The sequence below is a fragment of the Curtobacterium caseinilyticum genome, assembly GCF_030363035.1.
Taxonomy (GTDB): Bacteria; Actinomycetota; Actinomycetes; order Actinomycetales; family Microbacteriaceae; genus Curtobacterium; species Curtobacterium caseinilyticum.
Genome location: NZ_JAUCMN010000006.1, coordinates 173015 through 228680, shown reverse-complemented (window position 1 = coordinate 228680; position 55666 = coordinate 173015). Strand labels below are relative to the sequence as shown.

Annotated in this window: 56 protein-coding genes, 1 tRNA gene and 1 pseudogene (2 of these 58 cut by a window edge); 32 read left to right on the top strand and 26 right to left on the bottom strand. The window is 72.4% G+C overall.

Annotated elements, in window-relative coordinates; all coding sequences use genetic code 11:
- Together QUG93_RS10580 and QUG93_RS10575 are read left to right on the top strand one after the other, a co-directional pair.
- Positions 1–570, top strand: the 3' portion of a protein-coding gene (locus QUG93_RS10580) for a DUF4166 domain-containing protein (protein ID WP_289473859.1). Its footprint begins 174 nt before the window's first position; the window shows 570 of its 744 coding nt (coding positions 175–744); the start codon falls outside the window, past its left edge; the stop codon is at positions 568–570.
- Complete coding sequence (locus tag QUG93_RS10575; protein ID WP_289473858.1) at positions 567–1544, top strand: epimerase; 978 nt, start codon at positions 567–569, stop codon at positions 1542–1544. Before QUG93_RS10580 ends, QUG93_RS10575 begins: the two co-directional genes overlap by 4 nt.
- Here the strand turns inward: QUG93_RS10575 and QUG93_RS10570 are convergent.
- A complete protein-coding gene (locus tag QUG93_RS10570; RefSeq protein WP_289473857.1) occupies positions 1513–2460 on the bottom strand; it encodes an EamA family transporter in 948 nt (315 codons plus the stop codon). The two genes, QUG93_RS10575 and QUG93_RS10570, sit on opposite strands and share 32 nt — an antisense overlap.
- 71 nt (positions 2461–2531) lie before the next feature.
- Between QUG93_RS10570 and QUG93_RS10565 the strand changes: the two genes are divergently transcribed.
- Positions 2532–3446, top strand: coding sequence for a LysR family transcriptional regulator (locus tag QUG93_RS10565; protein WP_289473856.1), 915 nt, complete (start codon positions 2532–2534; stop codon positions 3444–3446).
- A 141-nt stretch (positions 3447–3587) separates the two neighbouring features.
- On the opposite strand, the gene purB is transcribed toward QUG93_RS10565, so the two are convergent.
- The 3 genes from purB to QUG93_RS10550 form a co-directional block, all read right to left on the bottom strand.
- The gene (gene purB / locus QUG93_RS10560; protein WP_289473855.1) at positions 3588–4973 is read right to left on the bottom strand and encodes an adenylosuccinate lyase; all 1386 of its coding nucleotides are present in this window, start codon (positions 4971–4973) and stop codon (positions 3588–3590) included.
- Positions 4970–5482, bottom strand: coding sequence for a low molecular weight protein-tyrosine-phosphatase (locus QUG93_RS10555; protein ID WP_289473854.1), 513 nt, complete (start codon positions 5480–5482; stop codon positions 4970–4972). The genes purB and QUG93_RS10555 overlap by 4 nt, the downstream gene beginning before the upstream one ends.
- A 116-nt stretch (positions 5483–5598) precedes the next feature.
- A complete protein-coding gene (locus tag QUG93_RS10550; RefSeq protein WP_289473853.1) occupies positions 5599–5997 on the bottom strand; it encodes a phage holin family protein in 399 nt (132 codons plus the stop codon).
- Positions 5998–6047: 50 nt separating this feature from the next.
- Here QUG93_RS10550 and QUG93_RS10545 point away from each other — a divergent pair, with 50 nt between their 5' ends.
- The 5 genes from QUG93_RS10545 to QUG93_RS10525 all read left to right on the top strand — a co-directional run bounded on the left by QUG93_RS10545 (position 6048) and on the right by QUG93_RS10525 (position 11670).
- Positions 6048–7127, top strand: coding sequence for a histidinol-phosphate transaminase (locus tag QUG93_RS10545; RefSeq protein WP_289473852.1), 1080 nt, complete (start codon positions 6048–6050; stop codon positions 7125–7127).
- A gap of 23 nt (positions 7128–7150) precedes the next feature.
- The gene (locus tag QUG93_RS10540) at positions 7151–8284 is read left to right on the top strand and encodes a thiamine pyrophosphate-dependent enzyme (protein WP_289473851.1); all 1134 of its coding nucleotides are present in this window, start codon (positions 7151–7153) and stop codon (positions 8282–8284) included.
- A gap of 89 nt (positions 8285–8373) precedes the next feature.
- Entirely contained in the window at positions 8374–9333 is a 960-nt protein-coding gene (locus QUG93_RS10535) for an alpha-ketoacid dehydrogenase subunit beta (RefSeq protein WP_289473893.1), read from the top strand.
- A 31-nt stretch (positions 9334–9364) separates the two neighbouring features.
- On the top strand, positions 9365–10978 hold the full coding sequence (locus QUG93_RS10530; RefSeq protein ID WP_289473850.1) for a dihydrolipoamide acetyltransferase family protein: 1614 nt from the start codon (positions 9365–9367) through the stop codon (positions 10976–10978).
- Between the two features lie 119 nt (positions 10979–11097).
- Positions 11098–11670 carry a GNAT family N-acetyltransferase gene (locus tag QUG93_RS10525; RefSeq protein ID WP_289473849.1) on the top strand — a complete coding sequence of 191 codons (573 nt, stop codon included), beginning with the start codon at positions 11098–11100 and terminating at the stop codon, positions 11668–11670.
- A 34-nt stretch (positions 11671–11704) separates the two neighbouring features.
- On the opposite strand, the gene QUG93_RS10520 is transcribed toward QUG93_RS10525, so the two are convergent.
- The 7 genes from QUG93_RS10520 to QUG93_RS10490 all read right to left on the bottom strand — a co-directional run bounded on the left by QUG93_RS10520 (position 11705) and on the right by QUG93_RS10490 (position 20166).
- Complete coding sequence (locus QUG93_RS10520; RefSeq protein ID WP_289473848.1) at positions 11705–12355, bottom strand: ATP-binding cassette domain-containing protein; 651 nt, start codon at positions 12353–12355, stop codon at positions 11705–11707.
- The gene (locus QUG93_RS10515) at positions 12352–14376 is read right to left on the bottom strand and encodes a hypothetical protein (protein ID WP_289473847.1); all 2025 of its coding nucleotides are present in this window, start codon (positions 14374–14376) and stop codon (positions 12352–12354) included. Before QUG93_RS10515 ends, QUG93_RS10520 begins: the two co-directional genes overlap by 4 nt.
- 24 nt (positions 14377–14400) lie before the next feature.
- Positions 14401–14796 carry a lactococcin 972 family bacteriocin gene (locus QUG93_RS10510; protein WP_289473846.1) on the bottom strand — a complete coding sequence of 132 codons (396 nt, stop codon included), beginning with the start codon at positions 14794–14796 and terminating at the stop codon, positions 14401–14403.
- A 92-nt stretch (positions 14797–14888) separates the two neighbouring features.
- Positions 14889–16169, bottom strand: coding sequence for an alpha/beta hydrolase (locus QUG93_RS10505; RefSeq protein WP_289473845.1), 1281 nt, complete (start codon positions 16167–16169; stop codon positions 14889–14891).
- Entirely contained in the window at positions 16166–18199 is a 2034-nt protein-coding gene (locus QUG93_RS10500; protein WP_289473844.1) for a bifunctional lysylphosphatidylglycerol flippase/synthetase MprF, read from the bottom strand. Before QUG93_RS10500 ends, QUG93_RS10505 begins: the two co-directional genes overlap by 4 nt.
- Before the next feature lie 142 nt (positions 18200–18341).
- Complete coding sequence (locus QUG93_RS10495; RefSeq protein ID WP_289473843.1) at positions 18342–19547, bottom strand: histidine kinase; 1206 nt, start codon at positions 19545–19547, stop codon at positions 18342–18344.
- Positions 19540–20166 (bottom strand): response regulator, encoded by a 627-nt coding sequence (locus QUG93_RS10490; protein ID WP_289473842.1) that lies wholly within the window; start codon positions 20164–20166, stop codon positions 19540–19542. Before QUG93_RS10490 ends, QUG93_RS10495 begins: the two co-directional genes overlap by 8 nt.
- A gap of 147 nt (positions 20167–20313) precedes the next feature.
- Between QUG93_RS10490 and QUG93_RS10485 the strand changes: the two genes are divergently transcribed.
- Entirely contained in the window at positions 20314–21048 is a 735-nt protein-coding gene (locus QUG93_RS10485) for a GntR family transcriptional regulator (RefSeq protein WP_289473841.1), read from the top strand.
- Positions 21049–21153: 105 nt separating this feature from the next.
- Here QUG93_RS10485 and QUG93_RS10480 read toward each other — a convergent pair whose 3' ends face one another.
- Complete coding sequence (locus QUG93_RS10480) at positions 21154–21606, bottom strand: PTS sugar transporter subunit IIA (RefSeq protein ID WP_289473840.1); 453 nt, start codon at positions 21604–21606, stop codon at positions 21154–21156.
- Positions 21603–21881: a PTS sugar transporter subunit IIB gene (locus QUG93_RS10475; RefSeq protein WP_289473839.1), complete on the bottom strand. Its 279-nt coding sequence runs from the start codon at positions 21879–21881 to the stop codon at positions 21603–21605. Before QUG93_RS10475 ends, QUG93_RS10480 begins: the two co-directional genes overlap by 4 nt.
- 135 nt (positions 21882–22016) lie before the next feature.
- On the opposite strand from QUG93_RS10475, the gene QUG93_RS10470 reads away from it, so the two are divergent.
- The 12 genes from QUG93_RS10470 to QUG93_RS10415 all read left to right on the top strand — a co-directional run bounded on the left by QUG93_RS10470 (position 22017) and on the right by QUG93_RS10415 (position 32690).
- Positions 22017–23282, top strand: coding sequence for a PTS transporter subunit EIIC (locus QUG93_RS10470; RefSeq protein ID WP_289473838.1), 1266 nt, complete (start codon positions 22017–22019; stop codon positions 23280–23282).
- Positions 23283–23397: 115 nt separating this feature from the next.
- The gene (locus tag QUG93_RS10465; protein ID WP_289473837.1) at positions 23398–24312 is read left to right on the top strand and encodes a metal ABC transporter solute-binding protein, Zn/Mn family; all 915 of its coding nucleotides are present in this window, start codon (positions 23398–23400) and stop codon (positions 24310–24312) included.
- Positions 24309–25199 carry a metal ABC transporter ATP-binding protein gene (locus tag QUG93_RS10460; RefSeq protein ID WP_289473836.1) on the top strand — a complete coding sequence of 297 codons (891 nt, stop codon included), beginning with the start codon at positions 24309–24311 and terminating at the stop codon, positions 25197–25199. Before QUG93_RS10465 ends, QUG93_RS10460 begins: the two co-directional genes overlap by 4 nt.
- Positions 25199–26143: a metal ABC transporter permease gene (locus tag QUG93_RS10455; protein ID WP_289473835.1), complete on the top strand. Its 945-nt coding sequence runs from the start codon at positions 25199–25201 to the stop codon at positions 26141–26143. Before QUG93_RS10460 ends, QUG93_RS10455 begins: the two co-directional genes overlap by 1 nt.
- The gene (locus QUG93_RS10450; RefSeq protein WP_289473834.1) at positions 26140–26553 is read left to right on the top strand and encodes a Fur family transcriptional regulator; all 414 of its coding nucleotides are present in this window, start codon (positions 26140–26142) and stop codon (positions 26551–26553) included. Before QUG93_RS10455 ends, QUG93_RS10450 begins: the two co-directional genes overlap by 4 nt.
- Positions 26554–26563: 10 nt before the next feature.
- Entirely contained in the window at positions 26564–27259 is a 696-nt protein-coding gene (locus tag QUG93_RS10445; RefSeq protein WP_289473833.1) for an alpha/beta fold hydrolase, read from the top strand.
- A 718-nt stretch (positions 27260–27977) separates the two neighbouring features.
- Positions 27978–28214: a 50S ribosomal protein L28 gene (rpmB, locus tag QUG93_RS10440; protein WP_022903747.1), complete on the top strand. Its 237-nt coding sequence runs from the start codon at positions 27978–27980 to the stop codon at positions 28212–28214.
- A complete protein-coding gene (gene rpmG / locus QUG93_RS10435; RefSeq protein ID WP_022908193.1) occupies positions 28214–28384 on the top strand; it encodes a 50S ribosomal protein L33 in 171 nt (56 codons plus the stop codon). Before rpmB ends, rpmG begins: the two co-directional genes overlap by 1 nt.
- A gap of 2 nt (positions 28385–28386) precedes the next feature.
- On the top strand, positions 28387–28692 hold the full coding sequence (rpsN, locus tag QUG93_RS10430) for a 30S ribosomal protein S14 (protein ID WP_022903745.1): 306 nt from the start codon (positions 28387–28389) through the stop codon (positions 28690–28692).
- Between the two features lie 288 nt (positions 28693–28980).
- A complete protein-coding gene (locus QUG93_RS10425) occupies positions 28981–29268 on the top strand; it encodes an HU family DNA-binding protein (protein ID WP_058727660.1) in 288 nt (95 codons plus the stop codon).
- A gap of 180 nt (positions 29269–29448) precedes the next feature.
- Positions 29449–31386: a bifunctional copper resistance protein CopD/cytochrome c oxidase assembly protein gene (locus QUG93_RS10420; protein WP_289473832.1), complete on the top strand. Its 1938-nt coding sequence runs from the start codon at positions 29449–29451 to the stop codon at positions 31384–31386.
- Positions 31383–32690 (top strand): ATP-dependent DNA helicase, encoded by a 1308-nt coding sequence (locus QUG93_RS10415; RefSeq protein ID WP_289473831.1) that lies wholly within the window; start codon positions 31383–31385, stop codon positions 32688–32690. The genes QUG93_RS10420 and QUG93_RS10415 overlap by 4 nt, the downstream gene beginning before the upstream one ends.
- Before the next feature lie 340 nt (positions 32691–33030).
- Here the strand turns inward: QUG93_RS10415 and QUG93_RS10410 are convergent, their stop codons facing one another.
- A complete protein-coding gene (locus QUG93_RS10410) occupies positions 33031–33480 on the bottom strand; it encodes a DUF4383 domain-containing protein (protein WP_289473830.1) in 450 nt (149 codons plus the stop codon).
- Positions 33481–33718: 238 nt separating this feature from the next.
- On the opposite strand from QUG93_RS10410, the gene QUG93_RS10405 reads away from it, so the two are divergent.
- The gene (locus QUG93_RS10405; protein ID WP_289473829.1) at positions 33719–34615 is read left to right on the top strand and encodes a phosphatase PAP2 family protein; all 897 of its coding nucleotides are present in this window, start codon (positions 33719–33721) and stop codon (positions 34613–34615) included.
- A gap of 301 nt (positions 34616–34916) precedes the next feature.
- Positions 34917–36044, top strand: a pseudogene (locus tag QUG93_RS10400) (CE1758 family FMN-dependent luciferase-like monooxygenase); the annotation flags it as partial.
- 99 nt (positions 36045–36143) lie between these two features.
- On the opposite strand, the gene QUG93_RS10395 reads toward QUG93_RS10400, so the two are convergent.
- Both QUG93_RS10395 and QUG93_RS10390 read right to left on the bottom strand, forming a co-directional pair.
- On the bottom strand, positions 36144–36491 hold the full coding sequence (locus tag QUG93_RS10395; RefSeq protein ID WP_434533104.1) for a DMT family transporter: 348 nt from the start codon (positions 36489–36491) through the stop codon (positions 36144–36146).
- A gap of 43 nt (positions 36492–36534) precedes the next feature.
- On the bottom strand, positions 36535–36849 hold the full coding sequence (locus QUG93_RS10390) for a DMT family transporter (RefSeq protein WP_289473828.1): 315 nt from the start codon (positions 36847–36849) through the stop codon (positions 36535–36537).
- Between the two features lie 87 nt (positions 36850–36936).
- Here QUG93_RS10390 and QUG93_RS10385 point away from each other — a divergent pair, with 87 nt between their 5' ends.
- From QUG93_RS10385 to QUG93_RS10370, 4 genes are all read left to right on the top strand, one after another.
- Positions 36937–37515, top strand: coding sequence for a TetR/AcrR family transcriptional regulator (locus tag QUG93_RS10385; protein ID WP_289473827.1), 579 nt, complete (start codon positions 36937–36939; stop codon positions 37513–37515).
- A 94-nt stretch (positions 37516–37609) separates the two neighbouring features.
- On the top strand, positions 37610–38623 hold the full coding sequence (locus QUG93_RS10380; RefSeq protein WP_289473826.1) for a permease: 1014 nt from the start codon (positions 37610–37612) through the stop codon (positions 38621–38623).
- Positions 38610–39548: a TIGR03943 family putative permease subunit gene (locus QUG93_RS10375; RefSeq protein ID WP_289473825.1), complete on the top strand. Its 939-nt coding sequence runs from the start codon at positions 38610–38612 to the stop codon at positions 39546–39548. Before QUG93_RS10380 ends, QUG93_RS10375 begins: the two co-directional genes overlap by 14 nt.
- Positions 39538–40956, top strand: a complete 1419-nt coding sequence (locus tag QUG93_RS10370; protein ID WP_289473824.1) for a hypothetical protein — start codon at positions 39538–39540, stop codon at positions 40954–40956. Before QUG93_RS10375 ends, QUG93_RS10370 begins: the two co-directional genes overlap by 11 nt.
- Before the next feature lie 45 nt (positions 40957–41001).
- On the opposite strand, the gene QUG93_RS10365 is transcribed toward QUG93_RS10370, so the two are convergent.
- The 7 genes from QUG93_RS10365 to QUG93_RS10335 form a co-directional block, all read right to left on the bottom strand.
- Positions 41002–41961 (bottom strand): helix-turn-helix transcriptional regulator, encoded by a 960-nt coding sequence (locus QUG93_RS10365; protein WP_289473823.1) that lies wholly within the window; start codon positions 41959–41961, stop codon positions 41002–41004.
- 252 nt (positions 41962–42213) lie between these two features.
- Positions 42214–43260, bottom strand: coding sequence for an NAD(P)-dependent alcohol dehydrogenase (locus tag QUG93_RS10360; RefSeq protein WP_289473822.1), 1047 nt, complete (start codon positions 43258–43260; stop codon positions 42214–42216).
- 296 nt (positions 43261–43556) lie between these two features.
- On the bottom strand, positions 43557–44618 hold the full coding sequence (locus tag QUG93_RS10355; protein WP_289473821.1) for a glycerate kinase family protein: 1062 nt from the start codon (positions 44616–44618) through the stop codon (positions 43557–43559).
- Between the two features lie 28 nt (positions 44619–44646).
- A complete protein-coding gene (locus tag QUG93_RS10350) occupies positions 44647–45747 on the bottom strand; it encodes an FAD-dependent oxidoreductase (RefSeq protein WP_289473820.1) in 1101 nt (366 codons plus the stop codon).
- 24 nt (positions 45748–45771) lie between these two features.
- Positions 45772–46893 (bottom strand): AI-2E family transporter, encoded by a 1122-nt coding sequence (locus QUG93_RS10345; protein ID WP_289473819.1) that lies wholly within the window; start codon positions 46891–46893, stop codon positions 45772–45774.
- A 117-nt stretch (positions 46894–47010) separates the two neighbouring features.
- Positions 47011–48063, bottom strand: a complete 1053-nt coding sequence (locus QUG93_RS10340; protein WP_289473818.1) for a BLUF domain-containing protein — start codon at positions 48061–48063, stop codon at positions 47011–47013.
- A gap of 141 nt (positions 48064–48204) precedes the next feature.
- Positions 48205–48275 (bottom strand) — tRNA-Gly (locus tag QUG93_RS10335).
- Positions 48276–48480: 205 nt separating this feature from the next.
- Between QUG93_RS10335 and QUG93_RS10330 the strand changes: the two genes are divergently transcribed.
- Both QUG93_RS10330 and QUG93_RS10325 read left to right on the top strand, forming a co-directional pair.
- The gene (locus QUG93_RS10330; RefSeq protein ID WP_289473817.1) at positions 48481–49560 is read left to right on the top strand and encodes a DUF6177 family protein; all 1080 of its coding nucleotides are present in this window, start codon (positions 48481–48483) and stop codon (positions 49558–49560) included.
- A 1-nt stretch (position 49561) separates the two neighbouring features.
- Complete coding sequence (locus tag QUG93_RS10325; RefSeq protein ID WP_289473816.1) at positions 49562–49897, top strand: hypothetical protein; 336 nt, start codon at positions 49562–49564, stop codon at positions 49895–49897.
- A 57-nt stretch (positions 49898–49954) separates the two neighbouring features.
- On the opposite strand, the gene QUG93_RS10320 is transcribed toward QUG93_RS10325, so the two are convergent.
- Together QUG93_RS10320 and QUG93_RS10315 are read right to left on the bottom strand one after the other, a co-directional pair.
- Positions 49955–52000 carry a bifunctional copper resistance protein CopD/cytochrome c oxidase assembly protein gene (locus QUG93_RS10320; protein WP_289473815.1) on the bottom strand — a complete coding sequence of 682 codons (2046 nt, stop codon included), beginning with the start codon at positions 51998–52000 and terminating at the stop codon, positions 49955–49957.
- A gap of 73 nt (positions 52001–52073) precedes the next feature.
- Positions 52074–53165 (bottom strand): GNAT family N-acetyltransferase, encoded by a 1092-nt coding sequence (locus QUG93_RS10315; protein ID WP_289473814.1) that lies wholly within the window; start codon positions 53163–53165, stop codon positions 52074–52076.
- A gap of 102 nt (positions 53166–53267) precedes the next feature.
- Between QUG93_RS10315 and dcd the strand changes: the two genes are divergently transcribed.
- The 3 genes from dcd to QUG93_RS10300 all read left to right on the top strand — a co-directional run bounded on the left by dcd (position 53268) and on the right by QUG93_RS10300 (position 54791).
- Positions 53268–53855 (top strand): dCTP deaminase, encoded by a 588-nt coding sequence (gene dcd / locus QUG93_RS10310; RefSeq protein ID WP_289473813.1) that lies wholly within the window; start codon positions 53268–53270, stop codon positions 53853–53855.
- A 91-nt stretch (positions 53856–53946) separates the two neighbouring features.
- On the top strand, positions 53947–54465 hold the full coding sequence (locus QUG93_RS10305) for an XRE family transcriptional regulator (protein WP_289473812.1): 519 nt from the start codon (positions 53947–53949) through the stop codon (positions 54463–54465).
- Positions 54462–54791, top strand: coding sequence for a HepT-like ribonuclease domain-containing protein (locus tag QUG93_RS10300; RefSeq protein WP_289473811.1), 330 nt, complete (start codon positions 54462–54464; stop codon positions 54789–54791). The genes QUG93_RS10305 and QUG93_RS10300 overlap by 4 nt, the downstream gene beginning before the upstream one ends.
- Positions 54792–54957: 166 nt before the next feature.
- On the opposite strand, the gene QUG93_RS10295 is transcribed toward QUG93_RS10300, so the two are convergent.
- Positions 54958–55666 carry the 3' portion of a substrate-binding domain-containing protein gene (locus QUG93_RS10295; RefSeq protein WP_289473810.1) on the bottom strand. 407 nt of this gene lie beyond the right edge of the window, so only the last 709 of its 1116 coding nucleotides appear in the window; its start codon lies beyond the right edge, outside the window — the gene reads right to left on this strand; the stop codon is at positions 54958–54960.

Genomic DNA, 55666 nt, shown 5'->3' with positions numbered 1-55666 from the left:
GCCCGCGACGCGGTCGTGTTCCCGGTCTGGGAGCGGGACGTCCCGTTCACGGTCGAGAACCGCCCGGTCCACGTCGGTCGCGGGACCGCCACCGGCCGGGAGGCGCGACCCGCCCCCGCCTCCCGCGCCACCTCCGCGGCGCCCGGCGACACCGCCGACGCCGACGGAGCAGGTCGGGTCGCCGTCCGCGCACTGCGCACCTTCCGCTTCCGGTCCGGCGACCGGACCATGGTCGACGCCATCACCGCGGAGCCGGAGGGCCTCGTCGACCACCTCGGGCGTCGCGGGCGCGTCAGCGCGCTGCTCCGGGCGGAGGTCGACACGACCGGTCCGGACGCGGGCGCCCTGCGCCTGGTCTCCACGCGCGTGACGTTCCGTGCGCTGGGACGGGGCTGGAGCCTCCCGGCCCTCGTCGCCCCGCGTGTGACGCTCCTGGAACGATTCGATGACGAAGCGGACGTGCAGCGCGTGTCCCTGGTGCTCCGTGCGCCGGTGGTCGGCACGCTGTACCGGTACGAGGGGGCGTTCCGGTACGCGATCGCGCCGGACGAAGGACGGGGGACGAGATGAACGACCAGAAGCGCCGTGCCGTGATCGCGGGAGCGAGCGGCTTCGTGGGGCGGTACCTGCAGGCCGCCTTCCGCGACGAGGGCTACGAGGTCGTGACGATCGGTCGCACCGGCGACGCCGTGTGGGGCAACACGCTCCGCATCCGCGAGCTCGTGGACGGCGCCGCACTCGTCGTGAACATGGCGGGCAAGAGCGTGAACTGCCGGTACGGGCGGCGGAACCGCGCGGAGATCATCCGCTCACGGGTGGACACGACGCTCGAACTGGCCGAGGCGATCCGCACCGCCGAGCACCCGCCGCCGCTGTGGGTGAACGCCTCCACCGCGACCATCTACCGGCACGCGGACGACCGGCCGCAGGACGAGGCGACCGGCGAGCTCGGCGAGGGCTTCTCGGTCTCGGTCGCGAAGGCCTGGGAGGACGCCCTGTCCAGCACGGACCTGCCCCGTACCCGACGGGTCGCGCTCCGGATGGCGATCGTGCTCGGCGACGGCAGCGCCCTCGTCCCGTTGCTCCGGCTCGCGCAGGCGGGGCTCGGCGGACCCCAGTACGACGGGCCGTGGTTCCCGACCCGCTCCCGGCTCCGAGCGGGCACCTACCACCACGACCGGCACACCCACGGGCGGCAGCGGTTCAGCTGGGTGCACATCGCGGACGTCCTCGGGGCGATCCGCTTCGTCCGTGACCACGACGACATCGAGGGACCCGTCAACGTGTCGAGTCCGGAGCCCTCGGACAACCGGACGGTCATGGCCACGATCCGCGATGCGGTGGGGCGCCGCTTCGGCCTGCCGACGTGGCGTTGGATGCTCGAGCTGGGGTCGTTCGCGATCCGCACCGAGACCGAACTCGTGCTGAAGAGCCGCTGGGTCGTGCCGACGCGGTTGCTCGAGGCGGGCTACGAGTTCCGGTACCCGCACCTGCACGGGGCGCTCGCCGAGATCATCGCGGAGCGCCGCCAGCACCGGGGCTGACCGGCACCGGCTCGGGCGTCTCGACGGCCTGCGGGGGGACCACCGGCACGACCCTGGCGGTCCGTGACGACCACAGCACCGCCACCACGACGACCGCTCCGGCCACCACCTCGACCGCGTCCGGCACCTCGTCGAACACCGCCCACGACGCGAGCACCCCGATCACGGGCACGAGCATCGAGAACGGCGCCACCGTGCTCGACGGGTACTTCCCCATCAGGCGCGACCAGATCCCGTAGCCGACCAGGCTGCCCGCGACCACGATGTAGAGCAGCCCGAGGTCGGCGGGCAGCGCCGACACCGTGAACGCCGTGCCGAACGCCTGCCCGACCCGCGCCGGCCCCTCGACGAGCAGCGACAGCGCGAACATCGGCACCGGGGGAACGACCGCCCACCACAGCGTCAGGTGCAGCGGGTTGACCGGACCGGTCCGCCGCGTCGCCACGTTGCCGAGCGCCCACCCGAGGGCACCGCAGAGCACGAGCACGACCGGCAGCAGCGCCGCGGTCTGCGCCCGGTGCACGGCGATGACGCCGAGGGCCGCGACGGCGACGGACACCCCGACGACCTGTCGCGCGGTGAGCTTCTCCCGCAGGAGGACCCCGGCGAGCACGACCGTGAACGGCGCCGACGCCTGGATCACCAGCGACGCGAGGCCCGTCGGCATCCCGGCCGCCATCCCGAGGTACAGGAACGCGAACTGCAGCACTCCGAGGGTGGCCCCGACCAGGACGATCCAGCGGAAGGGCACCTTCGGCCTCGGCACGAACAGGACCGTCGGGACGGCCAGCAGCGTGAAGCGCACGGCGGCGAGCAGGAACGGTGGCCAGTGGTCGAGGGCGATCGCGGTCGCGGGGAAGTTCAGACCCCACGCCACGGCGACGACGAGGGCGAGGATGCGGTCGCGGAAGAGCACCCGTCGATCGTCCCGCACCCGATGCGGTAGCACCAGCGCACGGTTCGACAGGGTCGTTGTAGGGTCCCTGCATGGTCGGCTTCGACATCGCCCTGCTCCCGGTGCTCCGCGAGCTCGCCGAACGGGGGAGCGTCACCGCGGTCGCCGCCGCGACCCACCGGACGCCGAGCGCGGTCTCGCAGCAGCTCCGCACCCTGCAGCGGCAGGCCGGCGTCCCGCTCGTCGAGCGGGTCGGCCGCGGGGTCCGGCTGACCGAGCACGGCCGCGCGCTCGCGGGGATGGCGGCCGGGGTCGCGACCGCACTGGCCACGGTGGAGTCGGCCTGGACGGAACACCTGACCGGTGCGACGGGGACCGTGGACCTCGCGGTGTTCCCCTCGGCGGCCGAGCTGCTGCTGCCCGGGCTCCTCACGCGCATGCGGGAGCACCCGGGGATCGCACTCGAGCTGTCCGACGTCGACGTCAGCGAGGGCGAGTTCGCCCCGCTCACCGCGGACCACGACGTCGTCATCGGGCACCGGCCGGACGGAGCACGGCGCGCCGACGGTGCCGCGGTCGAGACAGTCCCGCTGCTGCGTGAGCCGCTCGACGTGGCGCTCCCGCTCGACCACCCCCTGGCCGGCCGCGAGCGCGTCGGCATCGAGGACGTCGTCGACGAGACCTGGATCGGCGTGCCCGAGGACTACCCGATCGACCGCGTGCTCACCGCGATGGCTGCGGCCTCCGACACCCCGCCGTCCGTCGCGTTCCGCACGATCCACCTGCCGGTCATCGAGAACCTGGTCGCGGCCGGGCACGGCATCGCGCTCGTGCCGCGGTACACCTCCGGCACCCGGGCGCCGGGTCGCTTCCGGCTCGCGACCCTCGCCGACGTCCGGGCGGGACGCCGGATCGAGGCGCTCGTCCGTCCGGACCGCGCGGTCCGTCCGGCGGTCCGCACCGTCCTGGAGGCGCTGGTCGCCGAGGCGCGTTCCGTCACCACCTGACGTGGTGCCGTGCGCGGCGGGGCCGCCCCGTGCCTCCCGTCCGCCCCGCCTGCTCGCGCTCTCTCGCGAAACGCAACGACGGCGGCTGCTCGCAGGGGTGTACCGCTGCGAGGAACCGCCGTCGTTGCGTGTTGCGGAGCGCTACACGTCCAGGTGGTCGACCAGCTCGTCGGCCAGACCCGTGTAGGTCGCCGGCGTCAGGTTCGTCAGGCGCGCCTTTACGCCCGACGAGATGTCGAGGCCGTTCACGAACGCGACGAGCTCGTCCTGCCCGATGCGCTTGCCGCGCGTGAGCTCCTTGAGCATCGCGTACGGGTCCTCGATGTTCGACTGCCCCGCGGTGACCTCGGCGCGGATGACCGTCTGGATCGCCTCGCCCAGGACCTCCCAGTTGCCGTCGAGGTCCTCGGCCAGTCGGGTCTCGTTCACGGCGATCTCGCCCAGCCCGCGGCGCAGGTTGTCGAGCGCGAGCAGCGAGTGCCCGAAGGCGACACCGATGTTCCGCTGCGTGGTGGAGTCGGTCAGGTCACGCTGCAGGCGGCTCGTGACGAGCGTCTCGGACAGCGTCGAGAACAGCGCCGACGAGATCTCGAGGTTCGCCTCGGCGTTCTCGAACCGGATCGGGTTGATCTTGTGCGGCATCGTCGACGACCCCGTGGCACCCGCCACCGGGATCTGCGTGAAGTACCCCATCGAGATGTAGGTCCACACGTCGGTCGCCAGGTTGTGCAGGATGCGGTTGGCGTGCCGGACCCGGTCGTACAGCTCGGCCTGCCAGTCGTGCGACTCGATCTGCGTGGTGAGCGGGTTCCACGTCAGGCCGAGGCCCTCGACGAACTCCTTCGACAGCGCGGGCCAGTCGGCCTCGGGGTCGGCGGCGAGGTGTGCCGAGAAGGTGCCCGTCGCGCCGGAGAACTTGCCGAGGTACTCGCCGTGCTCGATCTGCGCGAGGACGCGCTCGAGGCGGTAGACGACGACCGCGAGCTCCTTGCCGAGGGTCGTCGGCGTCGCGGGCTGGCCGTGCGTGTGCGACAGCATCGGGACCGCCCGGAGCTGCTCGGCCATCGTCCGCAGTGCCGCGAGGACGGCGCGGTAGGCCGGCAGCCACACCTGGTCGACGGTGTCCCGCACGGTCAGCGCGTAGGACAGGTTGTTGACGTCCTCGCTCGTGCAGGCGAAGTGCGTCAGCTCGGCGATCGCGTCCAGCCCGAGCTCGGACAGCCGGCGACGGACGAAGTACTCGACGGCCTTGACGTCGTGCCGCGTCGTGGCCTCGATCTCGGCGAGCTCCGCGATCTGCTCGTGCCCGAAGGTCTCGACGACCCGGCGGAGCGCGGCCTTGTCGTCGACGCTGAGCGGCGACGTGGTGAACATCGCGTGGTCGGTCAGGAAGATGAGCCACTCGACCTCGACCACGATGCGTGCGCGGTTGAGGCCTGCCTCGGAGAGGTGCTCGCCCACCGTGTGCACGACCGGGTAGTACCGCCCGTCGAGCGGGCTGATCGGCTGCGGGGGAAGGGGGGTCATGGGGCTCCCTGACGGACTGCCGGTTCGAGTTGGCGGAAGAGCGCCCGGCAGGCCCGCTCGACGGTCGAGAGCACTCGGTCGAACTCGTGCCGGTCCGCGTAGTACGGGTCCGGCACGTCGGTCTGCTGGGGCCAGGCGTCGTCGTACCGCAGCAGGAGCGTCACCTTGGCGGCGTCGTCCATGGTCGGTGCCCACGAGCGCAGGACGCGTTCGTGGGAGCGGTCGAGTGCGACCACCAGGTCGAGGTCCGGGAACCGGTCCGGGTCGAACTGGCGGGCGCGATGCCTGCTGCCATCGTATCCGCGCGCTGCCAGGGCCGCGATCGTGCGCTCGTCGGCGGGCTCACCCACGTGCCAGTCCCCGGTCCCGGCGGACTCCACGACGAAGCGGTCGGCCATGCCGGCATCGGCGGCGAGCTGTGCGAACACGATCCCGGCCATGGGGGAGCGGCAGATGTTGCCGCTGCAGACGAACGAGACGCGGAACGGGGCGTCGGCGTCCGGGCTCATGTGCACATCATGGCGCAACGAAGTGGCCTCCGCGACGGCGGTGCGCTCGGGAGGCACGGTGCGGTCCGCGTCGTCGCCCACCGCCCCCTGGACGGTCGGCCCGGCAGCCGACCCCGTCACGGACGGGGGCGGTTCAGCACCGGCCGCACGAACAGCCCGATCAGCCACGAGAAGACGGCGAGCACGAAGGCGCCGACGATGCCCCAGCCGAAGGACTCGACCTCGAGCCCGAAGCCGATCGCGTCCGAGATGCCGGCGACGATGAGCAGCAGCACGGCGTTCACGATGAGCGAGATGAGGCCGAGCGTCAGGATGTACAGCGGGAACGCGACGATCCGGATGATCGTGCCGATGACGGCGTTCACGAGTCCGAAGACGAACGCCACGAGCAGGAACGTGAGCACGACCGCGGTGGTGTCGCCGTCACCGAACGGGGTGACGGTGACGCCGCTGACGATGAGCGTGGTGAGCCAGAGCGCGACGGCGTTGACGACGAGGCGGACGAGGAATCGCATGTCCTCATGATGCCCGTCGGACCCCGGACGGTGCCCGGTAGCCTGTGCGCGTGACTGACGAGCGCGTGCACATCCGGCCCGAGGTGGCGGTCCTCCCCGCGTACAAGCAGGGACGACAGGCCGCGCCCGACGCCTTCAAGCTGTCGAGCAACGAGAACCCGTTCCCGCCGCTGCCCGGCGTCGTCGAGGCGGTGCAGGCGCAGACCGCGTTCAACCGCTACCCGGACGCCACCGCCCTGGCGGTCCGGGCCGTGCTCGCGAACCGCGCCGGGCTCACCGTCGACGAGGTCCACGTCGCCCCGGGCAGCGTCGCGATCCTGCACGAGCTCGCGAAGGCGACGAGCGGCCCCGGGGACGAGGTCGTGTACGCGTGGCGCTCCTTCGAGGCCTACCCGGGGGTCGTCACGGTCGCGGGAGCCACGAGCGTGCAGGTGCCGAACCGCCGCGACGGCGGGCACGACCTCGACGCGATGGCCGACGCGGTGACCGAGCGCACCCGCATGGTCATCGTCTGCACGCCGAACAACCCCACCGGCCCGGTCGTCACCGCCGCCGAGTTCGACGCCTTCATGGCCCGCGTCCCGTCCACCGTGCTCGTGGTGCTCGACGAGGCGTACGCCGAGTTCATCACCGAGCCCACCGCGGTCCGTGGGACGCCGCTGCTCGAGCGGTACCCGAACCTCGTCGTCCTCCGCACGTTCTCCAAGGCATACGGACTCGCGGGCCTCCGCGTCGGGTACGCGTTCGGCCCGGCGTACGTGCTCGACGCCGTCCGTGCCTGCGCCATCCCGCTGTCGGTGACGGCGCAGGGCCAGGCCGCTGCGCTCGCCAGCCTCGAGCGCGAGGACGAACTGCTCGAGCGCGTCGCCGAACTGGCGGCCAGCCGCGACCGCATCGTCGCCGCGCTGCGCGGCCAGGGTTGGGACGTGCCGGACGCAGAGGGCAACTTCGTCTGGCTGCCGACCGGCGACCTGACGGCACACGCGGCCGAGCGCTTCGAGGCTGCCGGCATCATCGTCCGGGCCTTCGGGAAGGAGGGGATCCGGGTGTCGATCGGCGAGCACGAGGCTGTGGAAACGCTCCTCGAAACGGCGGGGTCGCTTGTGGGGGACCTCCAGGCGGCCCGGTAGGCCCGGGCGTTACGCTGACCGACATGTCATTCCACGCCGCGGCCCCCGCGACGGCCACCGTCCGGATCCTCGACCCCGAGGGCCGGTTCGTGGAGACCGACGAGAACGCCGAGTACGCCGCCGTCGCGCGGGCGATCCCGGACGAGACCCTGCTGGCGATGCACCGCCGCATGGTGCTCACGCGTCGGTTCGACCACGCAGGCCACAACCTCCAGCGCACCGGACAGCTCGGCCTCTGGGTCCCGAGCCACGGGCAGGAGGCAGCGCAGGTCGGATCGGTCTTCGCGCTCCGGGCACAGGACCACGTCTTCCCGTCGTACCGCGAGCACGCCGTCACGATGCACCGCGGCGTCGAGCCGATGGAGATCATCGCGATGTACCGCGGCCAGACGCACGGCGGATGGGACCCGGACGAGCGGGGCAACACCCACATCTCGACGCTCGTGATCGGCTCGCAGACGCTGCACGCCACCGGCTACGCGCTCGGCCAGCAGCTCGACGGCGACGTCGGCACCGGCGACCCCGACCGCGACGCCTGCACCATCGTCTACTTCGGCGACGGCGCGACCAGCCAGGGCGACGTGAACGAGGCGTACGTCTTCGCCGCCTCGACGAAGGCCCCCGTCGTGTTCTTCCTGCAGAACAACCACTGGGCGATCTCGGTCCCGGTGTCGGTGCAGTCCCCGACGCCGCTGGTCGACCGCCCCCGCGGCTTCGGCATCCCGAGCGTCCGCGTCGACGGCAACGACGTGCTCGCGTCGTACACGGCGTCCCTCGTGGCGACCGACCACGCCCGCTCCGGCCAGGGCCCGGCGTTCGTCGAGGCCGAGACCTACCGCATCGGCGCGCACACGAGCTCCGACGACCCGACCCGCTACCGCCTCGACGACGAGCTCACCTCGTGGGTCGAGCGTGACCCGATCGCCCGCTCGGCCGCGTACCTCCGCAGCCGTGGGATCACCGACGAGCAGCTCGCACGCTTCGACGAGGAGGGCGAGGACATCGCCGCCGACGTCCGCCGCCGCACCGTCGCCCTGACCCCGCCGCCCGTCGGCGTCATGTTCGACAACGTGTACCGCGAGCCGCACCCGGTCACGACCGCGCAGAAGGCCTGGCTCGAGCAGTACGAGGCCGGTTACGAAGGGGGCTCCCACTGATGAGCACCACCGAGCAGCTCTTCGACTACACCCTCCGCGCCCACCCGGGCGCCGGCGAGGTCCCCAGCGAACCCGTGCAGAACCTGCCGATGGCCAAGGCGCTCAACGCCGGCCTGGCCGCCGCCATGGCCGCCGACGACAAGGTCCTGCTCATGGGCGAGGACATCGGTCGTCTCGGCGGGGTCTTCCGCATCACCGAGGGACTGCAGGAACGTTTCGGCGCCGAGCGCGTCCGCGACACCCCCCTCGCCGAGGCCGGCATCATCGGCACCGCGATCGGCCTCGCCCTGCGCGGGTACCGTCCGGTCGTCGAGATCCAGTTCGACGGCTTCGTCTGGCCGGGCTTCGACCAGATCACCTCGCAGCTCGCGAAGATGCAGAACCGCCTGCCGGCGCACATGTCGCTACCGGTCGTCATCCGCATCCCCTACGGCGGTCACATCGGTGCCGTCGAGCACCACCAGGAGTCCCCGGAGGCGTACTTCGCGCACACCCCGGGGCTGCGCGTGGTCAGCCCGAGCACGCCCAACGACGCGTACTGGATGATCCAGGAGGCGATCGCGTCGAAGGACCCGGTCGTGTTCCTCGAGCCGAAGTCGCGCTACTGGCCCAAGGGCGAGGTCGACCTCGTCGACGGCCACGTCCCGATGCACACCACCCGCGTCGCCCGCACCGGCACCGAGGTCACCCTCGTCGGCCACGGTGCGATGGTCGCCACGCTCATGCAGGCGGCGGACATCGCCGAGGCCGAGGGCACCAGCTGCGAGGTCATCGACCTCCGCTCGATCTCCCCGATCGACTGGGAGCCGCTGCTGGCATCGGTCCGGAAGACCGGCCGCCTGGTGATCGCGCAGGAGGCCTCCGGCTTCGTGAGCGTGGGCAGTGAGATCGCCGCGACCGTCGCCGAGCAGTGCTTCTACACGATGCAGGCACCGCCGATCCGGGTGTCCGGGTTCGACGTCCCCTTCCCGGTGTCGAAGCTCGAACACCTGCACCTGCCGGACGCGGACCGTGTCCTCGAGGCCGTCGACCGCGCCCTCGCCTACTGACCGAGCCGACCGAACGTTCGAAGGAGCCGCAGTGCCCGCCGCCGAATTCCCCCTGCCCGACGTGGGCGAAGGCCTGACCGAGGCCGAGATCGTGCAGTGGCGCGTCGCGATCGGGGACGAGGTCACCGTCGACCAGGTCCTGGTCGAGATCGAGACCGCGAAGTCGCTCGTCGAGCTCCCCTCCCCGTTCGCGGGCACCGTCACCGGGCTGCTCGTCTCCGAGGGCGACACCGTCGAGGTCGGCAAGCCGATCATCCGTGTCGACTCCGACGCGCAGGCCGCGTCCGGCACCGAGCAGCCGGGAGGCGCGACGCGGGTCGCCGACAGCGTCCCGGCCTCGCCGGACGTCCAGGCCACCCCGCCTGCCGCCGTCCCCGCACCGGCTCCCGTCGCGCAGGCACCGGCAGCACCCGCCGCCGTCGCCCCGGCTCCGGCGCAGCAGACGCCGCCCCCGGCGGCCCCTGCGGCTGCGGCTGCGGCGCCCGCCCCCGCTGCCTCGCAGCCGAAGCACGCCGCACCGGTGCAGCCGGTCGCCGACCACGCCACCGTCGTCGGTACGGACGAGTCGTCCGGCGCCGTCCTGGTCGGCTACGGCTCCGCGACCACGTCGCCGTCCCGCCGCAAGCCGGGTGCGCGCCGGGCCGCAGCCCTCGCTGCCGAGGCGAGCCGTGCCTCCAGTGCGGATGCCGTCGCCGCAGCCGAAGCGGCGGCCGACGCTGCCGAGGACTCCATCTCGCAGGCGGTCGAGGCGCAGGGCACCCGCCCGCGCAAGGCCGTCGTGTCCGGGATCGTCCTGGCGAAGCCGCCGATCCGCAAGCTCGCGAAGGACCTCGACGTCGACCTGACCGAGGTCGTGCCGACGGGCCTCGCCGGCGAGGTCACGCGTGACGACGTCATCCGGCACGCGAAGCAGGCCAGCGTCTTCCGGAACATCGAGACCCCCGAGTGGGGCGATGTGCGCCGCGAGACGATCCCGGTGAAGGGCGTCCGCAAGGCCATCGCGAAGGCGATGACGACGTCGAAGTTCACGGCGCCGCACGTGTCGCTGTTCGTCGACGTCGATGCGACCCGCACCATGGAGTTCGTCGGGCGCCTGAAGTCCTCGCCGACGTTCGCCGGCGTCAAGGTCTCGCCGCTGCTCGTGTTCGCGAAGGCCGTCATCTGGGCCGTCCGTCGGAACCGGTCGGTGAACTCGACCTGGACCGACCAGGAGATCATCGTCCACCACTTCGTGAACCTCGGCATCGCCGCGGCGACCCCGCGTGGGCTCATCGTGCCGAACATCAAGGACGCGCAGGACATGTCCCTGTTCGAGCTCGCGAAGGCGCTCGAGGACCTGACGCTCACCGCCCGTGACGGCAAGACGACGCCGCAGCAGATGGCGGACGGCACCGTGACGATCACGAACATCGGGGTGTTCGGCATGGACACCGGGACGCCGATCCTCAACCCGGGCGAGGTCGCGATCGTCGCCATGGGGACGATCAAGCCGAAGCCGTGGGTCGTCGACGGCGAGGTCCGGTCGCGCATGGTGACCACGATCGGCGCGTCCTTCGACCACCGGGTCGTCGACGGCGACGTGGCCTCGCGCTTCGTGCACGACATCGCCTCGGTGCTCGAGGAGCCGGCGCTGCTGCTCGACTGACGCCTGCACGCCCGTCCTGGTCCGGCCCCGGGCTGCGCGAAGCCGCAGTCAGGGGCCGGATCACGCGGACGTCGCGTGGTGTTCACGCGGTTGTCGGTGGCGCGGGTGATGATCGGAGCATGGCCCACCAGCTCCTGACCCCGCAGCAGGAGATCCGGACGGATCGCCTGGTGCTGACACCGCTCACGCCCGCCGACATCGACGACGCGCACGCGGTCTTCTCCGACGCGCGGACCTGGGCGCATCTGCCCTCCGGGCGGCACGCCGACCGTTCGGCCACGGTCGACCTGGTGCAGCGCAAGATCGGCGGCCGTGCGCGGCACGGCCTGGGGTCGTGGACGGTCCGGACGTCGGACGGCGCGTTCGTCGGTGTCGGCGGTGTCGACATGACGGCGGCGGGGGTCTGGAACCTCGGCTACCGGTTGGACCCCGCAGCCTGGGGGAACGGCTACGCCGGTGAGCTCGCATGCGCAGCCGTGGCCGAGGCGCACCGCGCGGCTCCCTGCGCGCCGGTGACCGGTCGGGTGCTGACGAACAACCCGGCGTCGGCCGCTGTGCTGCGGAAGGCGGGGCTCGCGCTGGTCTGGCAGGGACCGGCGTCGGTCGCTGCCCCGGACGGTGTGCTCGGTCAGGTCTGGACCGATCGCGAGCTGACCGACGAGCAGTTCGCCTGGCTCGTCCGCAACGCCTGACGAGGCGGACGGCGCCGAGGAACGGGTCTGCTGATCAGGTCCCGCCTCGGTGGTCCCGAGGGTCCCGCAGCGTGATCACGCGTGCCGTGCGCTGCGTGACCGACGGAGCGTGTGTCGCGATGAGGACCGCGGCACCCGCGGCCGCGAACGACTCCAGCTGATCGAGCACCAGCGCGGCGTTGTCGGCGTCGAGTGCGCTGGTCGGCTCGTCGGCGAGGATGACGGACGGCTGCTTGACCAGGAGCCTCGCAAGCGCGACGCGCTGTTGTTCGCCGCCGCTCAGCTCATGGGCGCGGGCGGTCGAGCGACCGCCGAGTCCGACCTGCTCGAGCGCCGGACCGGTCGAGAGGCCCCGACGACGGCCGCGCCCGGTCGGTCGGGCGAGGTCGACGTTCGCCCCCACGGTCGCGTCGTGGACCAGTCCGAAGTCCTGGAACAGGTAGCCGATGTGGTCCCGGCGGAGCAGGCGCGCGCGGCGTGCGCTCCGTCCCGCGTCCACACCGCCGATGCGGATCGTCCCGGAGTCGACCCGGTCGATGTGGCCGACGCAGTCGAGCAGCGTCGACTTGCCGCAACCGCTGGGGCCCGTGAGTGCCACGACCTCGCCGGCGGCGACCGAGAAGGTGAGGTCCTCCCAGAGCGTGCGACCGCCCCGCTGCTTGCTGATCCCTCGTGCCTCGATCATCGCGCCTCGTCTCCTCGTGATCGGTCGGTCTCGCGCGCCGTGCCGAGGACGATGGACGTGCTCAGGATCGACACGACCACCGCGGCCGTGACCGCGAGCAGGGCCGACGGGCTCGCGGCCTGCGTCAGTGGGTCCAGCACCGAGAGATGCCCCGCATCGTCCAGCCGGAGCCGGGACCACGCCACTCCGGCTGCCAGTGCTGCGAGGACGACCGACACGACCTCGACGGTCAGCAGGTCGCCGTCGGCACGGACGGGGTGGACGCCCGCGACGGTCTTGGCGAACCGGGCACGGCCGTACCGTCGACGATGGGCTGACGTGGCGAGCGCGGCGAGTACGACCGCCACGACGGCAGCGCTGACGACCGCAGCAGCCTGGGCGACGACCGTCCGTCGGGCATCGCGCGCCGTCTCGGCGGCCGCTTGCCCGACGTCCACCACCGCGCTGATCTCCGAGCCGACCCCGGCAGCGGTGATGGCCCGCTCCGCGTGGGCGCGAGAGCGGAACACGACGTCGCCGGTCGACAGCCACGAGCCGAGCTGGTCCGCCGAGAACGTCGTGGCCGGCGTCGGGACGACCACCAGGACGGCGTCGTCGAGCCAGCCCCGCACCGAGCCGCCGTCCGGGTAGGTCCAGAGCTCCGGCGTACCGAGGCGCCCGACGGTGACGTCCCTGCGGGCCGCATCGGGCGCATCGCGGAGGTCCCAGCCGGTGAGCGACTGGACCAGTGCGTCCGGATCGAGCCGGCTGTGCTCGGGGATCCAGACGGTCGGTCTCGACCCGGCGCGGATGCGGGTGCCGTCTGCCGCGCGGACATCCTGGAGCCGGAGGTACTCGGCGTCGACGAAGAGCGCGGGCACCCCGGCGTTGCCCGAACCGGTCGAGACCTCCTTGACCGCGCTGAGCAGAGCGTCGTGGTCCTGCAGCGCTCCACCGGCGAACCGGCCGAGCCGGTCCCAGTACGCCTGCGACTCGATCGGTCGGGGGTCCGGCGTGATCCACAGCTGCACGGCGGTCCCCGCCGCACGGAGGTCCCGTTCGGTACCGGACGTCCGCGCCACGACCTCGGCGCCGACGAGACCGCTCACCGCGGCGACGAGCAGCAGCGTCGCCACCAGGCGTGCGGCGTGCGCGAGGCCGACGACCCCGCCCGGTGGCCGCGACCCACGGAGGGCGTCGACCAGGGGGCGTCGGCAGGCGAGGAGGACGCCCGTCGCGTGCGCGAGCACCACCGGCGTGAGCAGCGCGGCGCCGAGCACCGCGGTCGCAGCGACGAGTGCCGGCCACTGCGCTGCGCCGTTCACGAGCCAGATGCCGACGGCGACGATCGGGGCCCCGACGAGCACGACCGCCACGCTCGTCCGCAGTGCTCCGAGCTCCTGCCGCAGGATGCGCACCGTGCTCTGCCCGTGTAGTCGGCGGACCGCACAGCGCCGCGGGGAACCGACCGTCGCGACCAGGCACGCGGTCGCTGATCCGAGCACGAGGATGCCGACCAGTCCCGCGGTGCCGTCGACCGTCTCGCCGATGCCGAGCCGGGCCAGGAGCGGGATCGACTCGGTGGCCGCTCCGTAGCCGACCGAGGCGAAGGCGCGGACCAGGTCGTGCCGGGCAGCCTCGTCCCCGAAGAGCTCGTACGTGCCGGTCGGGTCGACGCGGTCGAGGTCGGACATCGGCTGGACCCGGGTCGACACCGCGCGGGAGAAGTCCGGGTAGCCGTCGTCGAGCCACTGCTCGCCGAGCGTCCCCGGAGCGTCGGTCACGAGCGCTGTCCGGCGACCGTTCGGGTCCGCGCGGTCGGCGATCATCCGGACGACGGTCGCGTGGTGTTCCTCGGCGACGCGGCTGATCGCTCCGGCGATGATCCGGTTCGGCCGCGCCGCGCCGTCGAGGGAGACGGTGATCGAGGACGTCGCGCCGACCACGCCGGACTCGTCCTTCTCGACCAGCCCGACGAACGCGAGCACGAAGGCGAGGACGGGTGGGATCGCGTAGACGAGCCTCAGCGCGCGGGATCGCATACCGTTCTCTCGAGCCTGACCGGTTCAGCAGTTGTGGTAGTACGCCTGGTTCCCGCTGGACTTCTTCGGCGTTGCCGCGTAGGCGTACCGACCACCTGCGACAACGGTGACGCGCTTCGTCTTCTTGCCGACCGCGGTGGCGCCGTGGCAACGCTTCTCACGGAAGTAGTTCGACCACACGTCTCCGCCGCTGACGCCCCACTGCCAGAAGCTCCCGCCCCCGCCGTCACTCCGCTGCTGCCCCGAGGACCGGCGCTCGCCCGTCGTACCGGCGCCGGAGTCGGGGATGACCACCCCGCCCGCCTCGGGGCCGTGCCCGAGGACCTCGGTCGGGCTGGCGACCGCCACCGTCGCCGTTCCGCCGACCAGGCCGATCGTCAGCGCGAGGCCGAGCAGGACCTGCTTCCCCTTGTGTTCCATGTCGTCGTCCTTCCGTCCGTCTGACGTGTCTGCTCACCGTCACAGAACGGGAGGCTGACGTCAAAGATCGGATGTACGACATTCCGACTGGATCAGTGCTCCGCCGCGAACAGGGCGTCCGCGAACGGTGCCACCTCGGTCCGGAACGACCACTGCACCGTGTTCCAGTCGTGCCCGCTGCCCGGAGCGGACCCGATCGTCACCCGGGCTCCTGCCGCCCGCGCCGCGTGCCCGAGCTTCCGGGCGTTCTCGCTGAACTTCCGGTCGGACGACCCGGCGGTCAGCCAGAGGGCGTGTCCGTCGAGCCCGTTCTCCCGCATCTGTGCGATCGGTGCAGCAGCACGCCACGCCGCCACGGACCCGCCGAACGCCTGGTCGGCGCTGTGCTGCGGCCCCTGGTCGATCGGCTGGAGCTCGCTCGACACCGCCAGCGCCGCACCGAACTCCGACGGGTGCCCGGTGAGGAACTGCATCGTGCACGTGCCGCCCTGCGAGAACCCGGTCAGCCCCCAGGCCTTCCGGTCGGTCGTCGCCGGCATGTTCGCCGCGATCCAGGCCGGGACGTCGTGCATCACGTAGGTCGCGACGTTCCCGAGCCGGGAGTCGACGCACATCGTGTTCCTCCCCGGCGCGGAGAGCTGGTCGACGCTGACGACGATCGGCGCGCGACCGTCGTGGGCTCGGGCGTACGCGTCGAGCGGTTCGGCGAGGCGACCCGCGGTGAACAGGTCACCGGGAGCGCCGGGTTGCCCCGAGAACGCGATCACGACGGGCAGCGGACGGGGATCCCGCACCAGGGCCGCGGGCGGCAGGTAGACCACGGCCGGTCTGGCGTCGAAGTGCGAGCGGGTGCCGGGGATGGTCGCGGTCCGGACGACCCCGGCGGTGGGCATCGTCCCGAGGGGAGCGGCGTCCGGGTCGTAGGCCGGCCACGGGTCGCTCTGCACGACGGTGCCGAGCGTCGGGTACTTGCCGAACTCGACGTTGATGCCGAGCGCCGGCACGAGGAGCGCCGCCGGCACGAGCACGATCGCGAGCGCCCGTCGCCAGCGGCCGCCCTGCACGACCCCGGTGACCGCGAGCGCCAGCGCGGCACCGGCGAGCGCGCTCCACATCTGCGTCACCGGGCTGAGCGCGACCCCGAACAGGTCGACGACGTGGGTGGTGACCCAGCAGGCCGCCACCACGACGAGGGCGGCGACGACGGCGATCGCGGCGCGGGTCCCGACGCGTCGCCAGGCCTGCCGTGACCGCCACTGCCGGACGGCGGGCAGCAGGACGGCGACGGCCAGGACGGCGAACGCCAGGTCGGCGGGGACCAGCTTCGACGGTGCCTGCAGCTGCGTCGCCAGGATCCACTCGGTGGGACTCACGAGCGGGCGGCCTGCTGCTTCGCCGCCGGGGCGACGTGCGCCTGGCGGAGTGCCCACAGGTGCTTCGGACGGAGCCCGGGCACGTAGGCGCTGGTCAGGGCACGGGCCACGCGAGGAGCCTGCAGGGCGCTCGGGACGACGAGCCAGAGCGGCTCGTGGCTCGCGCCGAACTTCTCCTTGAAGCGCTGCAGCGACCGGAAGCCGTAGACGGGTTCGAGTGCCCGGGCGAGCAGCGCGGAGCCGCGTGCCACCCACGAGCCGGCACCGGCGTGCGGGGCGAGCGGCGTGCCGGACAGGCTGATCGTGGTGAGGCCCGCCTCGCGGGCGCGCAGGGCGGTCCGGGCGATCAGGAACTCCATCACGCCGGGCATCCCGTCCTCGCCGCGGCGCATGACGTCGAGCGTGTACCCGGTCAGGGTCCCGTGCTCGTACACGGGCAGCCAGCTCGTCACCGCGGTCACCCGTCCCTCGGCGGTCACCGCGAGCAGCAGCCGGACGTCCGGGTCGTCGAGCTCGTGGAACCCGCCGAGCGTGAAGCCCATCTCCGGAAGACGGCGGTCGGCCGCCCAGCGGGTGCAGATGGCCTCGACCTGCGCGCGCCGGTCGGCGTCGAGGGCGGCGAGCGTCGTCCACTCGTCACGGAGCCCCTCGCGGTCGGCGCGGTTGGACGCGGTCCGGAGGTCCTGGCGCTTCTTGCCGCGCAGGTCGAAGGTCGTCACGTCGAGCACCGACTCCACGCCGACGGGGAAGGACGCCCACCCCTCGGCCGCGAGGATCGCCCGCACCGGCTCGTGCACGCTCGTGAACGCGGGGGTCCAGCCGTTCCGCTCACAGGCCCGGGCGAAGGCGGTGACGACCTCGGCGCGGTCGGCCGCGGCGCACGCCGGGTCCGAGACGGTGAGCGCGACGTCGCCGTGCACCCGGTACGCGACCGCGCCGCGTCCGTCCGGGTGCGTCCAGGTCGCGTTGCCGCGCCAGGTGCCCATGTGCCCGAGCGTGCCGGCGTCGCCGTCGCGGAGCATGCCGAGGTAGTCCTCGCCGCAGGTCGACGTGGCGCGGAAGCGGGCGCGCACGAGCTGACCGCGGAGCACCACGATCGCCAGGAGCACGGCTGCGGGGACCGCCCATGCGCCGAACAGCGTCACCTGCCACTCGACCTGGTCGGTCGTCAGGCCCTGCCACTGCACGAAGCCGTCCTGCAGCGGCTCGATGAGGAACACGTCGGCGAGCACGGCGGACAGCGTCACCAGCAGGCCCCCCGCCAGCACGAGCCCGGTGCGACGTCCGCGCTGCACGAGCCAGGCCGCCCCGATCAGGAGCGCCCCGACGAGCACCGTCGCCCGGTCGCTCATGGCGTCCGCGAAGGGCGACAGGACGCCGTCCGGCTCCGGTACGACGAGCGTCACCAGGGTGCCGGCACCGAGGGCGACGAGCGTCGCGACGACGACCGAACGAGGGTGGGCGACGACGGTGCGGTCCGGGCGCGGTGCGGTCGGTGTCGGCCGGGAGGCGCGGCGCACCACGAGCGCACCGGCCACGGTCCCGAACAGGGTCGCCAGGGCGCGCGCGGTGTCGGACCCGTGACCGGCGAACAGCACCAGGGTCAGTACGACCGTCCAGAGGACGGCGCGGAGGCGACGCCGACGTGCCGTCGGCATCGTCGCGGACGCCGCGGCGAGCAGGGCGGTCGCGACGGCGGACGGGGCGAACAACGGCTCACCCGCGGCGGTCTCGGCGTGGGCCTCGCCCATCGCCGCGCCGACCGTCACCGCCAGGTACGTGACACCGACGGCGGCCAGGGGTGCGCCCGCGCCGACCAGCACCGTCCGCAGGGATCCGAGGGTCCGCTCGGCGAGCACCGTCGCGGCCACGACGACCGCGAGGGCCGCCCAGGCGACCGGGGGGTGGTGCGGGAAGTCCGGTTCGGCGTGGGCGATGCGTGCCGTGACGGCGAGCAGGACCGATGCGGCTGCGACACCGACCGAGACGGGGTGTCGGCGGGTGCTGGCGACGAGAGCTGACTGGACCACCCTGCCATCACAGCCGGACACACCGGGCCGGCGCATCGGGCGGTGGCGTGAACACCGGTGGCCGATCGGCCACCGGGCGTCCCCCGGAGGGCTGGTGGCCGATCGTCCGCGGATCGGTCGGACGCTGCCCGCTCGTCCGCCGTCAGGGAACGGGGACGCTCGGTCGGTGCTCGACCGGCAGCCGCAGGTGCAGGGCGAAGCCGTCACCGGGTTGCGGCCCCAACTCGAGTCGCCCGCCCAGCAGGGACGCGCGTTCGCCGAGCCCGATCAGGCCGAGCCCCGAGCCGGGCAGCTCGAGCCGCTCGCTCCGTGCCGGCCCGTTCACCAGGTCGACGAGCACCTGGTCGTCGTGCAGCCGGCCGCTCACCCGGACGCGGGCGCCGGGCGCGTGCTTCCGGACGTTCGTCAGGCCCTCCTGCACGAAGCGGTAGACGGCGCGCTGCACGGGCAGGGGCAGGGAGTCGGGCAGGTCCACCGCCACGTCGGTCTCGAGTCCGCTGGCCGCGACGAGCCGCGGGAGGTCGGCGAGCACCGGTTGCGGTGCGATCTCGCGGTCGGTGCCGCCCGAGGCGCGGAGGACCTGGACCATCTCGCGCAGCTCCTGCAGCGTCACGACGCAGAGCTGCCGGATCGTCCGCGCGAACTCCCGCTCGCGCTCGTCCCGCCCGGCCATCTGCACGCCACCGGCCTGCACGGCGATCAGGGTCACCTGGTGCGAGACGACGTCGTGCATCTCGCGGGCGAGCAGGGCCCGTTCGCGGGAGAGCGCGACCTCGGCGGCACGGCGGCGCTCCTCGGCACGGGACGCCCCGAGCTCCGCGATCCGGTCGACCAGGTCCGCCCGGGTCCGGACGAGCAGCCCCATCGCCAGCGGCCCGAGCGCGAAGATGAGCGCGTAGACGATCGAGACGACGATCTCGCCGAGCTGCTGTGGTGGCCCGACGACGAACCCGCTGAACCCGACGAACTGCACGGCCGCGGCGAGCAGCATCAGCCACCGCCGGTCGGTGCGCTCGCCGAGGGTGAAGAGCGCGATGCTCGCCGCGACGACACCGGAGCCGACGAAGAGTCCGGGCATGGTCAGGGCGAACGTGAGCACGGGCAGGCGGCGGCGCAGGACGAGCGCCGCGGCGGCGATCACCGAGAGCGTGATCTCGGTGGTCGTCGCGCCGGCGATGTCGAGCACCGCGTCGACGACCGCGGCCGCGAGGAAGACCGCGTCCACCAGCCACCAGGGCGCGGGGTGCGCGCGCGCACGGCGCAGGCCGACGCCGATGAGTGCGTCGAGCCTCCCGTCCGTCCGGGCGAGCAGTCCGCGGACGCGACCCGGCCGGACCGGCTCAGCCATCGAGCAGTCCGGCCTCGGCCGCGCGCAGCGCGAGCTGGACACGGGTCGTGACGCCGAAGGCGGACAGCAGGGCGCGGACGTCCTCCTTGACGGTCCCGGTGCTCACGCCGATGCGCTGGCCGATCTCGGGGTTGCTCGCGCCCTCGGCGACGAGTCGCACGACGGCGTGCTCCCGGGCGGACAGGTCCGGGGCCGGCGTCGTGGTGCGGTGGGAGAACAGACGGGTGCGGTCGAGGCCGGGTGCCAGGACGATCCCGCCGCGGGCGAGGGCGCGGACGTACTCGGCGAGCGACTCCGGGTCGGTGTCCTTGAGCAGGAACCCGGCGGCGCCCGACTCCATCGCCTGCGCGACGACCTGGGTGTCCGTGTCGAACGTGGTGAGCATCGCGACCGCCGGCGGCTCGGGCAGCCCGCGGAGCGCGGCGAGCACCTCGAGCCCGTTCACCCGCGGCATCCGCACGTCGAGCAGGACCACGTCGGGCGCGTGCCGGCGGACCGTCTCGACGGCGTCGACGTCACCGCTCGTGGCGACGACGTCGATGTCCGCCGCCGCGCCCAGGATGAGTTCGAAGCCGTACCGGACGAGGGTCTCGTCGTCCACGATCACCACCGAGGTCACGCGCGTCATCTTGTCACGGCGTTGGCGTTCTCCGGACGAATCGCTACTGTGAGAGCAACTGGTCATGTCCGCCCAGTACCAGCTGCGCGACCAGTTGCCGGACCCGGTGGACCAGTACGACAGCGAGCTACGGAGCACGAGGACCGCATGACGAGCCGCATCACCGAGGGTGCCGAACCGAAGCACCAGCAGTTGCGGCGGATCCTGCTCGACCTCGCGACCACACGGCTCGCACCCGGCGCGGCCATCCCCTCCGAACGCCAGCTCATCGCCGAGTACGGCGTCTCCCGGATCACCGTGCGCGAGGCCCTGGGACAGCTCGTGAACGAGGGGTACCTGGAGCGGGTGCGCGGCAAGGGCACGTTCGTGGCGCACCGACCCGTGCAGTCGACCCTGCACCTGGCCTCGTTCACCGAGGAGATGCGGGCACTCGGGCACGTGCCGACGACGGTGGTGCTCGTGCGCGAGGAGCGCGTGCCGCCGGTCGACACCGTCGCGGCCCTGCGTCTCGGCGAGGGGGAGTCGGCGTACCACCTCAAGCGCCTGCGGATGGCGGACGGCGCCCCGGTGTCCATCGACGACGCGTGGTTGTCGGCGTCGGCATTCCCGGGGCTGCTCGAGCAGGACCTGTCCGGGTCCGTCTACTCCCTGGCGGCGGACGAGTACGCGACGCCGATCGACCGGGCCCAGCAGACGGTGGCGGCGAAGCCCGCGGCCGACGACGTCGCGACGCTGCTCGGGACGAGGACCGGCGCCCCGGTGCTCGAGTTCGACCGCGTGTCGTACTCGGGGGACCGGCCCGTCGAGCACGCGCGCTCGTGGTACCGCTCGGACCGGTACCGCGTGCAGATGGAGGTCACGGCGACCCGGTCCGTCGCGTAGCGCGGGTGCCGACGGCGCCGCGAGCCTCGGCCCTGCGGACGTCTTCGCGGCACCTGGCTCGCGAAACCGTCCGCAGGGGCGAGGCTCGGCAGCGCCGCCCGCGGCTCAGGCCGTGAAGAGCGTGCCGCCCTCGGCCACCGTGGTGCCGACCGTCGACTGCTCGACCGAGTCCGGCGCGCTGCCGAGCACCACGACCGGGCACACCGGGGAGTAGCCGGCGGCCGAGATCACCGACGGGGTGAAGCGGACGACGGGGTCGCCCGCGTGCACGGTGTCGCCCTCGGCGGCGAGCAGCTCGAAGCTCTCGCCCTTGAGCTTGACGGTGTCGATGCCGACGTGCACGAGGACGTCGGTCCCCGCGGCGCCCTGCAGGGCGAACGCGTGCGGGTGCAGCTTGACGATGGTGCCGTCGACCGGGGCCACCGCGGTCACCGCGCCCTCGACACCGGTGGGGTCGACCGCGACCCCGGCGCCGACGAGCTGCTCGGCGAACACCGGGTCGGGCACGTCGGCGAGTGCGACGACCGGGCCCGCGAACGGGGTCCGGACCGTCGTCACAGTTCGTCCTGGATGTCCTGCGCGAGGTTGTCGGCGATCGGACCGACGATGACCTGCCACCCGGTGCCGCCGCCGACGACGGCCTGGGCGCCCGCTGCCTGCAGTGCGGCCTTGTCCACGAGGTCGCCGTCCTCGACCTCGACGCGGAGGCGCGTGATGCAGCCCTCGACCTCGTCGATGTTGTCCGCGCCACCCAGTGCGGCGATGATGTCGGCTGCCTTGATGTCGGCCATCGTTTCCTCCTCGTTACGGGTTCTCGCACCGGGTTGACACACGTCAGGTAGGGGTTCAGACTACGGAACTGGTCATGACCGGACAGGACCGGACCGGCGGTACCGCCGAGGGTACCCGGGCGCGACCGACGACTCAACTCACCCCGACAGCTCCACCCGACGACGAGAGGAACGCCGATGAGCACCGCTGCTGCAACGGACGTGCCGGAGAAGAAGACCCCGAAGAAGCAGTCCAGGCTCTTCGCGAACGCCCAGCGGCTCGGTCGGAGCCTGCTCCTGCCGATCGCGGTCATGCCGGCCGCGGGCATCCTGCTCCGACTGGGGCAGTCCGACATGCTCGGCGCCATCCCCGGCTTCGCCCAGGGTGCCTCGATCATCGCTGCGGCCGGCAACGGTGTCTTCACCTGGCTGCCGCTGCTCTTCGCGGTGGGCATCGCGATCGGCTGGGCGAAGAAGTCGGACGGCACCACGGCGCTCGCCGCGGTCGTCGGCTACATGGTCATGTACCAGGTCTTCGCGGCCATGTCGCCGATCGTGCTCGCCGGCGTGGAGGACGCGAACGGCGAGCAGGCCACGATCAACTTCGGGGTCCTCGGGGGCATCGTGATGGGTCTGGTCTCCGCCGTGCTCTGGCAGCGGTTCCACCGCACGAAGATGCCCGACTTCCTCGGCTTCTTCTCGGGTCGCCGTCTCGTCCCGATCCTGACGGCCGTCGCCGGTCTCGTCATCGCCGTCCTGATGTCGTTCGTCTACCGCTACTTCGACATCGCCCTGACCGCAGCCGGGCAGGCCGTCGCCGACAACGCCGTCCTCGGTGGTGGCGTCTTCGGGTTCGTCAACCGCATGCTCATCCCGATCGGGCTGCACCAGCTGCTCAACTTCTTCCCGTGGTTCCAGCTCGGCAGCTTCACCACGGGTGGCGTCACGTACCACGGTGACATCGCGCGCTTCCTGGCGGGCGACCCGACGGCGGGCATCTTCCAGACCGGCTTCTTCCCCATCATGATGTTCGCGCTGCCGGCCGGCGCCCTGGCGATCTGGCGGAACGCCAAGCCGCAGAACCGCAAGCTCGTCGGCGGCATCATGATCTCGGCCGCCCTCACGTCGTTCGTGACGGGCATCACCGAGCCGCTCGAGTACTCCTTCATGTTCGTGGCGTTCCCGCTCTACGTCATCCACGCGTTCCTCACCGGCACCTCGCTGGCGCTGGTCAACGCGCTCGGGATCCGGGACGGCTTCTCGTTCTCGGCCGGTGCGATCGACTACGTGCTGAACTTCGGCAAGGCCGACGGGGCGATCTGGCTCATCCCGATCGGCCTGGCGTACGCGGTCGTCTACTACTTCCTGTTCTCGTTCGTGATCAAGAAGTGGAACCTGCGCACCCCCGGCCGCGAGGAGGACACCATCGCGGAGAACACGATCGACGCGGCCACCAAGGCCTGATCGCGCACGCGACCAGGTGGCGGACGGGAGGCGCGGTGCCGGCTGGCACCGCGCCTCCCGTCGTTCCTGACACCGGTTTTGACAATCGTTATCACTTGCATCTACGGTCGTACGCATGCAGAACCGCCGCCTCCTCGCCCTGCCGCTCGTCGCCGGCGCCGCAGCACTCGTGCTGACCGGCTGCGCCACGTCCTCCGCGTCCGGGGACGCATCGGGTGACGGCACCGTGCGGATCGTCGCCTCGACCAACGTCTACGGCTCGATCGCGAGGACCGTCGGTGGCGACGACGTCGAGGTCACGAGCATCCTCGACGACCCGTCACAGGATCCGCACTCGTTCGAGTCGAGCGCCAAGACGCAGCTCGCCGTGTCGAAGGCCGACCTGCTCATCGAGAACGGCGGCGGCTACGACGACTTCATGACCACGCTCGCGAAGGCGTCGGACACGAAGGCCGACACGATCAACGTCGTCGACCTGTCCGGGTTGGACCGGGGCGGTGACGCCGAGTTCAACGAGCACGTGTTCTACGACTACCCGACCATGGTGAAGCTCGTGGCCGACGTCGAGCAGCGCCTGACCGAGCTCGACTCCGCGCACGCCGACACCTTCGAGCGCAACGCGAAGGCGCTCACCACGAAGCTCGACGACCTCGAGTCGCAGACCGCCGCGGCGAAGGCGAAGGTCGACGGCGACGAGGTGTCGTACACGGAGCCGGTGCCCGGGTACCTGTTCGACGCCATGGGTCTCGACAACATCACGCCGGAGGCCTTCTCCGAGGCGATCGAGGAGGGCGACGACGTCCCGCCGGCCGCCCTCAACGACACGCTGCAGCTCTTCAGCGAGAAGAAGGTGCAGCTGCTCGCCTACAACGAGCAGACGTCCAGCCCCGAGACCGAACAGGTCAAGAAGGCCGCCGACCAGGCCGGCATCCCGGTGGTGGGTGTCACGGAGACGCTCCCGAAGGGGGAGGATTACGTCTCGTGGCAGCAGGCGAACATCGACGCGATCCAGGCGGCGCTCACGAAGTGACCGCGGTCCAGACCCCCTCGCGAACCGCTGCGGCCACCGGCCGTGGCGGTTCCGCCGTGCTCGCCCTGCGTGACGCCGCGCTGTCGTACGGTGCGCGGACGCTCTGGTCGCACCTCGACCTCGACCTCGCGCCGGGGGAGTTCGTCGCCGTGCTCGGTCCGAACGGTGCCGGCAAGACCTCGCTCCTGCGCACGGTGCTCGGGCAGCAGCGCCTGACGAGCGGCACCATGTCGTTCCTCGGCCAGCCCGTCCGGCGCGGGCACCGGAAGATCGGCTACATCCCGCAGCAGCGGCTGATGGAGGCCGGCACCCCCCTGCGCGCCCGGGACATGATCGCGCAGGGCGTCACCGGCTCGCGGTGGGGCGTCCTGCCCGCCAGCCGGGCCGAGCGTGCCCGCATCGACCGGATCCTCGACGAGGTCGGGGCGACCGCGTTCGCCGACGCCCCGGTCGCCGAGCTGTCCGGCGGTGAGCAGCAGCGGACCAGGGTCGGCCAGGCCATCGCGGCGGACCCCGCGCTGCTCCTGTGCGACGAGCCGCTCATCTCGCTCGACCTCCGGCACCAGCGGGGCGTCACCGAGCTCATCGACCGGCAGCGCCGCCAGCAGGACGCCGCCGTGCTGTTCGTCACCCACGACGTCAACCCGATCCTCGACGTGGTCGACCGGGTGCTCTACATCGCGGGTGGGCGCTTCCGGATCGGCGCTCCGGACGAGGTCCTGCGCGCCGACGTGCTGAGCGACCTGTACGGCACCCCCGTCGACGTCGTCCGCACGATGGGGCGGATCGTCATCGTCGGCGCGGCCGAGGCCCACGACCAGACCGGCGCGCACCACCACTGCGACCCCGACCCGCACGCCGCCGCGCCGGACGAAGGGCGGATCTGATGGACGTCCTGTCGACCGTGTTCTCGTTCCAGGACTACGGCGAGCTCCTGGCACTCGTGCAGAACTCGATCTGGGCCGGAGCGGTGCTCGGCATCGTCGGAGGGCTGATCGGACCGTTCGTCGTCGCGCGGAACATGCCGTTCGCCGTGCACGGCATCTCCGAGCTGTCGTTCGCCGGTGCCAGCGCCGCCCTGCTGTTCGGGGTGAACGTCGTGACCGGGTCGCTCCTCGGCTCGGTGGTGGCGGCGCTGCTGATCGGGTTGCTCGGGTCGAAGGCCCGCGACCGGAACTCGATCATCGCCGTGCTCATGCCGTTCGGCCTCGGGCTCGGGATCCTCTGCCTGGCGCTCTACAAGGGCCGGGCGGCGAACAAGTTCGGGTTGCTCACCGGGCAGATCGTGTCCGTCGACAACCCCCAGCTGACCTCGTTGATCGTCGTGTCCGCGATCGTCGTCGTGACCCTGCTCGTCATCTGGCGCCCGCTGATGTTCGCGTCCGTGGACCCCGTCGTCGCCGCGGCCGCGGGCGTGCCCGTCCGGACGCTCGCGATCGTGTTCATGCTGGCGCTCGGCCTGGCCACCGCGGTCTCCGTGCAGATCGTCGGCGCGCTGCTCGTGCTCTCGCTGCTGGTCACGCCCGCCGCCGCGGCGCTCCGCCTGACCTCGCACCCGGTCGTCGTGCCGGTGCTGTCGACGGTCTTCGCGGTCGTGTCGGTCGTGGGTGGCATCCTGCTCGCACTCGGCGGCGGGCTGCCGATCAGCCCCTACGTCACGACGATCTCGTTCGTGATCTGGGTCGTCTGCCGGATCGTGGGCGGACGCAAGGACCGTCGCGGACGCGACCGGATCGCGGACCGTGAGCAGCACGACGGGGGCGCGCCGCGCCTCCAGACCGAGACCGACGCGTCGACCGACGCGACCCGCAGGGAAGGAGTCACCGCATGAACGCCGTGCAGAAGCCGAAGCGGAACACCTGGCAACGCGAGGCGGTGCGCAGCGCGCTGTCCGGCACCGAGGGGTTCGTCAGCGCGCAGGCGCTCCACCAGCACCTGCGTGACGGAGGCTCCACGATCGGACTGGCGACGGTCTACCGAGCGCTCGCCGACCTGGCGACCGAGGGTGACGCGGACTCGCTGCAGCAGGACGGCGAGTCGCTCTACCGCGCGTGCACGACGGACAAGCACCACCACCACCTGATCTGCCGGAACTGCGGCCGCACGGTCGAGATCGAGGCCGACCCGGTCGAGCGCTGGGCACAGGACGTCGCCGCCGCGAACGGGTTCACGAACGCGAGCCACGTCGTCGACATCTTCGGCGAGTGCGCGGTCTGCACCGCGGCGAGGACCGGGGAGTAACCTCCCGCGCATGCACGTCATCCTGGTGCCCGGCTTCTGGCTCGACGCGAGCGCGTGGGACGAGGTGACGCCCGTGCTGCAGGAGGCCGGGCACTCGGTCCAGTCGATCACGCGCACCGGTGACACGCTCGACGAACAGGTCGCCGGCATCGTCGCGGTGCTCGACCAGGTGGCGACGCCCGACGAGCCGGTCGCCCTCGCCGGCCACTCCGGTGCCGGACCGATGGTGCTGATGGCGGCGGACCAGCGGCCGTCACTCGTGGCGCAGCTGCTCTACGTCGACACGTTCCCCGGGCCGGACGGCGCCCGGATCAACGACGAGCTGCCCGTCGTGGACGGCGTCGTGCCGCTGCCGTCGTGGGACGTGTGGGAGCCGGCGACGGTCCGGGGCATGACGCCCGCGCTGCGCGAGGCGTTCGAACGCCGGGCGGTCCCCGAGCCCGCGGCGGTACCGTCCGACCCGTTCCACTACGCCGATCCCGCGCGGCACCGGATCCCGGCGACCGTGGTGTCGTGCGAGGTCCCGGCGGCGGAGCTCGCGGCGATGGTCGCGGAGCACCACGCGTGGACGACCGAGCTCGTGGCGGTCGAGGACCTGACGATCCTGGGGCTCGAGACCGGGCACTGGCCGATGTTCACGGCGCCGCAGGAGCTCGATGCGCTCCTGGTGCAGGCGCTGGCCCCGCGGCCGACCGAGGGGCCGTAGGCGCGGCGGCTGCCGGGCGGTCGGTCGGTCGCTCGTCGTCGGGGTCCCACGGCTCGCTGTCCGTCGGTGGTCGAGGTTCCACGACCCGCCGCCCGTCGGTGGTCGAGGTTCCACGACTCGCCGCCCGCCCGTCGTCGAGGTTCCCCGACTCGCCGCCCGCGCATCGTCGAGGTTCCACGAAGGAGGCGTGCGGCCCCGCGAGGTCCCAGAACGACGGAATCCGGGCGTGCAGCCCCGCGAGGTTCCACGACTCGCCGCCGACCCGTCGTCGAGGTTCCACGACTCGCCGCCCGCCCGTCGTCGAGGTTCCACGACTCGCCGCCCGCCCATCGTCGAGGGTCCACGAAGGAGGCGTGCGGCCCCGCGAGGTCCCAGAACGACGGAACCCGGGCGTGCAGCCCCGCGAGGTTCCACGATCGCGGAACCGCGCCGCACCTCCCGGCCACGCCGCCTCCACCGCCCCCGGCTTGTGACACGCCCGGTCGTCGCGTAGTGTTGATCCCTGGTCCGCCGCGTCCACGCAGCAGACCCAGTTGTTCCAAGCCCTCCGACCGTCGCGAACGCCGCGGTCGCGCGGTGCCCACGGCTCCTTCGACAGGTTCCGCGGGCCTGGGCGGCGCGCACAACCCCCTCGCTCGGTCCCCGGACCAGCGCGTGCGTGCCAGGCAAGTGAACTTGGGAGCGGCCGTCCGGTCGCTCGGTACCTCAGGAGGAAACCATGGCAGCAGTGTGCCAGGTGACCGGAGCCACCCCCGGCTTCGGACACAACATCTCGCACTCGCACCGCCGGACGAAGCGTCGCTTCGACCCGAACGTGCAGAAGAAGACGTACTACGTGCCCTCGCTTCGTCGTAACGTCACGCTCACGCTCAGCGCTAAGGGCATCAAGGTGATCGACGCACGCGGCATCGAGTCCGTCGTCAAGGATCTCCTCGCCCGTGGGGAGAAGATCTGATGGCCAAGAAGGGTCAGGACGTCCGTCCGATCATCAAGCTCCGCTCCACCGCGGGGACCGGGTTCACCTACGTGACCAAGAAGAACCGTCGCAACAACCCGGACCGCCTCGTGCTCAAGAAGTACGACCCGGTGATCCGCAAGCACGTCGACTTCCGTGAGGAGCGCTAAGCATGGCGAAGAAGAGCAAGATCGCGAAGAACAACCAGCGCGCCGAGGTCATCGCGCGCTACGCCGAGCGTCGTCTCGAGCTGAAGAAGGCCCTCGTGGACCCGAACGGCACCGACGAGTCGCGTGAGGCCGCCCGCGTCGGCCTGCAGAAGCTCCCGCGCGACGCGTCGCCGGTCCGCTACCGCAACCGCGACGCCATCGACGGTCGCCCCCGTGGCCACCTCGGTGAGTACGGCATCAGCCGTGTCCGCTTCCGCGACATGGCCCACCGTGGCGAGCTGCCGGGCATCACGAAGAGCTCCTGGTAAGCACCGGATCCTGCGAACGCCCCGTCCCTGCAGAGGGACGGGGCGTTCGTCGTCGTGGTCCTGCGGCCGTTCACGGTCGTCACACGGGTCACTCCGGCCCCTCCAGACCCTCCACAACCCCGGAAATCCGGGCGAGTCGGTCGTGTGCGCACGGTCCGGCTGGTAGGTTCACTGTCGGTTCCGCCCGGCGTGCTCGCCTGCGGGCCACCACGTCCAGGGCACCCCGCTCCGGGCGGGCGGGCGTCCCGACGTCCCACCGACACTGCAAGAAGTCCGAGGAGGACATCCATGGCTGACAAGTCACTGAACCGCACCGAGCTCGTCGCTGCCGTCGCGCAGGAGTCCGGCCAGAGCCAGGCCACCGTCAACGGCGTCGTCGACGCGCTGTTCAGCGTCGTCTCGTCGTCGGTCGCCGACGGCACCAAGGTGACGATCCCGGGCTGGATCGCCTTCGAGAAGACCCACCGCGCCGCGCGCACCGGCCGCAACCCGCAGACGGGTGACGCCATCGAGATCGCCGCGAGCGACTCGGTCAAGGTCAGCGCCGGCTCGAAGCTCAAGGCTGCCGTCAAGTAAGACCGCTCAGCACCACCGGAAGGGACGGCCTCGGCCGTCCCTTCCGTCGTTCCCGGGGTCGGTCGCGTCGGTCCGCCCGCTCCCGGGACCACTCCTGCACAGCCTGGAGGCCCGGCTCACCGCCCACAGGTCCGCCCGCGCGGGTGCCGTGGCCGGTCGGGCAGCGCCTAGGCTTGTCGGGTGGACCGGATCGCACGCATCGCCGGCCCCGCCGTGCTGCTGCTCGTCGGGTTCGTCTCGCTCCTCGTCGCCCTCGTGATCGGCGGCGGGGCGGACCGCGCGCTCATCGCGGACCCGGGCGCCGTGGTGCGCTTCGGCCTGCCGATCGCCCGACTGGTCGTCGACCTCTCCGCAGCTGCCACGATCGGCGGACTGGCGCTCACCGTCGTCGGGTTGTCCCGCAGCCACCCCGAGTGGAACCGCGCGATCGACGTCGCCGCCGGTGCCGCGGGGGTCTGGACCGTCGCCGCCGCCGTCACGACCTTCTTCACCTTCCTGTCCGTCGCCGGCTCGGCCGTCAGCCTCGACGAGCAGTTCGGCCAGTCGATGGGGGTCTTCCTCACCGGCACCGACCTGGGGACCGCCTGGCTCGTGTCGGTGCTGGTCGCCGCCGCCGTGACGGTGCTGTGCTTCGCCGTGCGCGGGCGGGGCATGGTGGCGCTCACCGCGGGCATCGCGATGATCGGTCTCGTCCCGCTCGCCCAGCAGGGGCACGCGGCGGGCACGGCCAGCCACGACTCCGCCGTCACCGCGCTCGGGCTGCACCTGGTCGGCGCCGCGCTCTGGGTCGGCGGCCTGCTGCTCGTCGTGCTGCTGCGGGGCGTCCTGCTGGGCGACCGGCTGCCGCTCGTCGTCGCGCGGTACTCGAGCATCGCGCTCGGGTGCTTCGTCCTCGTCGCCGTGTCCGGGACGGCGTCGGCCGTGATCCGCGTCGGGACCCTGGCGAACCTGGCGAGCCCCTACGGCGTGCTCGTGCTCGTCAAGATCGCGGCCGTCATCGGCATCGGCGTCCTCGGCGCGGTGCAGCGCCGACGGGCGATCCGTGCCCTCTCCGACGCCCCCGAGCGCCGCGGGCCGTTCTGGACACTCGTGCTCGTCGAGCTGGCGGTGATGGGTCTCGCGAGCGGGTTCGCCGCGGCGCTGGGACGGACCGCGACCCCGGTCGGCCAGGTGGCGCTGAGCAAGACGACGAACCCGACGCCGGCCGAGCTCCTCACGGACGACCCGCTGCCCAGCGCCCCCGGGGCGTGGGGCTGGCTCACGCAGTGGAACGTCGACCTGTTCTGGCTCATGGCCGCGGTGCTCGCCGCAGCCGCGTACACCGCCGGGGTCGTGCGACTCCGGCGTCGCGGTGACGCCTGGCCGGTCGGTCGATCGGTCGCAGCCGCGATCGCGCTCGTCTCCCTGGTCGTCGCGACCTCGGGCGCGCTGCACACCTACGACCGGTTCCTGGTCTCGGCGAACGTCGGCGCGCACGTGCTCCTCGGCCTGGTGATCCCCGCGCTGGTCTGGGCGGCGGCACCGGTCGAGCTGATCCGCGCCGCGGTGCACCGACGCCACGACGGCTCCACCGGCGTCCGTGAGTGGACCGGCCTGATCGTCGACAGCGGCGTCGTCCGCTACCTGGCGCAGCCGTTCCCGTCGTTCGTGCTGCTCGCGGCGGTCTGGTGGGGTCTGTACGCCACACAGGTGCTGCGGTGGTCGGTCAGCGATCCCGCCGGACGCACCCTGGTCGACGTCGGACTGCTGCTCGTCGGGTTGCTCGCCGTGCCCACGCTCCTCACCCCGGTCGCGGCCGGGGCGCGGACGGCGAGCACCGGCGCGGCGCTCGTGCGGATCGTCGGCGCGGTCGTCGTCGCCGTCGGCACGGTGTCGCTCGGCCTCGCGATGCAGGGGCCGCTCGGGCTGCTGCAGGCCCCGTGGTTCGGCGCGATGGGCCGCGAGTGGGGGCCGACGCCCCTCGTCGACCAGTCCCGCGCCGGCGTCGTGCTCGTCGTGGCGGGCGTGCTGCTCGTGGTGACGGTCGTCGTCGTGACCCTGCTGCGACTGCGCGCCGACCGGGTCGCCCGCGCAGGCAGCGCCGTGACCGACCGAGCCCCGGCGGCGGCTGCCCGGTGAGCGTCGAGCTCAGCGCCGAGCAGCGGGCGGTGTTCGAGTACATCGAGCACACGCGCGACCACGTCTTCATCACCGGGCGCGCCGGCACCGGCAAGTCGACCCTGCTGAACCACCTGTCGTGGAACACCGAGAAGCAGGTCGTCATCTGCGCGCCGACCGGCGTCGCGGCGCTGAACGTCGGCGGACAGACGATCCACTCGCTGTTCCGGCTGCCGATCGGACTCATCGCCGACGCCGAGCTCCGCCAGGGCCCGGAGACCCGCAAGCTGCTCAACACGATCGACACCCTGGTCATCGACGAGGTCTCGATGGTCAACGCCGACCTGCTCGACGCCATGGACCGGTCGCTCCGCAAGGCCCGCGGCCGCCACTTCGAGGCGTTCGGTGGCGTGCAGGTCGTCATGTTCGGCGACCCGTACCAGCTGCCGCCCGTGCCGGGGGACGGGGACGAGCGCGCCTACTTCACCGACCACTACCGGTCGATGTGGTTCTTCGACGCGAAGGTGTGGCTCGAGGCCGAACTCCACATCGTCGAGCTCGCGACGGTGCACCGGCAGCGTGACGACGCGTTCGCCGCCATGCTCACCGCGGTGCGCCACGGCCGGGTCACCGCGGACGTCGCCGGTCAGCTCAACACCGCCGGTGCCCGCCCGGCGCCCGACGACGCGATCACCCTGGCGACCCGCAACGACACCGTCGCGCGGATCAACAAGGCGGCCCTCGAACGGCTGCCCGGCAAGCTCAAGACCGCGCGGGCCGACGTCAACGGCGACTTCGGCGGGCGCAACTTCCCGGCGGACGAGGCCCTCGAGCTGAAGCCCGGCGCCCAGGTGATGTTCCTGCGCAACGATCCCGACCAGCGCTGGGTGAACGGCACGCTCGGCAAGGTGACGGCCATCCGCGACACGGTGTGGGTCGACGTCGACGGGGAGTCCTTCGAGGTCCAGCCGTCCGTGTGGGAGAAGTTCAAGTACTCCTACGACCCCGACAAGAAGGAGCTCAAGAAGGACACCGTGGGGGAGTTCCAGCAGTTCCCGCTGCGGCTGGCCTGGGCCGTCACGATCCACAAGTCCCAGGGCTCCACCTACGACCGGGCCGTGGTGGACCTCGGCAAGCGCGTGTTCAGCGCCGGGCAGACCTACGTCGCGCTCTCACGGCTGACCTCGCTCGAGGGGCTCTACCTGACGCGTCCGCTCCGACCGCAGGACATCATCGTCGACCTGGACGTCCGCCGGTTCATGTCCGAGGCGCCGCGGATCGTGGCGACCGAGCTCGAGGCAGCCCGCCGTCCCGACGAGGCCTGACGCCCCGCCCGACGACCGTCAGCCGCACCGTAGCCCCGTGCCCGACGGCGCCTCCCCCCCTCCCCACCCCCGAGCGGGCCGCCCACCGTGGCCCCGTGCCCGGCGGCGCTGCCCGTCGAGCGGGCCGGGTCCGTCACGCTCGGCGGCAGATGCCGACGAGTCGTGCCCGCTCGGTGGACGACGCGCGGCATGTCCTACCCGCTCGGCGAGACCGGCGAGACCGGCGAGACCGGCGAGACCGGCGAGCTCGGCGCGGCCGCAGCGGCCATGTCGGGCCACGCACGACGACGCCCCGCCCACCAGCCGGTGGACGGGGCGTCGAGGACGTGCGGTGTGAGCGTCAGGCGCGTGCAGCCGCTCGGAGCGCGCGGACGTTCTCGCGGTCCGCACCGAACGCGGTGAGGAGCAGGACGACACCGACGATCGCGTGGAACAGGTCGTCCGCGAAGGTGAGGGCGAAGACGTTGGCCGAGGTGCCACCGAGTGCGAACCCGTAGACCGCCATGACGACGAGCACCACGCCGACGAGCCGGTTGCCGTTGCGCGAGCCGATGGTGGTGCCGAGACCCGTGATCAGGAGCACGACGGCGAGCAGCACCCAGAACAGGCAGAGCGCCGGGTTGACGCCGAACGCGTTCCAGAGCATGCCGCCCTGCCGGCTGAAGAAGCCGGGGTCGCCGTCGGCAGCGAAGAAGAAGCCGAGGAAGCCCCAGAGCGCCAGGAGCGATCCGGCGGTCAGGGCGAGGGCCCGGTTCGGGGACGCCGTGATGCTCGGTTCCTTGATGGCCACTTCGGTCTCCTCCTGGTACAGGGTGGTCGCACCGGACGAGCCGGCGAGGGGAGCCGGTGCGTCCGTCCGCGGTGCACGGGCGGTGCGGCCGTCGGATCCGGAGGTGGCTGCCCCCTGGTTCACAGGCGCGGACCGGCGGACCAACGGTATCGTGTCGGACCCCGACCGTCCGAATCGCAGCCGCGGCACGAGCCGGACGAGGAGACCGATGATCGCCACGCCGAGGAGGACCACGCCGGTGACCCGCACGCCCGAACGCACCGCGCCCGAGTCGCGCGGACCGTGGGTCTCACGACGGTTGCGGTGGGCGCTGCTGGCGGCTCTGGGGTTCGTGATCGTGCCTCTCGTCTACGCCGCCGCCGTGCTGACGCCGATCGGGCAGCGGGTCGAGGACGCCGCGCTGGGCGGTGTCCGGGAGTCCGACCTGTTCGGTTCGGACACTGCACTGAACGTCATCTCGGTGCCGGTCATCCTGTTGCTGGTGGTCGTGATCGCCGCCGTCGCGCTCGCTCGACGCCGGCTCGCGGTGGGGCTCGGAGCGGGTGTCGTGGTGCTCGCCTCGGCAGCCACCTCGACGCTGGTCAAGCGTATCGCCGAGCGCCCGGAGATCGCTCAGTCGGAGACCCCGAACTCGTTCCCCTCGGGGCACGCGACGATCGCGCTGGCGGCCTTGTTCGCGGTGCTGCTCGTGACCCCGCGGCGCTGGCGCCCGGTCGCCACGCTCGTGGGGGCGGGGTACGCCGTGTTCGTGGCCAACCAGACCGTCGTCTACGGGTGGCACCGGGTGAGCGACATCATCGGGGCCTGCGCGATCGCCCTGTTCTGGCTCGGACTGGTCCGAGCCGTCGGCCCGCGGGTCGACCGGGGTGAGCGCGGGGACCGCGACGGCCGTCGGGGACCACGTCGCATCGTGACGGCGGTGCTGCTCCTGGGGACCGGCGCGACGTTCCTGGTCGCCGTCGCGGCGCTCGTCGTCGGGGTCACCGGCGCCGCCGACCTGCACGACGCCGTCCTCGTGGCGGGGCGCATGGCCTCGAGCGCGAGCGTGCTGGCGGTCGTCACGGTGGTGTGGCTCGCCGACGGCCTGCACCACGCGGAGCAGACCGACGCGCGAGCACTGCCGCCGCGTCCCTGACGCTCGTCGCCGGCACCGGACACACGGGGCGGCACCGGACACGCGGCACCGCGTCGGATGAGCGGCTGTGCGTCGGAGGAACGCCTGTGCGTCGGACGAGCGGCTCCGCGTCCGTACATGGAGCAGAAGTCGTCGGGTGGCACGTCCCGACCCGACGACGACTGCTCCATCGTCGGGGGACGTGGCGGGAATGCCTCCGCCTGCGCTACGTTGTACCCACCAAGTCGATGCAAACGCATCGAACCGGCGCCTGGCACACGAGCCGAGCGCACCGCAGCAAGCCACCCAGGAGGCGGGCACCATGCAGTTCGGCATCTTCACCGTGAGCGACGTCACGACGGACCCCACGACCGGCACCACCCCGGACGACACCACGCGTGTCAAGGACATCCTGACGATCGCCGAGCACGCCGACCAGGCCGGGCTCGACGTCTTCGCCACGGGCGAGCACCACAACCCGCCGTTCGTCGCGTCGAGCCCGACGACGATGCTCGGCTACCTGGCTGCTCGGACGAAGCAGATCACCCTGTCGACGAGCACGACCCTCGTCACCACGAACGACCCGGTGCGCATCGCCGAGGAGTACGCGATGCTCCAGGTCATCAGCGACGGCCGTACGGACCTCATGATGGGTCGCGGCAACACCGGCCCGGTCTACCCGTGGTTCGGGCAGGACATCCGCCAGGGCGTGAACCTGGCCATCGAGAACTACGCGCTCATCCGCCAGCTGTGGGAGAACGACGTCGTCAACTGGCAGGGCAAGTTCCGCACGCCGCTGCAGGGCTTCACCTCCACCCCGCGCCCGCTCGACGGCGTCGCTCCGTTCGTCTGGCACGGCTCGATCCGCACGCCCGAGATCGCCGAACAGGCCGCCTACTACGGTGACGGCTTCTTCCACAACAACATCTTCTGGCCGATCCAGCACACCGAGCAGATGGTCGGGCTATACCGTCAGCGCTTCGAGCACTACGGCCACGGCGCTGCCGACCAGGCGATCGTCGGCCTCGGTGGGCAGTTCTTCGCGCGCAAGAACTCGCAGGACGCCTGGAACGAGTTCCGCCCGTACTTCGACAACGCCCCGGTGTACGGCCACGGTCCTTCGATGGAGGACTTCACCGCCCAGACCCCGCTCACGGTCGGTTCGCCGCAGCAGGTCGTCGACCGCTACGCCGCGATGAAGGACCACGTCGGGCACTACCAGCGCCAGCTGTTCCTGATCGACCACGCGGGGCTGCCGCTCAAGACGGTGCTCGAGCAGATCGACATCCTGGCCGAGGACATCGTCCCCGAGCTCCGGAAGATCAACGAGGCGGACCGTCCGGCCCACGTGCCGTCCGACCCGCCGTCGCACGCCGACCGCGTGGCCGCCGCGCTGGCCGGGGGCACGGCCGGCCGCGACCCCGCCGCCGCCGAGTTCGTGTGGCCGGGGGCGCCCTTCTTATCGGGTCACCCCCTGACTCACGGGCGGGGGGGGGCGGGCGGCCCCCCCGCCTCCAGTCAGTCAGGGGGCAACGTCACGAGACTCGCCTCAGCGGACCAAGTTCGTGTCCTGATCGGGCGAACTCGTCCGCTGGGCCGAGTCTCGCCCGGCCACTACCGGCCGTGCGGGGACGAGCTTCAGGCCGACGGCGCAGCCGACGATGCCGGCGATGAAGAGCAGGCGCAGGAACGTGACCGGCTCGGCGCCCGTCGCCATGCCCCAGAGGACCGTGAGGGCCGCGCCGGTGCCGGTCCACACCGCGTACGCCGTGCTGATCGGGATGTGCCGGAGCACGTAGCCGAACGCGACCAGGCTCACGACGATGGTGACCGCGAACAGCGCCGTCGGACCCGGCACGGTGAAGCCGTCGCTCGCGCCGAGGGCGGTGGCCCACACGGTCTCGAGCGCGGCGCTGACGAACAGGACGAACCACGGCACCTCAGCTCACCACCTTGAGGCCGACGACGCAGGCGACCAGGCCGAGCACGAGGGCGACGCGGGTGAGCGAGGCGGCCTCCTGCCGACGGAGGATCGCGACGACGACCGTCAGGGACGCCCCGATGCCGACCCACACCGCGTAGGCCGTGCCGACCGGGATCGCCTTCATGGCGAACGCGAGTCCGACCATGCTGAGCACCATGCCGGCGACGAACACGATCGTCGGCACCACCTTCTTGAACCCGTTCGACGCGCTCAGCGCGGTGGCCCACACCGCTTCGAGCACGCCGGACAGGACGAGCACCACCCAGGCCACGAGGCTCCTCTCCGCGAGTCGTACGGCTGTGCGACTCCTGCGTGTCCGACGGTAGCACGAGTCGCACGGGCGTGCGAGTATGGGACGGTGACCACCCGCGAGGACCTCGAACGACGCCGGATCGACGTGACCGAGGCCGCGTGCCGCGTGCTCGCGCGGGACGGCCTCGCGGCCCTGAGCGTCCGCGGCGTCGCCGCCGAGGCCGGGCTGCCGCCGAGCACCGTCCGGTACGTCTTCCCGACGCAGGCCGCGATGCGCGAGCGGACCATCACGCTCGTGTTCGACCGGACCCGGGAGCGCATCGACGCCCTCCCGGCCGACCTGTCGGACGCGGAGACCGCTCGACGCATCCTGCTCGAACTGCTGCCGTTGGACGACGAGCGGGTCGTCGAGCTCGACGTGTACCTGGCGCTCGGGAACGCCGCGCTCACCGACGCCGCGCTCCGGCCGGCGCTCGACCGGGTCGTCGCCGAGATGCGGGCGTGGTGCGACCGGATCGTCGCACTCGTGGGGGTGCCGACGGAGCAGCGGGCCGACGAGGCCTGCCGCCTGCACGCGCTCGTCGACGGCCTGGCGGTGCACGTCACGCGGCTCGACGCGGGGGAGTCCCACGAGTGGGCGATCGCGCTGCTCGACCGGCACCTGTCGGGCCTGCCCACCGGGTGACCCGACCGACCCGGCTCCGCGCGGCGGACCGGGCAGCCGGGTGGGCGGGCGCGGCTGCAGGTCCTGCGGGGGTCGGCTCGCCTATCCTGTCCCGGTGACGAGCGCCCCCACTCGCCCCGCACCCTCCCGCACGCTCACCGGTCCTGGCCTGGTGCTCGGTGCCGTCGTGGTGCTGCTCGGCGTGCGCGTGGTGTCGCCGAGCGTCGGGACGGCCGGGCTGCCGGACGTCGTGCAGGACTTCCTGACGCTGGCGATCAGCGTCGTGGTCGAGTCGCTGCCGTTCGTCGTGCTCGGCATCGTGCTGTCGATCATCGTCGAGGTGTGGGTGCCCGCCGGGGTGCTCGAGCGGATCCTCCCGGAGCGGCCGGTGCCCCGCCGGGCCGTCATCTCGCTCATCGGCATGCTCTTCCCGGTCTGCGAGTGCGGGAACGTGCCGCTCGCCCGCGGCCTGATGATGCGCGGGTTCACCCCGGCCGAGGCGGTCACGTTCCTGGTCGCCGCGCCGATCCTCAACCCGCTCGTGATCATCAGCACGGCGCAGGCGTTCGGCTGGTCGGGGTGGATCCTGGTCGTCCGGATCGTCGGCGGCTTCGTGCTGGCGAACCTCGTCGGTTGGATCGTCGCCGCGCACCGCCGGCCCGCCGAGCTGCTGCTCCCCGCCTTCGAGGCCCGCTGCCGCGCAGCGATCGGGGCGCCGCCGTCGCGGAACCGCTGGCGGGAGAGCGCGTCGCAGTTCGGCGGTGAGACGGCGACGATGATGCCGGCGCTGTTCGTCGGCGCCGGGCTCGCGGCGGCGATCCAGGTCGCCGTTCCCCGGTCGACGCTCGTGTCGATCGGTGCGAACCCGGTGCTGTCCGTCGCTGCGATGATGCTCCTGGCGATGACGATCTCGCTCTGCTCCAACGTCGACGCCTTCTTCGCCCTGTCCTTCGCCTCGACGTTCCTGCCGGGGTCGATCACGGCGTTCCTGCTCATCGGGCCGATCATCGACGTCAAGATGATCGCCCTGCTCCGGACGACCTTCCGCGCGCGCTTCCTGGTGCTGCTCGCCGTCGTCTGCATCCTGTTCACGGCGGCGGTCGGGTTGGTGATGAATGTCCTCGTCTGAGAAGGCGCCCGCGTACCTCGGCCTCGGGTCGGTGCTCGCGGTGGCGCTCTGCACGCTGTGGCTCGCGCTCGTCGGGCACCTCGACCTGTACATCAACCCGCGGTACGACCTGTTCACCGTCGTCCTGGCGGCGATCGCGGTGCCGGCGTCGGTGGCCGGGCTCGTGGCGGTCGCCCGCGGCCACGGCCACGCCCACGACGACGACGCCCACCCCGGCGGCGGTGCCCCCGAGCAGGAGCACGCCCGCGGCCACGCGGGTCCGGACGCCGGCGAGACGGCCCACGAGCACGCCGGCGAGACGGGGTTCGGGCACGCCGGCGAGACGGCGTACGAGCACGCCGGCGATGCCGCCCGTGCCGTGCGCCGTCGCGCCCCCAGGGCCGCGCGGATCACCCGGGGTGTGCTCGGCGGCATCGCAGCAGCGGCGACCGTGGGCGTCACGGTCGCCATGCTCGTGCTCCCGCCGACCACCCTGTCCGCCCGGACCGCCCAGCAGCGGAGCGTGGACACCCCGACCCTGTCGAACGCCACCGGTACGCAGGACGTGGCCCTGCTCGGCAGTGCGGGCGTCGACACCTCGCAGTACGGCGTGAAGGACTGGGCGGCGCTCATCCGCCAGACCACGGACACCACGGCGCTCGTCGGCAAGCCCGTCGAGCTGACGGGCTTCGTGGTGCCCGGTGCCGACGGGTCCTTCACGCTGACCCGCTTCGTGATCAGCTGCTGCGCCGTGGACGCCCAACCCGTCGGACTCGGCGTCGTCACCGAGGGCGCCTCCGGCGACGCGACGCCCGACGCCGACCGGTGGGTGCGGGTGACCGGCAAGCTCGCGGCGAACCCCGACCAGTCGGCCGACGCCCGCATCGTGATCCGGGCCGCATCGGTACGCGTCGTGGACCAGCCGAGGGACCCGTATGAGTACTGACGTGCAGCACGACGGGCCCCTCCGGCGCCGCCCGCGTGACCGGTACCGCCGTCGACTCGTCGCCTCGCTGACGGTCTTCGTGCTGGTCGGCGCGGCGGCCGCCGTCGTGGGCTCGCAGCAGGGACCGCGGCTCCGCGACGTGACCTACGACCCCTCCGGGCTCGTCTCCCGTCCGGCACAGCGCGTCATCCTGACCGCGAACCAGGCCCTGCAGCGAGTCGACGCCGACGCCGTCACCGTGACGCCCGCCGCGCCGCACACCGTGACCTCGAGCGGCAACACCATCGCGGTCGAGTTCGCCGGCCCGCTCGCGTACGACCGCTCGTACGCGATCTCGGTCGCGGGCGTCCGGGCACCGGGCCAACCGGCGATGTCGGTGCTCCGGACGACGATCACCACCGGCAGCACCGACGTCCTCGCGCTCGTCCCCGGGGCGCCGGGCGGGAAGGACCGGATCGTGCGGCGGTCGCTCGACGCCGGCGGTGCGACGACGGTCTACCAGGCCACCGGCATCACCGAGTACGCCCGACTCGGGCGGTCGCTCGTGGTTGTGCGTGGAGCCGACGGCAGCTCGACCGTCGAGATCGTGCCCCTGGCGGCCGGCGTGCAGGACGACTCGACGCCGGTCGAACGGCTGACCCTGCCCACGCGCGAGGGGCGGGTCACCGCGCTGCACGTCGCGGACGACGGCGCGTCGTTCGGGTTCGAGTACGCCGACACCTCCACGGGGCAGTCCCGCGACGTCGGGCTCTACCTGGTCGACATGACCGGCACGCACCTGCCGACCGCGATCGCCGCGGACGGCCGACCGACCACGGGTGCCGTCCCGATGACCGTCGCGCAGTGGGCGTACGTGCCCCGCACCGAGAGCGCCCTCGTCCGCACGGGTTCGGACGATCTGGCGCTGGTCGACATGAGCGGGCGGAGCGACCCCGTCCGGCTCGGCAGCGCCACCTTCCTGCACGGGTTCGTCGGAACCGGTACGACGGCCGTCGTCGAGACGGGCACCGGCATCGTCCGACTCGACCTGACGAACGGCCGGAGGACGCCGATCAGCGCCCCCGAGGGCAGCACCGACGCGCCGTACCTCGGCCGGATCGCGCAGCTGGGCGACGACACCTACGTGCGGGTGGTGGGCGACGTGCGCGCGGACGGCACCCTGGCCCAACGCATCGTGCGTGTGGACGGGAGCCGCGCGGCACGCCTGCCCGTCCGGGTGCCTGACGACGCGAGCGTCACCGCGGTCTGTCCCTCACCGAACAGCCAGTTCCTCGCCGTCACCACCGCGTCCGCGTCCGGGGTCCTGGTCAGCGTCGTGGACGCGACCTCCGGGGCGCTCGAGGCGAGCGTGCAGGCGTCGTCCGTCGACTGGTGCGGCGCTCTGCCGTCGGGCGACGAGGTCGGCTGACCGGGACTCGGTCGAGCAGCGCACCCGCGGCGCGGACGTCCGACGTCAGCGCCGCAGCGTCTGCTTGGGGTACTCGCCGAACCGACGCAGGTACTCGCCCGAGAACCGGCCCATGTGCGTGAAGCCCCAGCGGGCGGCGACCTCGGCCACGGACACCGACCCGGGCTCGGCCCGGAGCAGGTCGGCGTGCGCGCGGCGCAGCCGGACCTCGCGCAGGTACTGCATCGGGGTCCGGTCGAGCGTCCGCTGGAACGACTCCTGCAGGCCTCGGACGCTCAGGTCGGCGGCCTCGGCGACGTCGGACACCGTCAGGGGTTCGTGAGCGCGCTCGTGGATGGTGTCCACCGCGGCGCGGATGCGCGCACTGCGGTGCTCACCCCAGCCGGTCGGCGCGGGCTCGCCGTGGAAGCGGTACAGCTCGAGCAGCGATCGCACGACGTCGCGCTGTGACTCGTGCCACGCGAGCGAACCGGCGCCCTCGTCGCGCAGTGCTCGGACGGCCGACGCGACCGAGGCGCGCCACCGCTCCACGGCGGCCGCGGTCGGCGGGGTGAAGCGGTCGAACGACAGCGTGCCGTCGACCAGGTGCCGTTCCGCCGCGACGTCGAGCACGAGCTCGCGGTCGAGGTGCACGAGCCGCTGGTCCCAGTCGCGGTAGTCCATGTCGAAGCGCTGTTCGATCGGGAACAGCACCGGGACGCCCGGCTGCATGCGGATGGCGTTGCGGCCGGTGTCGACGGTCGCGGTGCCGGAGTCGATCCACTGCACCACGACCTCGCCCTCGACCGCGACGTCACCGCGCAGGGTGCCGTGCATCTGCGACCGGCGGACGCTCATCCGCTCGTCGCCGACGGCGACGTAGCGGTACCAGTAGTCGTCGTCGACGTGTGCGGAGTGCCAGGTCTTGCCGGCGTACATGCCGGCGAGGTCCGCGATCGCTCCGTCGGTGTCGTTACCGGACACCGAAACCAGGGAGCGGAGTCCCTCGTTCGTCGTGTTGTCCATCGATCAAGCCTCTCGCGTTCTGCGGACGAAGCGGGCGCGTCGCGTGACGCGGACTGGGCGCTCGCGTTCTGCGGACAGCGCGGGTGTGCACCGCCCGGGACGACGGACGGGAGGCGCGGTGCCAGCCGGCACCGCGCCTCCCGTCCGTCACCTGGTCGCGACCACCTCACGTGACCGCACCCGGGTACCGGTCACGTCGGGACGCGCGCCGTCGCCGTCAGGCGGAGGCGGCCGCAGGGACCACGGACGCCGTCAGGCGAAGGTGGCCGCGTCGATCACGAAGCGGTACCGGACGTCCGACGACAGCACGCGCTCGTAGGCTTCGTTGATGCGGTCGGCGCTGATCAGCTCGGTCTCCGGCAGGATGCCGTGCTCGGCGCAGAAGTCGAGCATCTCCTGGGTCTCGGCGATGCCACCGATCGCCGAACCGGCCCAGCTGAGGCGACGCGGGATGAGCGCGAAGGCGGGCACCTCGAGCGGCTCCGACGGGGCGCCGACGTTGACCAGCGTGCCGTCGACCTTGAGCAGGCCGAGGTACGACGCCATCGGGATCTTCGCGGAGACGGTGTTGATGACGAGCTCGAACGAGCCCGCGAGCTCCTCGAACGTCGCCGGGTCCTTCGTCGCGAAGTGGGCCTTCGCGCCGTAGCGGAGCGAGTCCTCCTGCTTCGAGGTCGTCTGCGACAGGACGGTCACCTCGGCGCCCAGCGCGACGGCGATCTTCACGGCCATGTGGCCGAGGCCGCCCATGCCGACGACGGCGACCTTCGACCCGGGACCGACCTTCCAGTGGTGCAGCGGCGAGTAGGTCGTGATGCCGGCGCAGAGCAGCGGCGCCACCTTCTCGATGTCGAGCGACTCGGGCACGCGGAGCACGAAGTCCTCGTTGACGACGACGGCCTCGGAGTACCCGCCCTGGGTGATCGAGCCGTCGGCCGGGTCGACGCCCGCGTAGGTCTGGATGTTGCCCTTGAGGCAGTACTGCTCCTGGCCGGCGAGGCACTGCTCGCACTCGCCGCAGGAGTTCACCATGCAGCCGACGCCGACGCGGTCGCCGACCTGGTGCTTGGTGACGTCGGAGCCGACGGCCGAGACGTGCCCGACGATCTCGTGGCCGACGACCTGCGGGTACTGGATCGGGCCCCACTCGCCGCGGACGGTGTGGATGTCGGAGTGGCAGATGCCGGCGTAGGCGATGTCGATCTCGACGTCGTTCGGGCCGAGGTCACGACGGGTGATGGTGGTCTTGACGAGCGGCTCGGTGGCCGACGGTGCCGCGTACGCGTTGACGGTGCGCATTGGTCTCCTCGTGGGGGTGGTGCTTCGCGGGCCGGGTGCGACCCACGACCCAGTCTGATCCCGCGATCCCGGGGCAGGGAGGTTGCGTTGGGGTCCCCCTCGTGTCCCGGGGCGGGCGTGGCGCGAGGCGTACCGGGCGGATGCGGGCGTACCGGGCGGAATCGGGCGTACCGGGCGGAATCGGGCGTACCTGTGCTTCCGAACGACCGAGTACGCCCGTTCCGACCAGGTATCGCGGTCGTCATGGGAAGGACCGGGCACACCCCACCCCGGGCCCGCGGCCGCTGGTCGGGGGATCAGCCGACGAGCCGCGCCAACCGCTGCCCGGCGATCCTCGCGAACCGCAGCGGATCGCGCAGCGCGTCGTCCGGCTCGCCGGTCGTCTGCGTCGCGAGCACCACGAGCGACGCCGCCGCGTCGTAGTCGTCGAGCGGAGCCTCGACCTCGCCGGCGACGAGCAGGACCCGCGCGCCGGGAGCGTGCTCGGCGGCGAGCGCCCGCACGACCGACGGCACCTTGCCCGCTGCGCTCTGCTCGTCGAAGCGCCCCTCGCCGGTCACGACGACGTCGGCGCCGTCGAGCAGCGCGGGCAGCCCGAGCACGTCGGCGACAGCGCGCGCACCCGACGCGACCGTGGCACCCCAGGCGATCAGGCCGAACCCGACACCACCCGCGGCACCCGCACCGGGCGTCGCCGGGTCGACCTCGGGGAAGCGCCCCGCCCAGTCGGCCAGCCGTGCCTCGAGCGCCGGAGCGGACTCCGGCGTGACGCCCTTCTGCGGCCCGAACACCGCGACCGCGCCGGCGGGTCCGAGCAGCGGCGAGGTCACGTCGCTCAGCACGACGACCCCGCCCGCCGGCAGGGCACGCAGGGCCGAACGGTCGAGGCCGCCGTCCGCGGCAACGACCAGTCCGAGCGCCTCGAGCACCGGCCGCCCACCGTCCGTCGAGGCGCTGCCCCCGATGCCGAGCACGAGCCCGGTCGCCCCGGCGTCGAGTGCCGCCGCGATCGCCTCGCCGAACCCGCGGCTCGTCGCCGTCTCCGGCTGCAGCGCACCGGCGAGCAGCGGCAACCCGCTCGTCGCCGCGAGCTCCACCACCGCGCGGCCGTCCGGCAGCCGCAGCCAGTGGGTGTCGACGGGCGTGCCGGCCGGACCCGTCACCGTCACGGAGACCCGCTCCGCACCGGGGAACGCGGCCGCGAAGGCCGCGATCGTCCCCTCGCCGCCGTCGGCCATCGGGACGGTCGTGACGACGTCGTCCGGCCGCTCGGCGACCCATCCGGAACGGACGGCGTCGGCGGTGTCGGCCGCGGTGGCGGTGCCCTTCAGGGAGTCGGGAGCGATGACGATGCGCACCCGGTCACCGTAGCGGGACCGGACGCGGTCAGAGGGCGAAGCGCGGGTGCGGGGCGCCACCGGTCGCCAGGTCCGCGACGAGCTCGCCGAGCAGCGGTGCGAACTTGAAGCCGTGTCCGGAGAACCCGGTCGCGACGGTGATCGGACCCCGGCGGTCGATGACGAAGTCCTCGTCCGGGGTGGTGTCGTACAGGCAGCTGATGAACGTGGGGCGGGTGGCGTCGACGCCGGGCACGTACCGGGCGACGTACGCCTGCAGGCGCTCGGCCTCGGCCGCGACCGGCCGCTTGTCGCGCGCGTCCGGGTCGACGACCGGTCCGGTGCCGTGGAACCCGACCTTCACGCCCTCACCCGGTGTCAGGAGTCCGTACACGTCGTCGCCGTCGGCCCAGTGCACGAAGGACGGCCACGCCTGGTCCGGCAGGTGGCTGGGGAAGTGGGCGGGCTGCTCCTGCGTGACGCGGACGGCCGGGAGGCGCACCCCGCGTCCCGCGAGCACCGCACCCACCAGCGTGGGCGCCCAGGACCCGACGGCCGCCACCACGCTCCGGGTGCGGACCGCCGTGCCGTCGCCGAACGACACGGTCACGTCGTCGCCGTGGTCCTCGATCGCCGTGACCGGGGTGTCGAAGCGGAGGTCGGCGAGCCCGCTGCCGTCGGCGAGGGTCAGGAACACCTCGATCGCCTCGGCCGACCGGATGCGGCCGGCGCTCGCGTGGGTCAGGACGTGGCCCTCGAAGGCGATGCCCGGCCACCGGGCCGACGCCTGGTCGGTGGTGAGCGTCTCGTGGGGGATGTCCGCGTCGGACAGCGCGGCGGCGATCGCGTCGACGACCTCGGGACGCCCGTGGTCCACCGCACCGGTCCGGTCGAGGAGCGTGGTGCCGGACGCCGTCTCGAGCGCGTCCCAGAGCGCCAGCGCCCGCGAGGTCAGCGCGACGTACTCCGGGTCGGTGTAGCCCTGGCGGAAGATGCGGGTGGCGCCGTGCGACGAGCCCTCGTGGTGACCGCGCCCGTGCTGCTCGACGAGCAGGACGCGCTCGCCGCGGGCGGTCAGGGCGTGTGCCGTCGCCGCACCGACGGCCCCGCCGCCGATGACCACGTGCCCGTCGAACCGGATGCTCTCCACCACGGCAGCGTAGTGCGCGGCGGGTCAGCCGACGGGGACGGTCTCCCGCCGCTTCTGCCGCCAGGCCACGGCCGGCTCGTCCTCGCCGTCCCAGACCTGCACGACGCCCCAGGCCGCGGCGATCAGGGGCACCGCGAGCAGCGCACCGGTGACGCCCCCGAGCACCGTGCCCGCGGTGAGCCCGACCAGGATGACGAGACCGTGCAGCCGGAGGGTCTTGCCCATGAGCACGGGCTGCAGGAAGTTGCCCTCGACCTGGTTGACGAGCACGACGATCGCCACGACCACGACCGCCTGCACCGGACCGAGCGAGACGAGCGTCACGAGGGCCGCCAGGGTGCCGGCGATCGGCGCGCCGATCATCGGGATGAAGGAGGTGACGAACGCGACGACCGCCAGCGGGATCGTGAGCGGGACGCCGAGGACCGCGAGCCCGGTGCCGATCGCGACGGCGTCGAAGGCGGCGACGGCGGCGGTGCCGCGGACGTACCCCCCGAGCGTGGTGACGACGCGGTTGCCGACACGGCGCGCCCGCTCGTACTGTGCACCGACGAACGGGCGGAGCAGGAACTCCCACAGCGCCGGCCCGTCCTTGAGGAAGAAGAACAGGACGACCGCCATCAGGACGGCCCCGGTGACGAAGTTCGTGACCGCCGAGATGCCGGCGATCGCACCCGCGCCGAACCGTGCGCTCGTGACGAAGTCCACGACACCGTCCACGGCGTCCTCGATCTGGCCGTCCGTGACGCGGATCGGCAGCTCGTGCAACAGGTCCTGCACCTGCTGCAGACCGTCCACCGCCGAGTCCTGGAGCGCGGACCACTGTCCGACGACGGCGGCGACGAGGAGCCAGCCGATGCCGGCGAGCACGGCCAGGACCGCGACGAACGCCGCCGCCGTCGCGAGGGCGGACGGGACGCCGTGCCGGCGGAGCCAGCCGACGAGCGGGTGCAGCGCCGACGCGACGATCAGGGCGATGAGCACCGGGATGGTGACGAGGCTCAGCGTCGTGGCGGCCGTGACGATCCCGCCGAGCACCACCACCACGAGCACGGTCTGCAGGCAGCGTGTCGCGAGCCGTCCGTAGGGGTCGGTCCAGGCACTCGTCCGGGGCGTGACGGGGGTGGGCGATCGGCGGAGGTGCATGGCGGGGTCTCCCGGGTCGTGCGGACGGGGTGTGGCACCGTCGGCACGCCGTCGACCGTACCGGCCGTGGTCCGGGTGGGGTTCCCGCGCGCCCGCCGACGCTCCCGCCCGGAGCCCCTAGCGCGTCCCCGCGACCGGGATGTCCCAGTAGGTCGGCTGCTCGTACTGCTCCGACCACCCGCGCCGCATCCGCGTGGCGGCCCGGTCGAAGGCGTCCACCACGTCGGTGTCACCCGTCAGGAGCGACTGCAGGCGGAGCCCGTCGTAGAGCGCGAGCAGTTGCTGCGAGCCGCGGACCGGGTCCATCGTCGCCGGTTCCCGTCCGGCCCGGACGTCCGCGGCGAGCGACGCGCGGACGACCTCGCGGAACTCCAGGTACGCCGACCGGTAGTAGTCCGCGCCGTCGGCCGAGGGGTCGGTCGCCACGACCAGGCTCGAGGCGATCAGCCGCATCAGGGCGGGTTCCTCGGCGTGCGCGACGAGCAGGGCGTGGAGGTACGCCACGGTGCCCTTCTCGGCGGCGAGGGGCTGGAGCGGGGCGGAGACGGCACGGGTCCAGCGCATGACGGTGGCCGCGAGGAGCGCGTGCTGGCTCGGGAAGAGCTCGGTGACCTGGGCGACGGTCATGCCGCTGCGCTCGGCGACCGCCGGGACGGAGAAGCCCGAGACCCCACCGTCGTGGATCGTGGCGATCGCCCCGTTGATCGCGCGGGTCTTCGGGGCCTCGGCGTCGATCGTCTGCTGCGACGTCAGCGGCGCCAACGGGTGCTTGCGGAACCACTCGAGCAGTCCCTTCGCCCGTGACGCGCCGAAGGCTGGGTCGGCGGGGCGTCCGGAGGTGAAGAGGTCGCTGAAGCCGGGGACCTGCTGCACGAGCGGGTCGAGCGACTGGAAGGCCATCGACCAGTCGGGGAAGGACCGCTCGGCGACGTCCTCGTCGAGCAGGACCCGGACGTTGGTGTGCCGCGGGTCGGCACGGACCTGCGCGAACCGCTCGTGGACGACGGCGTCCTCGCCCTCGAGGATCCCGATGCAGTTGTCGCCCTTGTGCGCCAGCATGCCGGTCACGCCGAGACGGGTGTTCTTCTCGCGCCCGACGGCGAGGATCTGCGCGAGCTCCGAGTCCGTGATCGGTCGGGTCTGCGTGCTGGTGTAGACGAGCGATCGCATGCTCGTGCCTCCTTGTTCCGAGGGAGCGTCGTGCTCCCGGACGAGTCAAGGCCGTCCGGAGGCACGCGACAACCCCGCGTTCGGGAACCGGCTGGGAGGAGCCAGCGCGTCACCGCGGTCGACGGTGGGAGGAGGAAGGAGAGCGAGTGACGGGAATCGAACCCGCGCTATCAGCTTGGGAAGCTGAAGTTCTACCATTGAACTACACTCGCGCATCCCGACCAGCGGGACGCAGCAAGCCTAGCGGATTCTCCGCTGGATGCCAGCCGTGTGCGTGCCGCACGGTCCGTGGCGGCCGCGTGCCGTGCCTCCCGGCCGGTGTCCGTGTCTGTCCTGTGAGGTCCCCTGGCTGACGGACAGGTGTTGCGCCCGTGTGTACCGTCCAACGGGTTCGACGCCCTACCAGGAGGAGGACCGATGGTCAGGCATCCCCTCATCGACGACGTGGTCGGCACCGCCATCGTGGTCCGGTCCGCCTCGCCGGTCGTGTGGCTGACGGACTCGCTCGCCTCGCTCCTGCGCCGCGCGTCGGAGTCCGGCCGGACGGTCGTGCTCCGCACCGGCCGGGAGGCATCGCTCACCCCCGCCCTCCGGCACGCGTTGGGTGCGCACCAGGCCGCATGGGCGGTCGACGACCAGGACGGATCGCTGCGGGACGGCCGGACCGGCGTCTCCGCCGCCGGCATCGAGGACTTCGTCGCCCAGGGCCCCGAGCTCGTCGGTCCGCCGTCGCCCGCGCACCCGGTGTCCGCGGACTCGGTCCGGCAGATCAGCATCGACCTGACACTCCGCCACCACGCCGACCGTGCGGTGGACGTGGGAGCGGCGATCGAGGCGCTCTGCGACACGGTCGGCACCTGCCCGACGCACTGGGGCACGAGCGAGCCGCTGACCGTGCCGTGGGACCGCTGGGTCGTGACGCAGTACGCCAAGCACGAGGCACCGGACGTGTCGACCTCCTACGCGGTCGGCGACGGCTTCTCGGCGACGATGACCGCGCACCTGCTCGACGGCGTCGTCGTGGAGACGATGTCGGCCGTGCTGACCATCCCCGAGGACGGCGCCGACCCGGAGCTCGCGTCGAAGCTCCTGGACGCCGTGCAGCGCGTGGCGGACGAGGTCGAACCGGTGTTCGGCGTGGTCATGCAGCGGCGCGGCGACGCGGACCACCTGGTCCGTGCGGTCACGCACGGCGAGCCGTCGCCACTCGCCGTCGTGGTCGGTCCGGAGGCCGCCGGGTTCCTGGACCGGACGGGGGAGTGGCCGCCGCAGCGCACCACCACGTCCGTGTTCGGCGGGGGCGGTCTGGTCGTCCGGTTCGACGACGGGTGGGAGGCGCTCGAGGCGTTCCTCGACCGCATCGACGAGGACCGTTTCCTGCAGCTCGTCGGCGGCGCGCCGCTCGACCCCGCGCACGACGAGGGCGCCCTCGACGGGCACGACCGTGGCGAGCGTGCCCGTTCCGGACAGCGGACGGGCGGTCAGGGTGCCGCGTGACGTGACGCTCCTCTGCCGCGGACCGGTGGAGCCGCGCGACGTCGCCGAGGCGCTGCTGCTGCACGACGACGCCTGGGGTGTCCGCGCGCTCGACGACGGTCCGGTGCTGCAGGTGTGCCGCGACGCGGTGCGCCCGGTGATCACGGTCCTCGGCGTGCGGCGGGTGGACTCGTCCGACGAGGTCCGACGGCTGCTGCCCGACGCCCCGACGCTCGAGACGCCGCTCTGGTGGGTGGACACGGTGACGCCGCTCGGGCCGGAGGGCGAGCCCGGGGTGACCGCGGCGCTCGAGGCGTCGATGGAGCTCGACGCGGTCTGCATCGTGCACGGGGACTGAGCAGGCTCACACGCGGACGGGCGGTCGCCGCGGGGCTCGGCTGATGCCGGTCCGGTGTCAGTCGCGCTTGCTCATGGCGGCCAGCCGCTCGTTGTAGGCCTTGAGGTCGGCGTCCCCGTCGCGGTCCGCCTTGCGGTCGAGGCGCTTCGCGTCGCGCTTGTCCGAGCGCACCCAGTTGCGGACGACGAGCAGCGCGACGAACACCATCGGCAGCTCGGACGCGCCCCAGGCGATGCCGCCGCCGGTGTGCTGGTCGTCGAGCAGCGCACGGTCGTCCGTCTGCCCCAGTGCGTGGAACCAGTCGATGGCGAAGACCGACTGCGAGGTCATCACCGCGACGCCGAAGAAGGCGTGGAAGGCCAGGGTGGCGAGCAGCGCGATGATGAGGATCGGGTACTGCGGGCGCTTGGGGCCCGGGTCGACCCCGACGAACACCCAGAAGAACAGGTACCCGCTGAACACGAAGTGCACGACCATCGCGACGTGCCACTCGTGCGACTGCATGGCGTACTGGAACGCCGGCGTGAAGTAGAACACCACGAGGGACCCGGCGAAGATGACGCCGGCGACGGCGGGCTTCGCGAGGAACTGCATCCACCGCGAGTGCGTGAAGAGCATGAGCCACTCGCGGGCGCCACGGGAGCCGTCGTTCCGGACGGGCAGCGTGCGGAGCGCGAGCAGCACCGGGCCGCCGAGCACGAGCGGCAGCGGCACGAACATCATGAGCAGCATGTGCTGGAGCATGTGCGACGAGAAGTGCACCATGCCGTAGACCGCGGGTCCGGCCGAGGTCGTCCAGATGAACAGTGCACAGCCGAGCAGCCAGGCGATGGTCCGGCCGACGGGCCAGGTGTCGCCGCGCTGCTTGAGCTTGCGCACCGACAGCAGGTACCAGCCGGCACCGACGACCGCGGCGGCCAGGTAGACCCAGTCGATGTGCCACTGCGTCAGGTAGGTCTGCACGGTCTGCGTCGGCGGGTACGGGTAGCCGAGCAGCCCGGAGCGGGTGTCCTGCCCGGTCTCGGGCGTCTGCGGGATCGGCGGCTGCGAGCGGGACACCGCGACCGAGACGCCGATGGCCACGGCCATGAAGACGATCTCGGCCAGGGCGAACCGGACGAAGAGCTTCCGGTCGAGCGGTGCGCGGAGGAGCCCGGGCACGAGCTTCCGACGCTGGGCGACGCCCGCGAGCCCGAGCAGCACGAGGATGACGGCCTTGACGGTGATCAGCCAGCCGTACGTGGTGGTGACGAGGTCGGCCGGTCCGGTCAGGCGCAGCGAGGCGTTGACGATGCCGGAGAACGCGACCGCGGCGAAGGCCCACCCGGCGAGCGTCGAGTACCGGGCGACGACCCGGCCGGTCGCGCCCTTGGTCCGGGTGCGGAGGAGCAGCACGGCCACCAGCCCGCCGGCCCAGACGCACACGGCGACCAGGTGCACGGCGAGCGAGTTCACCGCGTTCGCGTGCTCGAGGGCGCCGGCAGCGTGGCCGGACAGCGCGAGGGGCAGGAGTGCGAACAGTCCGGCGACGGTGGCGACCGCGAGCGTGGTCACACGGGTGGCGAACGCGGCGACGAGCGTGGCGACCAGGATCGCCGCGGCGGAGACGACGAGCGCCTGGCCGATCTCGACCTGGAACGCGAAGAGCAGGAAGTTGCGGGCGAACACCGGGCTGGTGAGCGGGACCCCGAGCGTGTTCGCGCCCGTGAGCACGATGCCGACGACGGCGGCCAGGAACCAGACGGACCCCGCTGCGGCAGCCCAGCGCGCGGCCCGGTGCTGGACGCTCGACATCGTGCCGTGGTCCTGCTTCTTCGCCGGCAGCGCGAACGCCGCGACGATGAGCAGACCGATCGTGAGCGCGGCCGTGGTGTCGTGCACGACGCGGGCGACCGGCAGGCCGTACTCGACCAGGTCGCCGGCGGACACGAGCTGCTGCGACGCCGTGAAGGCTCCGGTCACGGTCATGCCGAGCACGGCGCACGCGACGGCGAGCGGGATCGCGATGACCAGGACCGTCGCGACGGTGGTGGAGCGCGCGGAGGTGGGGGCGGGGTCGGGTGCCGTGTCCCCGGGCTGCGTGGCGGCTGACGTGACGGTCATGACCGTCCAATGGTAGGTCCGCCGCCTGACACCCCGATCCCAGTCCGGGCGGGGCAGGACCGACCCGACGACGTCAGTCGCGGTGCTCCCAGATCCCCTCGCTGCCGACCCCGACGAACCCGACCGCCTCGTTGACGTCGAGCATCGGTCGGTTCTCCTCGGCGTTGAAGGTCACGATCGACGGCCGCCCGGGGAAGTCCCGTTCGACGGTCTCGATCCCGACCACCTTGAGCAGCCACCCGAGCCGGTGCCCGCGGTGCTCGCGGAGCACGAGCGTGTCCCACTGCATCACTGCTCGTGCCGGGTCGGTGGGCACCTTCAGCTGACTGAAACCGGCCAGCGTGGTGCTCTCGACGTGCTCCACGGCGATCGTCAGCATCGTGTGCGGTCCCGTGACGAGCTGCGCCTCGGACTCGCGGACGCGATCTGCGGTCCAGACGTCCTCCGGCTCCTGCATGTCGCCCTCGGGGGCGTCGGTGCTCATCCGGGTGTGGAGCAACGCGAGCCCGTCGAGCCAGCGCTCGGGCGTCACACCGGTCCAGGTGTGCACGCGGTACCCGGGTCCGGCCGCGGTCGCCGCACGCTCGTGGAGCGCGCGCACGATCGAGGCATCGGCGGGGAGTCCGAGCCGGCTGATCCGGTTGACCTGCCCGAACCGCCACCCGCGGCCGGTCAGGAACCGGACCCCGGCCTCGTCCTCGGGCACGGCACCGGAGCCGGTCGGCGCAGGCACGTACCCCGGGCCCTCGCCGGGGCCGACCTGGCGCGAGACGGCGTACGTCTTCCGCTGGGTGCGTCCCTCGGCGCGGGCGACCCCCTCGAGGTGGTCGGCCAACAGGGTCCCGATGCCGCGCCGCTGCCGGTCGGGTCGGACGCCGAGCGACAGCCAGCAGTTCGTCGTGCCCGGTTCGGTCTTCGAGTCGTACGCCCCCGACGCCACGACCGCACCGGCGTCGTCGCGCACGACGAACAGGCGACTCGGTGCGCCGGGCTCGTGGCACATCGGCAGGTACTCGGCGGGCGTCCACGACAGCTCCGGCAGCCCGTGCACGGCGACCTCGGCGGCCTCGGACACCGCGAGCCAGTCGCAGAACGCCCGCACCCGCTCGGGGTCGTCGTCCATCGTCGTCGGCACGACGAGTTCCTCGATGCGGTACGTGGTCACGGTGCCCCCTGCGGTCGGCCGGTCGGACGGCCGTCGTCCGCCGCCCGGCAGGGCAGCCTCGCAGCATATCGGTGGGTGCACCCTGCCGCTAGGCTTCTGCGCGTGCTGCTCTCCGACCGCGACATCACCGCCCAGCTCGCCGATGGCCGGATCGGCCTCGACCCGTACGACCCCTCGCTCGTCCAGCCGTCGAGCATCGACGTCCGGCTCGACAAGTACTTCCGGCTGTTCGACAACCACAAGTACCCGCACATCGACCCGGCAGAGGACCAGCCCGAGCTGACCCGTCTGGTCGAGACCGACCCGGACGAGGCCTTCGTGCTGCACCCGGGGGAGTTCGTCCTCGGCTCGACGTTCGAGGTCGTCACGCTGCCCGACGACATCGCGGCCCGACTCGAGGGCAAGAGCTCGCTCGGCCGCCTCGGTCTGCTCACCCACTCGACGGCCGGCTTCATCGACCCGGGCTTCTCCGGCCACGTCACGCTCGAGCTGTCGAACGTCGCAACGCTGCCGATCAAGCTCTGGCCGGGCATGAAGATCGGGCAGCTCTGCTTCTTCCAGCTGTCGAGCCCGGCGGAGAAGCCGTACGGCTCGGCCGAGTACCAGTCGCGGTACCAGGGCCAGCGGGGCCCGACGCCGTCGCGGTCGGCGCTGAACTTCCACCGGGCGGACGTCTCGCAGCGCGGCTGACCTCGGTTCGGCCCGACGGCGACGACGACGGCCGCGAGAGAGCGATACATCACGACCGGGCGAAATGTCGCATTCTGCGTATCGTGGCTGCATGGCCGAAGCACCCGTCCGTGCACCCCAGCCGGTGGTGGCGTCCGAACTCATCCGCGACGCACGGACGCGCGCCGGGCTGACACAGGTGCAGCTCGCCGAGCGCGCCGGGGTGACCCAGAGCGTCATCAGCACGTACGAGAACGGGCGGCGGGAGCCCTCGCTCGCCGCGCTCCAGCGGCTGCTGCGCGCGGCCGGGTTCGCGGCGACGGTCGACCTGCTGCCGGCGGACGCCCCACCGCCCCTGCACGAGCGGATCATCGTGGCACGGGACGCCCTGGTGCAGGTGGTCCACCGCAACGGCGGCGCGCAGCCTCGCCTCGTGCCGGTCGACCGGCGTGCCGACGACCGTGGGCAGCGCGAGGAGGTGGCACTCCTGGTCGACCTCGAACCGGGCGCCGGCATCTTCACGCTCATGCGGATCCAGGACGAGGCCGAGCAGCTGCTCGGCGCGGACGTCGAGGTGCTGGACGCCGCGAGCGTCGATGCCACGCGACGTCGCACGGCGGTACCGCTGTGACGTCGGGCCTGGGACGGCGGTTCGACGAGGTCGTCCGGGCCTGCGCGGCCATCGAGCGGTACGTCGACGACGCGGCACCCACCGAGGTCGTGCTCGACGCGGTCCGGATGCGGCTCGTCGAGATCGGTGCGGCCGTCGGCACCCTGCCCGAGCACGTCACGGCCGCGGAGCCCGAGATCCCGTGGGCCCGGCTGGCCAGGGTCGGTGACCGCCTGACCGGCGACCGGTGCACCGTCTCGGCACCCGTGCTCGTCTCGACCGCGCGGCGGGACGTCCCGCGCCTGCGTGAAGCGGTCGAGCGGCTCCGCGCCGACCCGGCCGACTGACGGACGGGAGGCACGGGGCGGCGCCGCCACGTGCCTCCCGTCCGACTCCCCGACCCGCACCGAGACGGATGCGTCCCTGCCACCCACCCCGGGGACACCGAGACGGCCCCGTCTCGCCGAGGCGAGACGGGGCCGTCTGTGTGCTGTGGTGCTGCTGCGGAGGGGATCAGCCCTTCTTGGCGAGCTCCTCGAGGGTGTCGTTGCCCTTGTAGGCCTCGACCGCGTTCTCCTTGGTGACCAGGACCGGGGTCAGCTCGACGGCCGGCACGATCTTCTTGCCGTTGTCGTTGTTCTTGTCCTCGGTGGTCTTCGGGGTCTTGCCGTCGGCCAGGTCGGAGACCAGGTCGATCGCGGCCTGCGCCTCGTCGGTGGTGTTCTTGTAGATGGTCGAGTACTGCTCGCCCTGCATGATCAGCGGGATCGAGGCGGTCTCGGAGTCCTGACCGGTGACGACCGGGTTCGGCTTGCCAGCCGCCTTGGTGGCGGTCAGGATCGCGCGGGCCAGGGTGTCGTTCGGCGACAGGACGCCGTCGAGCTCGGTGTTCGTGTACGACTTCGTCAGGATGTCGGTCATGCGCGACTGAGCGTTCTGCGCGAGCCAGCCCTGCGTGTTCGTCTTGGAGAACGAGGTCTGACCGGAGACGACCTTGAGGGTGCCGTCGTCGATCTTCGGCTGGAGCACGTCCATGGCGCCGTTGAAGAAGACCTTCGCGTTGGCGTCGTCGGGCGAGCCGGAGAAGAGCTCGATGTTGTACGGGCCGCTCGACTTCTTGGCCTTGAGTCCGTCGAGCAGGGCCTGACCCTGCAGCTGGCCGACCTTGAAGTTGTTGAACGCGACGTAGTAGTCGACGTTCGTCGTGTTCAGGATGTTGCGG

What these genes read in the sequence shown, in the direction of transcription:
- QUG93_RS10450 (WP_289473834.1), top strand. Translation starts at nt 26,140, where the DNA reads ATGAACGCCGTGCAGAAGCCGAAGCGGAACACCTGGCAACGCGAGGCG.
- QUG93_RS10510 (WP_289473846.1), bottom strand. Translation starts at nt 14,796, where the DNA reads ATGGAACACAAGGGGAAGCAGGTCCTGCTCGGCCTCGCGCTGACGATC.
- QUG93_RS10330 (WP_289473817.1), top strand. Translation starts at nt 48,481, where the DNA reads ATGGTCAGGCATCCCCTCATCGACGACGTGGTCGGCACCGCCATCGTG.
- QUG93_RS10375 (WP_289473825.1), top strand. Translation starts at nt 38,610, where the DNA reads ATGTCCTCGTCTGAGAAGGCGCCCGCGTACCTCGGCCTCGGGTCGGTG.
- QUG93_RS10470 (WP_289473838.1), top strand. Translation starts at nt 22,017, where the DNA reads ATGAGCACCGCTGCTGCAACGGACGTGCCGGAGAAGAAGACCCCGAAG.
- rpsN (WP_022903745.1), top strand. Translation starts at nt 28,387, where the DNA reads ATGGCGAAGAAGAGCAAGATCGCGAAGAACAACCAGCGCGCCGAGGTC.
- QUG93_RS10370 (WP_289473824.1), top strand. Translation starts at nt 39,538, where the DNA reads ATGAGTACTGACGTGCAGCACGACGGGCCCCTCCGGCGCCGCCCGCGT.
- QUG93_RS10575 (WP_289473858.1), top strand. Translation starts at nt 567, where the DNA reads ATGAACGACCAGAAGCGCCGTGCCGTGATCGCGGGAGCGAGCGGCTTC.
- QUG93_RS10445 (WP_289473833.1), top strand. Translation starts at nt 26,564, where the DNA reads ATGCACGTCATCCTGGTGCCCGGCTTCTGGCTCGACGCGAGCGCGTGG.
- QUG93_RS10455 (WP_289473835.1), top strand. Translation starts at nt 25,199, where the DNA reads ATGGACGTCCTGTCGACCGTGTTCTCGTTCCAGGACTACGGCGAGCTC.
- QUG93_RS10345 (WP_289473819.1), bottom strand. Translation starts at nt 46,893, where the DNA reads ATGCACCTCCGCCGATCGCCCACCCCCGTCACGCCCCGGACGAGTGCC.
- QUG93_RS10320 (WP_289473815.1), bottom strand. Translation starts at nt 52,000, where the DNA reads ATGACCGTCACGTCAGCCGCCACGCAGCCCGGGGACACGGCACCCGAC.
- purB (WP_289473855.1), bottom strand. Translation starts at nt 4,973, where the DNA reads ATGACCCCCCTTCCCCCGCAGCCGATCAGCCCGCTCGACGGGCGGTAC.
- QUG93_RS10425 (WP_058727660.1), top strand. Translation starts at nt 28,981, where the DNA reads ATGGCTGACAAGTCACTGAACCGCACCGAGCTCGTCGCTGCCGTCGCG.
- QUG93_RS10520 (WP_289473848.1), bottom strand. Translation starts at nt 12,355, where the DNA reads ATGATCGAGGCACGAGGGATCAGCAAGCAGCGGGGCGGTCGCACGCTC.
- QUG93_RS10360 (WP_289473822.1), bottom strand. Translation starts at nt 43,260, where the DNA reads ATGCGCACCGTCAACGCGTACGCGGCACCGTCGGCCACCGAGCCGCTC.
- QUG93_RS10555 (WP_289473854.1), bottom strand. Translation starts at nt 5,482, where the DNA reads ATGAGCCCGGACGCCGACGCCCCGTTCCGCGTCTCGTTCGTCTGCAGC.
- QUG93_RS10540 (WP_289473851.1), top strand. Translation starts at nt 7,151, where the DNA reads ATGTCATTCCACGCCGCGGCCCCCGCGACGGCCACCGTCCGGATCCTC.
- QUG93_RS10515 (WP_289473847.1), bottom strand. Translation starts at nt 14,376, where the DNA reads ATGCGATCCCGCGCGCTGAGGCTCGTCTACGCGATCCCACCCGTCCTC.
- rpmG (WP_022908193.1), top strand. Translation starts at nt 28,214, where the DNA reads ATGGCCAAGAAGGGTCAGGACGTCCGTCCGATCATCAAGCTCCGCTCC.
- QUG93_RS10525 (WP_289473849.1), top strand. Translation starts at nt 11,098, where the DNA reads ATGGCCCACCAGCTCCTGACCCCGCAGCAGGAGATCCGGACGGATCGC.
- QUG93_RS10465 (WP_289473837.1), top strand. Translation starts at nt 23,398, where the DNA reads ATGCAGAACCGCCGCCTCCTCGCCCTGCCGCTCGTCGCCGGCGCCGCA.
- QUG93_RS10550 (WP_289473853.1), bottom strand. Translation starts at nt 5,997, where the DNA reads ATGCGATTCCTCGTCCGCCTCGTCGTCAACGCCGTCGCGCTCTGGCTC.
- QUG93_RS10365 (WP_289473823.1), bottom strand. Translation starts at nt 41,961, where the DNA reads ATGGACAACACGACGAACGAGGGACTCCGCTCCCTGGTTTCGGTGTCC.
- QUG93_RS10495 (WP_289473843.1), bottom strand. Translation starts at nt 19,547, where the DNA reads ATGGCTGAGCCGGTCCGGCCGGGTCGCGTCCGCGGACTGCTCGCCCGG.
- QUG93_RS10305 (WP_289473812.1), top strand. Translation starts at nt 53,947, where the DNA reads ATGGCCGAAGCACCCGTCCGTGCACCCCAGCCGGTGGTGGCGTCCGAA.
- rpmB (WP_022903747.1), top strand. Translation starts at nt 27,978, where the DNA reads ATGGCAGCAGTGTGCCAGGTGACCGGAGCCACCCCCGGCTTCGGACAC.
- QUG93_RS10340 (WP_289473818.1), bottom strand. Translation starts at nt 48,063, where the DNA reads ATGCGATCGCTCGTCTACACCAGCACGCAGACCCGACCGATCACGGAC.
- QUG93_RS10535 (WP_289473893.1), top strand. Translation starts at nt 8,374, where the DNA reads ATGGCCAAGGCGCTCAACGCCGGCCTGGCCGCCGCCATGGCCGCCGAC.
- QUG93_RS10565 (WP_289473856.1), top strand. Translation starts at nt 2,532, where the DNA reads ATGGTCGGCTTCGACATCGCCCTGCTCCCGGTGCTCCGCGAGCTCGCC.
- QUG93_RS10485 (WP_289473841.1), top strand. Translation starts at nt 20,314, where the DNA reads ATGACGAGCCGCATCACCGAGGGTGCCGAACCGAAGCACCAGCAGTTG.